The organism is Heyndrickxia camelliae (assembly GCF_002844575.1).
In the GTDB taxonomy this organism is placed as follows: Bacteria; Bacillota; Bacilli; order Bacillales; family Bacillaceae_C; genus Margalitia; species Margalitia camelliae.
This window is the reverse complement of sequence record NZ_PIQO01000002.1, coordinates 57672-115342: the sequence shown is the minus strand read 5'-3', so window position 1 is coordinate 115342 and position 57671 is coordinate 57672. Positions and strand designations below refer to the sequence as shown.

At 36.5% G+C, this 57671-nt stretch carries 52 protein-coding genes, 1 pseudogene and 1 riboswitch (2 of these 54 cut by a window edge); of the genes and pseudogenes, 34 read left to right on the top strand and 19 right to left on the bottom strand.

Annotation, left to right across the window (positions count from 1 at the left end; translation table 11 throughout):
* A protein-coding gene (locus CWO92_RS03905; protein WP_101352892.1) for a murein hydrolase activator EnvC family protein crosses the window boundary here: on the top strand, positions 1-215 show its 3' end. Its footprint begins 1138 nt before the window's first position; only the last 215 of its 1353 coding nucleotides appear in the window; its start codon lies beyond the left edge, outside the window; the stop codon is at positions 213-215.
* Positions 216-671: 456 nt separating this feature from the next.
* Here CWO92_RS03905 and CWO92_RS03900 read toward each other — a convergent pair whose 3' ends face one another.
* From CWO92_RS03900 to CWO92_RS03885, 4 genes are all read right to left on the bottom strand, one after another.
* On the bottom strand, positions 672-1688 hold the full coding sequence (locus CWO92_RS03900) for a FecCD family ABC transporter permease (protein ID WP_101352891.1): 1017 nt from the start codon (positions 1686-1688) through the stop codon (positions 672-674).
* On the bottom strand, positions 1685-2692 hold the full coding sequence (locus CWO92_RS03895; RefSeq protein ID WP_101352890.1) for a FecCD family ABC transporter permease: 1008 nt from the start codon (positions 2690-2692) through the stop codon (positions 1685-1687). Before CWO92_RS03895 ends, CWO92_RS03900 begins: the two co-directional genes overlap by 4 nt.
* A 105-nt stretch (positions 2693-2797) precedes the next feature.
* Positions 2798-3721, bottom strand: coding sequence for an iron-hydroxamate ABC transporter substrate-binding protein (locus tag CWO92_RS03890; protein ID WP_101352889.1), 924 nt, complete (start codon positions 3719-3721; stop codon positions 2798-2800).
* Positions 3669-4517 (bottom strand): ABC transporter ATP-binding protein, encoded by an 849-nt coding sequence (locus tag CWO92_RS03885; RefSeq protein WP_101352888.1) that lies wholly within the window; start codon positions 4515-4517, stop codon positions 3669-3671. Before CWO92_RS03885 ends, CWO92_RS03890 begins: the two co-directional genes overlap by 53 nt.
* Positions 4518-4667: 150 nt before the next feature.
* Between CWO92_RS03885 and CWO92_RS03880 the strand changes: the two genes are divergently transcribed.
* The 12 genes from CWO92_RS03880 (at position 4668) to CWO92_RS03820 (ending at position 19781) form a co-directional block, all read left to right on the top strand.
* Positions 4668-5714: an NAD(P)/FAD-dependent oxidoreductase gene (locus CWO92_RS03880; RefSeq protein WP_101352887.1), complete on the top strand. Its 1047-nt coding sequence runs from the start codon at positions 4668-4670 to the stop codon at positions 5712-5714.
* Between the two features lie 874 nt (positions 5715-6588).
* Complete coding sequence (gene cls / locus CWO92_RS03875) at positions 6589-8034, top strand: cardiolipin synthase (protein ID WP_101352886.1); 1446 nt, start codon at positions 6589-6591, stop codon at positions 8032-8034.
* Positions 8035-8303: 269 nt separating this feature from the next.
* A complete protein-coding gene (locus CWO92_RS03870; RefSeq protein WP_101352885.1) occupies positions 8304-9446 on the top strand; it encodes a trans-sulfuration enzyme family protein in 1143 nt (380 codons plus the stop codon).
* A gap of 111 nt (positions 9447-9557) precedes the next feature.
* A riboswitch (SAM riboswitch) is annotated at positions 9558-9670 on the top strand.
* A gap of 122 nt (positions 9671-9792) precedes the next feature.
* Positions 9793-11094, top strand: coding sequence for an O-acetylhomoserine aminocarboxypropyltransferase/cysteine synthase family protein (locus CWO92_RS03865; protein ID WP_101352884.1), 1302 nt, complete (start codon positions 9793-9795; stop codon positions 11092-11094).
* Positions 11091-12146 carry a homoserine O-acetyltransferase MetX gene (metX, locus tag CWO92_RS03860; RefSeq protein ID WP_101352883.1) on the top strand — a complete coding sequence of 352 codons (1056 nt, stop codon included), beginning with the start codon at positions 11091-11093 and terminating at the stop codon, positions 12144-12146. The genes CWO92_RS03865 and metX overlap by 4 nt, the downstream gene beginning before the upstream one ends.
* A gap of 56 nt (positions 12147-12202) precedes the next feature.
* The gene (locus tag CWO92_RS03855) at positions 12203-13189 is read left to right on the top strand and encodes a homoserine dehydrogenase (protein WP_101353112.1); all 987 of its coding nucleotides are present in this window, start codon (positions 12203-12205) and stop codon (positions 13187-13189) included.
* Positions 13190-13213: 24 nt separating this feature from the next.
* Positions 13214-13399 carry a hypothetical protein gene (locus CWO92_RS03850; protein ID WP_101352882.1) on the top strand — a complete coding sequence of 62 codons (186 nt, stop codon included), beginning with the start codon at positions 13214-13216 and terminating at the stop codon, positions 13397-13399.
* Between the two features lie 19 nt (positions 13400-13418).
* The gene (locus tag CWO92_RS03845) at positions 13419-13796 is read left to right on the top strand and encodes a hypothetical protein (protein ID WP_101352881.1); all 378 of its coding nucleotides are present in this window, start codon (positions 13419-13421) and stop codon (positions 13794-13796) included.
* Between the two features lie 816 nt (positions 13797-14612).
* Positions 14613-16064 carry a S41 family peptidase gene (locus CWO92_RS03835; protein WP_101352879.1) on the top strand — a complete coding sequence of 484 codons (1452 nt, stop codon included), beginning with the start codon at positions 14613-14615 and terminating at the stop codon, positions 16062-16064.
* A gap of 108 nt (positions 16065-16172) precedes the next feature.
* Positions 16173-17369: a PDZ domain-containing protein gene (locus CWO92_RS03830; RefSeq protein ID WP_101352878.1), complete on the top strand. Its 1197-nt coding sequence runs from the start codon at positions 16173-16175 to the stop codon at positions 17367-17369.
* A 219-nt stretch (positions 17370-17588) separates the two neighbouring features.
* Positions 17589-18029 (top strand): acyl-CoA thioesterase, encoded by a 441-nt coding sequence (locus tag CWO92_RS03825; RefSeq protein WP_101352877.1) that lies wholly within the window; start codon positions 17589-17591, stop codon positions 18027-18029.
* A gap of 93 nt (positions 18030-18122) precedes the next feature.
* Positions 18123-19781: a class I adenylate-forming enzyme family protein gene (locus CWO92_RS03820; RefSeq protein WP_199256901.1), complete on the top strand. Its 1659-nt coding sequence runs from the start codon at positions 18123-18125 to the stop codon at positions 19779-19781.
* 201 nt (positions 19782-19982) lie between these two features.
* On the opposite strand, the gene CWO92_RS03815 is transcribed toward CWO92_RS03820, so the two are convergent.
* From CWO92_RS03815 to speG, 3 genes are all read right to left on the bottom strand, one after another.
* Entirely contained in the window at positions 19983-21335 is a 1353-nt protein-coding gene (locus CWO92_RS03815) for an amino acid permease (RefSeq protein ID WP_101352875.1), read from the bottom strand.
* 63 nt (positions 21336-21398) lie between these two features.
* Positions 21399-22034 (bottom strand): LysE family transporter, encoded by a 636-nt coding sequence (locus CWO92_RS03810; RefSeq protein ID WP_101352874.1) that lies wholly within the window; start codon positions 22032-22034, stop codon positions 21399-21401.
* A 112-nt stretch (positions 22035-22146) separates the two neighbouring features.
* Positions 22147-22662, bottom strand: a complete 516-nt coding sequence (gene speG / locus CWO92_RS03805) for a spermidine N1-acetyltransferase (protein ID WP_101352873.1) — start codon at positions 22660-22662, stop codon at positions 22147-22149.
* A gap of 156 nt (positions 22663-22818) precedes the next feature.
* On the opposite strand from speG, the gene CWO92_RS03800 reads away from it, so the two are divergent.
* Positions 22819-24510, top strand: coding sequence for a methyl-accepting chemotaxis protein (locus CWO92_RS03800; RefSeq protein ID WP_165786597.1), 1692 nt, complete (start codon positions 22819-22821; stop codon positions 24508-24510).
* 49 nt (positions 24511-24559) lie between these two features.
* Here CWO92_RS03800 and CWO92_RS03795 read toward each other — a convergent pair whose 3' ends face one another.
* Both CWO92_RS03795 and CWO92_RS03790 read right to left on the bottom strand, forming a co-directional pair.
* On the bottom strand, positions 24560-25879 hold the full coding sequence (locus CWO92_RS03795) for a TrkH family potassium uptake protein (RefSeq protein WP_101353111.1): 1320 nt from the start codon (positions 25877-25879) through the stop codon (positions 24560-24562).
* Between the two features lies 1 nt (position 25880).
* Complete coding sequence (locus tag CWO92_RS03790; RefSeq protein WP_101352871.1) at positions 25881-26540, bottom strand: potassium channel family protein; 660 nt, start codon at positions 26538-26540, stop codon at positions 25881-25883.
* Positions 26541-26849: 309 nt separating this feature from the next.
* On the opposite strand from CWO92_RS03790, the gene CWO92_RS03785 reads away from it, so the two are divergent.
* Positions 26850-28127 carry an ArsB/NhaD family transporter gene (locus CWO92_RS03785; RefSeq protein ID WP_101352870.1) on the top strand — a complete coding sequence of 426 codons (1278 nt, stop codon included), beginning with the start codon at positions 26850-26852 and terminating at the stop codon, positions 28125-28127.
* Between the two features lie 74 nt (positions 28128-28201).
* On the opposite strand, the gene CWO92_RS03780 is transcribed toward CWO92_RS03785, so the two are convergent.
* From CWO92_RS03780 to CWO92_RS03765, 4 genes are all read right to left on the bottom strand, one after another.
* The gene (locus tag CWO92_RS03780) at positions 28202-29353 is read right to left on the bottom strand and encodes a cation:proton antiporter (protein WP_101353110.1); all 1152 of its coding nucleotides are present in this window, start codon (positions 29351-29353) and stop codon (positions 28202-28204) included.
* A 200-nt stretch (positions 29354-29553) separates the two neighbouring features.
* The gene (locus CWO92_RS03775) at positions 29554-31287 is read right to left on the bottom strand and encodes a methyl-accepting chemotaxis protein (protein WP_101352869.1); all 1734 of its coding nucleotides are present in this window, start codon (positions 31285-31287) and stop codon (positions 29554-29556) included.
* A 192-nt stretch (positions 31288-31479) separates the two neighbouring features.
* Positions 31480-31821, bottom strand: coding sequence for a DUF2680 domain-containing protein (locus CWO92_RS03770; RefSeq protein ID WP_158176421.1), 342 nt, complete (start codon positions 31819-31821; stop codon positions 31480-31482).
* A 134-nt stretch (positions 31822-31955) separates the two neighbouring features.
* Positions 31956-32858 carry a TetR/AcrR family transcriptional regulator gene (locus CWO92_RS03765; RefSeq protein ID WP_101352867.1) on the bottom strand — a complete coding sequence of 301 codons (903 nt, stop codon included), beginning with the start codon at positions 32856-32858 and terminating at the stop codon, positions 31956-31958.
* A gap of 180 nt (positions 32859-33038) precedes the next feature.
* On the opposite strand from CWO92_RS03765, the gene CWO92_RS03760 reads away from it, so the two are divergent.
* From CWO92_RS03760 to CWO92_RS03720, 9 genes are all read left to right on the top strand, one after another.
* Positions 33039-34568 (top strand): DHA2 family efflux MFS transporter permease subunit, encoded by a 1530-nt coding sequence (locus CWO92_RS03760; RefSeq protein ID WP_101352866.1) that lies wholly within the window; start codon positions 33039-33041, stop codon positions 34566-34568.
* 149 nt (positions 34569-34717) lie between these two features.
* Positions 34718-35098, top strand: coding sequence for an alkaline phosphatase family protein (locus CWO92_RS03755; protein WP_101352865.1), 381 nt, complete (start codon positions 34718-34720; stop codon positions 35096-35098).
* A 101-nt stretch (positions 35099-35199) separates the two neighbouring features.
* The gene (locus CWO92_RS03750) at positions 35200-35601 is read left to right on the top strand and encodes an alkaline phosphatase family protein (RefSeq protein ID WP_101352864.1); all 402 of its coding nucleotides are present in this window, start codon (positions 35200-35202) and stop codon (positions 35599-35601) included.
* 156 nt (positions 35602-35757) lie between these two features.
* Entirely contained in the window at positions 35758-36972 is a 1215-nt protein-coding gene (locus CWO92_RS03745) for an MGDG synthase family glycosyltransferase (protein WP_101352863.1), read from the top strand.
* Between the two features lie 277 nt (positions 36973-37249).
* The gene (gene galU, locus CWO92_RS03740) at positions 37250-38137 is read left to right on the top strand and encodes a UTP--glucose-1-phosphate uridylyltransferase GalU (RefSeq protein WP_101352862.1); all 888 of its coding nucleotides are present in this window, start codon (positions 37250-37252) and stop codon (positions 38135-38137) included.
* A 116-nt stretch (positions 38138-38253) separates the two neighbouring features.
* Positions 38254-39945, top strand: a complete 1692-nt coding sequence (locus CWO92_RS03735; protein WP_101352861.1) for a DUF6044 family protein — start codon at positions 38254-38256, stop codon at positions 39943-39945.
* 130 nt (positions 39946-40075) lie between these two features.
* Complete coding sequence (locus tag CWO92_RS03730; RefSeq protein ID WP_101352860.1) at positions 40076-41161, top strand: bifunctional glycosyltransferase family 2/GtrA family protein; 1086 nt, start codon at positions 40076-40078, stop codon at positions 41159-41161.
* The gene (locus CWO92_RS03725; RefSeq protein ID WP_235851554.1) at positions 41158-41874 is read left to right on the top strand and encodes a lysophospholipid acyltransferase family protein; all 717 of its coding nucleotides are present in this window, start codon (positions 41158-41160) and stop codon (positions 41872-41874) included. Before CWO92_RS03730 ends, CWO92_RS03725 begins: the two co-directional genes overlap by 4 nt.
* Positions 41861-42181 carry an MGMT family protein gene (locus tag CWO92_RS03720; protein ID WP_101352859.1) on the top strand — a complete coding sequence of 107 codons (321 nt, stop codon included), beginning with the start codon at positions 41861-41863 and terminating at the stop codon, positions 42179-42181. Before CWO92_RS03725 ends, CWO92_RS03720 begins: the two co-directional genes overlap by 14 nt.
* Before the next feature lie 171 nt (positions 42182-42352).
* Here CWO92_RS03720 and CWO92_RS03715 read toward each other — a convergent pair whose 3' ends face one another.
* Positions 42353-42673 (bottom strand): ArsR/SmtB family transcription factor, encoded by a 321-nt coding sequence (locus tag CWO92_RS03715; protein WP_101352858.1) that lies wholly within the window; start codon positions 42671-42673, stop codon positions 42353-42355.
* A 255-nt stretch (positions 42674-42928) separates the two neighbouring features.
* Here CWO92_RS03715 and CWO92_RS03710 point away from each other — a divergent pair, with 255 nt between their 5' ends.
* On the top strand, positions 42929-45067 hold the full coding sequence (locus CWO92_RS03710; RefSeq protein WP_101352857.1) for a heavy metal translocating P-type ATPase: 2139 nt from the start codon (positions 42929-42931) through the stop codon (positions 45065-45067).
* A gap of 177 nt (positions 45068-45244) precedes the next feature.
* On the opposite strand, the gene CWO92_RS03705 is transcribed toward CWO92_RS03710, so the two are convergent.
* Positions 45245-45658, bottom strand: a complete 414-nt coding sequence (locus tag CWO92_RS03705) for a GtrA family protein (RefSeq protein WP_101352856.1) — start codon at positions 45656-45658, stop codon at positions 45245-45247.
* Positions 45655-46665: a glycosyltransferase family 2 protein gene (locus tag CWO92_RS03700; protein WP_101352855.1), complete on the bottom strand. Its 1011-nt coding sequence runs from the start codon at positions 46663-46665 to the stop codon at positions 45655-45657. Before CWO92_RS03700 ends, CWO92_RS03705 begins: the two co-directional genes overlap by 4 nt.
* Positions 46666-46987: 322 nt before the next feature.
* On the opposite strand from CWO92_RS03700, the gene CWO92_RS03695 reads away from it, so the two are divergent.
* The 5 genes from CWO92_RS03695 (at position 46988) to CWO92_RS03675 (ending at position 51260) form a co-directional block, all read left to right on the top strand.
* On the top strand, positions 46988-47533 hold the full coding sequence (locus CWO92_RS03695; protein WP_101352854.1) for an RNA polymerase sigma factor: 546 nt from the start codon (positions 46988-46990) through the stop codon (positions 47531-47533).
* Positions 47526-48032 (top strand): anti-sigma factor family protein, encoded by a 507-nt coding sequence (locus tag CWO92_RS03690; protein WP_165786596.1) that lies wholly within the window; start codon positions 47526-47528, stop codon positions 48030-48032. The genes CWO92_RS03695 and CWO92_RS03690 overlap by 8 nt, the downstream gene beginning before the upstream one ends.
* Before the next feature lie 12 nt (positions 48033-48044).
* Complete coding sequence (locus CWO92_RS03685) at positions 48045-48884, top strand: bactofilin family protein (RefSeq protein WP_101352852.1); 840 nt, start codon at positions 48045-48047, stop codon at positions 48882-48884.
* Between the two features lie 222 nt (positions 48885-49106).
* Complete coding sequence (locus CWO92_RS03680) at positions 49107-50336, top strand: MGDG synthase family glycosyltransferase (RefSeq protein ID WP_101352851.1); 1230 nt, start codon at positions 49107-49109, stop codon at positions 50334-50336.
* A 213-nt stretch (positions 50337-50549) separates the two neighbouring features.
* Entirely contained in the window at positions 50550-51260 is a 711-nt protein-coding gene (locus CWO92_RS03675; protein WP_233269951.1) for a polysaccharide deacetylase family protein, read from the top strand.
* Between the two features lie 69 nt (positions 51261-51329).
* On the opposite strand, the gene CWO92_RS03670 is transcribed toward CWO92_RS03675, so the two are convergent.
* Positions 51330-52622 (bottom strand): VTT domain-containing protein, encoded by a 1293-nt coding sequence (locus tag CWO92_RS03670; RefSeq protein ID WP_101352849.1) that lies wholly within the window; start codon positions 52620-52622, stop codon positions 51330-51332.
* A 318-nt stretch (positions 52623-52940) separates the two neighbouring features.
* Between CWO92_RS03670 and CWO92_RS03665 the strand changes: the two genes are divergently transcribed.
* Together CWO92_RS03665 and CWO92_RS03660 are read left to right on the top strand one after the other, a co-directional pair.
* The gene (locus CWO92_RS03665) at positions 52941-53525 is read left to right on the top strand and encodes an undecaprenyl-diphosphatase (RefSeq protein WP_101352848.1); all 585 of its coding nucleotides are present in this window, start codon (positions 52941-52943) and stop codon (positions 53523-53525) included.
* A gap of 171 nt (positions 53526-53696) precedes the next feature.
* Complete coding sequence (locus CWO92_RS03660) at positions 53697-54527, top strand: undecaprenyl-diphosphate phosphatase (protein ID WP_101352847.1); 831 nt, start codon at positions 53697-53699, stop codon at positions 54525-54527.
* A 165-nt stretch (positions 54528-54692) separates the two neighbouring features.
* On the opposite strand, the pseudogene CWO92_RS03655 reads toward CWO92_RS03660, so the two are convergent.
* Positions 54693-55194, bottom strand: a pseudogene (locus CWO92_RS03655) (DinB family protein).
* A gap of 91 nt (positions 55195-55285) precedes the next feature.
* Entirely contained in the window at positions 55286-55522 is a 237-nt protein-coding gene (locus tag CWO92_RS03650; protein WP_101352846.1) for a ferredoxin family protein, read from the bottom strand.
* Between the two features lie 412 nt (positions 55523-55934).
* Between CWO92_RS03650 and CWO92_RS03645 the strand changes: the two genes are divergently transcribed.
* On the top strand, positions 55935-56630 hold the full coding sequence (locus CWO92_RS03645; RefSeq protein WP_101352845.1) for a response regulator transcription factor: 696 nt from the start codon (positions 55935-55937) through the stop codon (positions 56628-56630).
* A gap of 2 nt (positions 56631-56632) precedes the next feature.
* A protein-coding gene (pnpS, locus tag CWO92_RS03640; RefSeq protein WP_101352844.1) for a two-component system histidine kinase PnpS crosses the window boundary here: on the top strand, positions 56633-57671 show its 5' portion. It continues 734 nt past the right edge of the window; 1039 of the gene's 1773 nt are visible here — the first part of the coding sequence; it begins with the start codon at positions 56633-56635; the stop codon falls past the right edge of the window.

Below are 57671 nucleotides of genomic sequence, written 5' to 3'. Positions count from 1 at the left end.
ATGTCGTAAATGGTAATGTATATACAACCGTATATGCACATATGAGAAATCGACTCGTTTCAAATGGGCAATCCGTGCATAAAGGCCAAGTTATTGGCTACATGGGAGAAACCGGCGAAGCTTATGGACAGCATTTACACTTTGAATTCTACGTTGGAGAATGGACAGCATCCCATTCCAACGCAGTCAATCCAAGAAACTATATAAACTTCTAATAAATAGAGAAAACTCCTTGTCAATGGCAAGGGGTTTTTTGTTATGAGTGTTTTACTATTCAGATTATATAGGTTTTTGGGGATGAAGTTCTGTTTCGATTAACATTGTGAAGCATATTAGGAAGAGACTGTAATCCATCTTGACCTGTTCGATAGCCTAGTGGGGTGCAGGATTAGGTCACGCTTATAGTATTTTTCATCATATTACTCTGATATGTAAGTGGTTTAAAATATCGTTATATAAATGACCTTATGTTACTGGATGATACAATGCATGGAAAACATAAACAGGAGGATTCCCTTTTGTTTTCAATCTCTTTATACTTTTCTTAAGTGGTGTAAAATAAGGGGATTTTTTAATAGAAATGACTATAAAAATATGGAGTCCCTCAAATGTACTGACAAAAAACAGAAAAGACACCTTGCTAATCAGACAAATGCAAGGTGTCTTTTCTATTATGATCGGCTTTCTTTTAATAATAAATATAAAAAGTATGGTGCACCGATGATGGCGGTTATGATTCCAGCGGGAATTCCATCAGGATCTACAAGATTTCGGCCAATCGTATCAGAAAGTATTAATAGCCATCCCCCAATCAGAATGACAATGGGCATGTAAAGTTGACTTCTCGGCCCTATCAGCGACTTTGCTAGATGGGGAGCAATCAATCCGATAAAAGCAATTCCCCCCGTAACAGAAACGGCAGAGGCAGCTAATGCGACAGATGCAAGAAGCAAAATAAAACGCTCTCGTTTAATGTTTAAGCCAACACCAATCGCTGATGGTTCTGTCAGATTCAATATATTTAATCGGTTCGATTTATATAATGTAAATGGAATTAAAATAAGAATCCAAGGCAGAATTGCCCAGATAAAGGGCCAGTCGGTACCCCAAATATTCCCGGCTAACCATTTATTAATAAAATCAACCTTATCTCTATCTGCTCCAGAAATTAATACAATCATCACTCCCGAGAGAGCCATGGAAAATCCTACACCGACCAGAACTAACTTAACCGGTTGAAAGCCGACGCTCTTACTATAAGCGAAAATATAAATGAGTAGTGCGGTAATCAGAGCCCCAATAAATGCTGCTACTGGCAGCATAAAAGCAAAAGAGGTAGAAGTAATCGGCAAAAATAAAAAGAATACAGCGACCCCTACACCGGCCCCAGAATTGATTCCAATAATGCCAGGATCCGCTAAATCATTGCGGGTGAGACTTTGTAGAATTGCCCCCGATACAGATAAAGCCATACCTGCTAATAAAGTAATAATGATTCTGGGTAGACGAATAGAAAATAGGATAAAGTTTTCATTAAATGTACCTTGTCCGGAGAGGATAGGGACTAATCGATTAAAGGGAATCGATGCATATCCAAGATTCATTCCAGTAATAATGGTAAGGATAATAAGAACTAGTAATATCGTGATAATAATGCGCTGTTTTTTTAGTATGGACGGGTGTATCATGAGATCGCTTTTCCTCCTTTTTGGACAATAAATAAAAAGAAAGGAAGACCAAAGATTGCTACGATAGCAGCTATTGGAGTTTCATAAGGTGCATTAATGGTACGTGCTAACGTGTCGGCAATAGACATAAAAGCTGCACCGAAAATCGCAGACATCGGTAGAATAAATCGATAATCTGTTCCCACGATTTGTCTAACAATATGGGGAATCATTAACCCTAAGAATGCTAGGTTTCCAACAATCGCAACAGATGCACCTGCAAGTAAAATAATAATAATATAAAGGATGATTTTTATTCTAGTAATCTTTTGTCCCAATCCGATTGCAACTTCTTCATTTAGGCTAAGCACTGTAAGCTGTCTGGAAAATAAAAGCGAAATAATAATTCCTATCATAACAAGTGGAATTATTAGCTTTAGCTGGCTCCAATTAGCACCTAATAAGCCACCAGCAGTCCACATGGAAACATCCTTTGAAATTTTAAAATATAAACCTACACCGTCTGCTATCCCATACAGCAAAGCAGAGATAGCCGCCCCAGCTAAAACTATTCGAAGCGGGGAAAAGCCACCTTTTCTTAATGCCCCAATCCCAAATACCATTAGAACGCCAATCGCAGCTCCTAGAAAACATGCAAACATGATTAAATAGTAATTGGCCGAAGGAATTAGGGCAATCATGATGGCAAGAGCGGCATTAGCTCCAGCTGTTAACCCCAGCAAGCCTGGGTCTGCCAGCGGATTCCTCGTTAAACCTTGCATAATGGCTCCGGAAACGGAAAGAGCTGCTCCAACGAAAATAGCGGCTACTTCCCTTGGAAAGCGGATTTCACGAATCATGGTGATGGTATCTGAAGAAGCATTCGTTGTAATAGCCAGCCACACTTCCTTCACACTAGTATTAGCAGCTCCATAAATCATTGCAACAAGAAAACTCCCCATTAATAAAAGGAAAACAATAATAAATTTTATTATTATAGATTTTGAACTTTTAGCTTTATACATAAGCACCCCAACTTTTTTTATTTAAAAGATGCGAAAAGCAACAATGTACTAAAAATAAGAAAAGAGGGTGACCCAATTACAATCGTGCCACCCTCAACAATCAGATTATTTACCAAGAAATGCGTTTTGGAAGTATTTAAGCTGATAATCAAGTGTTATTGGATCATTGAAATAAAATGCTTTTGCATTCACTTCAAAGACATGTTTATTTTTTACAGCTGGAATATTTTTGTACGTATTTGTTTCTTGGAATGATGTATCACCATCCGAATTCTTACTAAAGATGATATAATCACCTGCGAATTCAGGCAGTACTTCTGGTGAAATAGCATAATAGCCAGGTTTTAAAGCAGTTTCTTCCACTTTTTTCGGCATTTTTAATCCCATTTGTTGATATAAAATTTCGGTTCCGCGTCCCCAATTGTTTCCAAATACATATAGTTGTTTATCGAAGTTTTCAATTACAGAAACGGTTGCGTTTTCTCCGATTTTTTCCTTAATTTGTTTACCAGTCTCATCGGCACGCTTCTTGAAATCATTTACCCAGTCAGTAGCTTCTTTTTCTTTGTTTAAGAGCTTTCCAATTTCAATATGCTGTGTTAAATAGTCTACTTTTCCGTATGTAAATGTTACGGTAGGGGCAATCTTTTTCAATTTATCAAGGTTTTTTGTAGTGGATAATCCAATAATTAAATCTGGTTTTAATGCAATGATCTTTTCTAAATTATCCTCTGAAACCTCTTCTACCCCTTTTAATTTATCCTTAAAGTTTGGATTCATCTTGGACCAGGAATCGACTCCAACAAGATTAACTCCTAGAGACATTACATTACCCGCATAGCTTGCTAGAACCACAACTCTTTTAGGATGGGCAGGCACCTGAACTGGACCATTCTCAGATTGATAGGTAATGGTGTCATTCTTTTGGTCCTTTTTGGAACCGCCTGATGTATTTTCATTGCCGCTGGTACAAGCACTAAGCATTAGCACTACCACTATAACTAAAAACGGGATGATTCTCTTTTTCATTCTCATATTCTCCTTTTATTAAGTTATAAGTAATACAAATAGGTTTATTTGTTCTTGGATCTCTGCCAATATCTGCATCAATATGAAAAACTTCTTTTAGCACTTGATGAGTGATTACCTCTTCACAATCGCCAGATTTAACAATTTGGCCGTCTTTTAGAGCGATGATGTTATCAGAGAAACGGGAGGCTTGATTGATATCATGTAATACCATCACAATAGTTCTTTCTTGCTCTTCATTAAGCTTCTGCAATAATTCCAGCACTTCCAATTGATGAGCCATATCTAAATAAGTAGTCGGTTCATCAAGAAAGATCATTTCTGTTTCTTGTGCTAATGCCATTGCTATCCAAACCCGTTGACGTTGTCCACCAGACAAGGAATCAACAGGCAGATATTTATAATCAATCGTTCCTGTTACTTCGAGAGCCCAGTTAATGACTTCCAAATCCTTTTTGGAAAGCCGCCCAAACCCTTTTTGATATGGAAAGCGCCCAAATGAGACCAATTCTCCAACCGTCAGCCCCGCTGCACTTTCTGGTGTTTGCGGAAGAATTGCCAACTTTTTGGCTAAATCTTTCGTATCTTCTTTTGTAATACTTCTGCCATCAAGAATAATGGAACCTGATTGGTGAGGGATAATCCGTGTCATTGCCTTTAATAATGTTGATTTCCCACATCCATTAGAACCTATAATAGTGGTAATTCGTTTTTCAGGGATTTCAATAGACAAATCCTTAACAATTAACCGTTCACCATAGCCGATATGTAAATGATCCGTGTAGAGCAGAACCATAAGGTAGCCTCCGATAAAAATAAATTGTTGATATTGATAATCGTTATCAGTTACAATGTAACTATAAAGTGATTCATATTATTTGTCAACCAACATTTTTCTATAATAGAAAGACATAAATTTGCTTTTTACAGATAAGGAGAGAGCAACTTGAGTATATTAGAATGCTTTGATGTAACGATTTTAGGCGGTGGGCCAGCTGGACTGTATTCTGCTTTTTACAGTGGATTACGAGGAATGAAAACAAAGATTGTCGAATATCAATCACAACTCGGAGGGAAAATACATATTTATCCGGAGAAAATGATTTGGGATGTAGGCGGTCTCGCACCTCTACCTGGAGCGAAATTAATTAATCAGCTTGTGGAGCAAGGTCTAACTTTTAATCCTGAGGTAGTTTTAAATGAAAAAATTGTTTCCATATCAAAAAATGAAGAAGGATTATTTATTTTAAAGGCTGAATCGGGACGTGAGCATTTATCGAAAACGGTGATTGTGGCTATTGGTAGCGGGATTATCAAGCATCAAAAACTTAATATTGAAGGGGCAGAACGCTTCGAGGTTTCGAATTTGCATTACACCGTAAAATCTTTGAAGTATTTTAAAGATAAAATTGTATTAATTTCTGGAGGCGGAAATTCTGCCATAGATTGGGCGAATGAACTAGAGCCAATTGCAAAAAAGGTATATGTAACCCATCGAAAAGCATGTTTAACAGGACATGAAGCCCAAATAAATCAATTGCAATGCAGTTCGGCAGAGTGCTTAGCGAAAACCCGAATTGCTAAATTAATTGCCGGAAGCGAAGATCGAATTGAACGCGTTCAACTGGAACATTGCTTCACTGGGAAAGTAACAGAAATTGAAGTCGATGAGGTTGTAGTGAATCATGGATTTGACATTGATTCTGCTCTACTAAATGAAAGTGAGCTTAATATAAAACTAGCGGAGCAATTTTACATCGACGGAACGCCCATGAGTGAATCATCCGTACCGGGTCTATTTGCAGCCGGAGATATTTTAAAACATGAAGGAAAATTGAACTTAATTGCCGGAGCCTTTCAAGATGCAGCCAATGCTGTTAATAAGGCAAAACAATACATCGATCCGGAGGCAGATTCTTTTGCAATGGTCTCTTCTCACAATGAAGTATTCTATAAGAAGAATCGAAAGCTTGTTCAAGAAATGGTTAAATAAAATGGGGTAGCTACCAATTCCCATTTTCTTTTTAAATCAAACGATGAATAGAAGAATTCAAAAATCAAGCTGTATGAACAGTAAGGTTTCTTGAATTCTTTTTCATTTCCCCATTTTTCTTTTAAGATACTTAGGACACCGTTTTGATTGTGGAAAATGATCCCAATAATTTAATTCTGGTAAGTGTTCATATTCGTCTATGTGAGGCACCATCACATCCACAACGGTCAATTCCCATTTTCCACGGTTAAACCTTTCGATGGAAATGGGAACCTTATGAAAAGAACTCCTTTAATGCCGCATAACAAATAAAAGAATTAGTCCGATAGTATCAATGGACGATAAGTGACAAAAATTATGATTATCTATTTCTTGCGTAACACGGAAATAGACGGAGTCTCTTTTAAATAATGTTTGGGTTAATTTATTAACGAATGCTAAAAAATATAATAAGTCAAAAGAAGTATGGATATTTCGATTGAAACCATAAATGATTTTTGTGCCCGTTAAGTTACGGGAATTAGATTGGCAAAAGAGGTTTTTTGATTTGCTTTTTATAAAGCGGAAATTTTTTGAATATCGGTCAGTAGAAGGGGCAGGTCTTGGACTTGCAATTGTGTAGCAATTATTTATTTACATCACACCCACATGGGATACTACTCTTCGTATTTATTTTCCTATTTAGAACAATTTATGTTTAAAGGCTATAAAATAAGATAGTTGGACATATACTATTATGCTTAAACATGTTAAGGACCTAAAGAATTATTGCTGTTTATGGCATGGCCTTTTCAGATGGAAGTTTTAGAGGCATTTATGTTATGATACTGTTTGAGCCAGATAGTTAAGCGGGACTGGATTAAAGGAGAACAGAATGACAATTACAACGGTCTTATTTGCCTTTTTTTTCTTATTAAATTTTGTGTTAGCAGGGGTTGTTATCTTTCTAGAAAGGCGTCATGTAGGAGCAACCTGGGCATGGATGCTTGTCCTGTTATTTTTACCGATTGTAGGCTTTATAATATACTTAATATTGGGACAAAACCTAAGCAGAAGAAGAATCTTTTATTGGAAAGATCAAGAGAAAATTGGGATAAAAGAGATTACTAAGAATCAAATTGATTTATTGCGCCACAATTCATTTCCGTTTCATGATGAAAGGACGGTCCAATATAAGGACTTAGTTTACATGCTTCTAGTGAATGATGGAGCAATTATGTCCCATGATAATGATGTGGAAATCTTCATCGACGGTAAGGATAAATTCCATTCTTTATTTAAGGATATTGAGAAAGCAAAGGACCATATCCACCTTCTTTATTATATTATTCGCAATGATAATTTAGGAAAACAGCTTATTGAATTATTAACTTTAAAGGCAAAAGAAGGAGTAAAGGTCCGCGTTGTTTATGATGACATGGGGTCCCGCAAATTGCCAAGGAAATTTTTTAGGGAATTTATAGAAGCTGGGGGAGAGGTAGCATCCTTTTTTGCAGCCAAAATTCCCCATGTCAATTTACGCGTCAATTTTCGAAATCACCGAAAACTTGCTATCATTGATGGAGAGATAGGTTATATCGGTGGTTTTAATATTGGAGATGAGTATTTAGGGTTAAATGAGAAATTTGGCTATTGGAGAGATACTCATTTAAAAATTGTCGGTAAAGCAGTGTATGCCATGCAAACTAGATTTATTCTTGATTGGAATCAGGCAGCCTCAAAAGAAATCCGCTATGAAACACGATATTTTCCCGATATTGTATCAACAGGGGATACAGATGTACAAATCGTATCGAGCGGTCCAGATTCGGAATGGGAGCAGATTAAAAACGGTTATATTAAAATGATCAATTCTGCCAAAAAATATATTTATATGCAGACGCCCTATTTTATACCGGATGATAGTTTGCTTAATGCCTTGAAAATTGCGGCCTTGTCTGGAGTCGATGTACGCTTGATGATTCCAAATAAGCCGGATCATATGTTCGTTTACTGGGCAACCTATTCGAATGTTGGCGAACTTTTAAAAACAAACGCGAAGGTCTATATTTACGAAAATGGCTTTATTCATGCGAAAATGCTTGTGGTGGACGGTAAAATTGCAACGGTCGGAACCGCAAATATTGATAACCGCAGTTTCCGCTTGAATTTCGAGGTAAATGCCTTTTTATATAGCCAGTATCTCGCAAAAAAACTCGAAAACATTTATAAAGATGATATGCAAAAATCACGAGAATTAACCATCGAGGATTACCGAAATCGCCCGATGTATATACGTTTTAAAGAATCCGTCTCTCGCTTACTATCTCCTATTTTATAGTGGCTTGGGGGACAGGTCCCTCGTCCCACTTTTTGGGATAATGGACCTGTCCCTTTTTTCATTCTCCCCTTTGGTCATGGGAACCGGAAGTAACCTTTGTAATCCGCCATGAATTCCACATCGGGACGAGGAACCTGTCCCTAAATCCCACATCCGACAGAGTAGGTGGGACGAGGAACCTGTCCCTAAATCCCACAAAATTGTTTTGACATCAAGGTAAACCAAGCGTACAATCTGTTTAATTAAATATAATATGCGGGGTGTGGAATTTGGGTGTTTCATTCGATACGAAAGTGGTACATAACTCATTAAAGAACACGAACGTTATTCACAGTAAAACGACGCCAATCTATCAAACAACAGCTTTTACCTTTTCTTCTTTGGAAGAGTTGGAAGGGTTCTATCAAGGGGAATCCCCGTATTTATATAGTAGAACGGGCAATCCGAACACAGATGAACTGGGACAGGCAGTTGCAGCATTGGAAGGTGCACCCACTGGCGTAGCTACCTCTTCAGGGTTGTCTGCTATTTTAGCTGGGATTCTTTCTGTTGCAAAAGCGGGAGACCATGTCGTTGCAGCGGAGGACCTTTATGGCGGAACCTATCATCTATTAAAAGAAGAGCTAAAACAATTTGGAATTGAAACGACCTTTATATCATTTGAGAACAGTGATCAAATCAAAAACTCCATTCAAAAAAATACGACTCTTCTTTATACTGAAACCGTAACTAACCCATTTTTGCGTGTGGAGGATATCGGAAAACTCGTCGAGATTGCAAGAGAAGAGTCCATTATCACAATGGTGGATAATACCTTTGCAAGCCCCTATTTGAAACAGCCGTTTCTGGAAGGGGTAGATCTTGTTGTTCACAGTGCGACAAAATATTTAGGTGGCCATAGTGATGTTACTGCAGGGGTTTTAGTGGGACATGCTAACCTTGTGGAGAGAGCACGTGAAAAAGTAGTGAACCTTGGCGCAAATTTAAGTCCATTTGAGGCGTGGCTCACATGCCGAGGCATCAAAACATTGGCATTGCGAATGGAACGCCAGGCATCCAATGCCAAGGAATTGGCACAGGCATTAATGGCAAATGTATCGGTAAAAAGAGTTTACTATCCGAAATATGTTTCGGAAAAAGGAAACGGTGCAATTGTAACAATAGAATTGAGTGATAAATGCAATATCAGCCAGTTCTTTGCCTCTCTTGGCTGGGTAAAAATTGTTCCAACATTAGCGGGTGTTGAAACTACTGTTTCGTATCCACTTGGCACATCGCACAGGGCTTTACCACAGGAACTCCAAGAGAAAATAGGCATTAATAAACAGGTGGTTCGCATCTCATTAGGAATTGAGAGTGCAAACGATATTATTAAACAATTCGAGGATGCCATACAATCATCCCTAAAATGATTGTATTCAAAACATACAAAAATTTTCAAAAAAACTATTGACTTATGATTTACCACTCTACTATAATGCACATTAAAAGTAATTTTAAATTTTATGAAAATTAAATGAATACTCTTATCGAGAGTGGCGGAGGGAATAGGCCCTATGATGCCCGGCAACCATCAAACTCTTATGTTTGATAAGGTGCTAATTCCTACAGATCCTTGAGGTCTGAAAGATAAGGGGAGGAACCTGCATAACAAGCCCTCTTCTTATAAGAGGGTTTTTTAATTCCTCTTTGGAACCCTCACCCCTGTCTTAAAAATTTCTCGAAGACAAATTAATCCCAAAATGGAGGAATGGAAAAATGACAGAACAAAAACAATTACGCCCAGAAACATTATTGCTACATGGGGGACAACAAGCAGATCCAGTAACCGGTTCACGTGCAGTACCACTTTATAAAACTACCTCATATGTTTTCAAAGATACGGATTATGCACAAGGATTGTTTGCTTTAGAACAAGAAGGCTATATTTATACACGAATTGGGAATCCAACTGTTGATGTATTTGAAAAGCGAGTTGCACTTTTAGAAGGTGGAACTGCTGCAGTAGCTCTATCATCTGGAGCCGCGGCAATCGCCTTCTCCATTTTAAACCTTGCTGGGGCAGGAGATGAAATTGTTGCAGCAGGAAACCTATATGGAGGAACTTATAATCTATTTGCAGTAACCCTTCCAAAGTATGGCATAAATGTGAAATTTGTCGATGCAGATGACCCAGAGAACTTCCAAAAAGCAATCACTTCAAAAACCAAGGCATTATACGCGGAGATAATCGGAAATCCGAGCTTACATGTATTAGATGTGGAAGCTGTAGCAAAAGTTGCACATGATAATGGCATTCCATTAATTGTGGATAATACTTTTGGCACCCCATACTTAACCAATCCAATAGAGTGGGGAGCAGATGTTGTTGTACACTCTGCAACAAAATGGATTGGCGGACATGGAACAGCTATTGGCGGAGTAGTAGTCGATGGCGGAAATTTTGATTGGAACAGCGACAAATTCCCTGGCTTTAAAGAACCAGACCCAAGCTACCATGGTTTGCGCTATGGGGTAGACGTTCCTCAAGCGGCTTTTGCTACCAAGCTTCGTGTTCAACTGCTTCGGGATTTTGGGCCGGCATTGAGTCCGGATAGTGCTTTCTTATTTTTACAAGGGCTTGAGACCTTACATTTGCGGGTTCCAAAACATAATGAAAATGCATTGAAGGTTGCCCAATTTTTACAAAGCCACCCGGCTGTAGAATGGGTGAGTTATACAGGATTGGAAAGTCATCCTTCCCATGAATTAGCCAAAAAGTATTTTAGGGATGGATTTGGCTCCATCGTGAATTTTGGAATAAAAGGCGGAAGAGAAGCGGGACGAAAAGTAATCGACAATATTCAACTTTGGTCCCATGTTGCCAATGTTGGAGATGCGAAATCATTAATTATTCATCCAGCTTCAACTACTCACCAACAATTAAGTGCGGAAGATCTAAAACAAACCGGAGTTACAGAAGAACTTATTCGTTTATCTGTTGGATTAGAGGCAGCAGAAGATATTATTGCAGACTTAGAACAAGCTATTTTAAAAGCAACAGCTGTTTCGGTATCATGACAAACATTCAAACCGTTAGAATCGGCAGCATGAAACTGGAAAATGGTGAGTTCTTAAATATTGAACTTGCCTATGAAAGATGTGGTCCTGAGGATGCACCGGTCATCCTCGTGTGCCATGCCTTGACAGGAAACCAGTTTACAATCGGAACGGAAAGAGAGCCTGGCTGGTGGAGTGGGCTTATTGGTTACCGTAAGTACATTGATATTAATCAATGGCAAGTCATTACCTTTAATGTGCTGGGAGGTTGTGATGGATCGACAGGACCTTTATCCATTCAACCTGATTCACAAGAACCGTATCGTTCAGAATTTCCTTCTATTACAATCCGGGATATGGTTCATGCTGAACGGCTTGCACTCAATCAGCTAGGCATCCAAAAATTAAAAGCGGTGATTGGCGGATCTTTAGGAGGTATGCAAGTACTGGAGTGGGGAGTAATGTATCCAGATGACGTGGAGCAGCTTTTCGTACTTGCATCCACACCTTTCTTAAGTGATTACGGAATTGCTTTTAACCGAATTGGTATTGCTGCTATTGAAGGCGACCCAAATTTTAAAAACGGTTATTACCAATTTTCCCATGAGGTAAAAGGCTTTGAGGTTGCCAGAATGGTCGGAATGGTAACGTACCGTAGTCCAAAGTTATTTTCTCAACGTTTTAACAGGAAGAGTCAATCGGACAATTTCTATAGTGTGGAATCTTATTTACACTATCAAGGTGAAAAACTAGCTAAACGGTTTGATGTGAATAGCTATCTTGTTTTATTAAAAGCCATGAATTCTCATGATATTGGGCGAGGAAGAGGCGGTATAACAAAAGCTGCATCAACCATTAAGGCTCATGTAACGGGGATCGGTTTTGAACATGATCTAATCTATCCATGTGAAGATATCGAGGCATTTATCGAAGCAGTGGAAAAAGGCGATTTTTATAAGGTCCCAACTGATTTTGGCCATGATGGCTTTTTAGTAGAATTCGAGAAATGGGGATACTTGATCCAGCATGCTTTAGAAAAAAACTTAATCGGTGTAAGTAGTACAAAAAAATGATAGAGTGGGAGCACCTATCCAATGTGCTAGTTATTCCAAAAAGGAAAGGTGATGTAATGGCAAAAATTAAGGCAGCCCTCTTAGGATATGGTACTGTTGGTCAAGGTGTGTATACAGCGTTAAAAACCCATCGTCAGCGGCTAAAAGGTCTTTTAGGAGAAGAAGTGGAAATTGTAGGAGTCTTGATTAAGGATCCACATAAAAGACGGGATATCGATTCTAATATATTCATTACAACAGAATTTAAGGATATTTTAAAGATTCCCGGATTGCAAGTTATCTTTGAAGCTATTGTTGGGGAAGAACCGGGGTATACGTATTTAAGACGGGCAATCGAAAAAGGAATCCAAGTGATTACGGCTAATAAAGTAATGTTTGCCCGCTACGGGAAAGAACTTCTTCAGAAAGGAAAGGAATACGATGTAAGTGTCAGGTATGAAGCAACGACTGCCGGCGGAGTGCCAATTATTAGAACACTAAAGCAAATACTTCAGGTGAATAAAATTGAAAGAATTCAAGGTATTTTGAATGGTACTTCAAATTTTATTTTAACTGAAATGCGTAATAATGAAATATCTTTTGACGAGGCGTTAAAATTAGCACAACGAAATGGCTATGCAGAGGAGAATCCGACAAGTGATATAAGCGGCAAGGATGCATTCTGCAAAACGATGATTTTAAGTGAGCTAGCTTTTGGGAAACAGCCAATTTGGTCGGAAGTTGAATTACAGGGGATTACCGCAATTACATCGGAGCAAGTAAAACAGGCCTCCCAACGGAACTTGAAGTATAAGCATATAGCAGATATTTATCAGGAAAACGGCGACCTCAAAGCCTCCGTTAAGCCGATATTAATAGAAGAAAGCCATCCACTTTATTCTGTTGATGGAGTCGACAATGCGATTACGGTGGAAGCTAGTTTATTAGGAAGATTTACCTTGATTGGACCAGGCGCCGGTAAACTGCCAACCGCGAGCGCAATGGTGGAGGATCTAGCGGATATCTATACTGTAAAAAATCGTCAGTTGCAGCTAAGTATCTAGAGATATGCTTCTATTGGAGGGCGTGTGGAATTACACACGTTCTTTTTCTATTTTTATGGCGAAATCGAATTTGTAGAGTTTAGGTTAAAAGAACAAGTTAGAGCGAAAAGAGAAGGCGGGCGGGTGTCCTTTAGAAAGGTTTCAAAAGGACAAGTTAAAGCGAAGAGAGAAGGCGGGTGTCCTTTAGAAAGGTTCAAAAGGACAAGTTAAAGCGAAAAGAGAAGGGTGGGTGTCCTTTAGAAAGGAACAAAAGGACAAGTTAGAGCAAAAAGAGAAGGCAGGTGTTCCTTTAGAAAGGAACAAAAGGACAAGGTGGAGCAAAAAGAGAAGGGAAATGTCCATTAGAAAGGTTCAAAAGGACAAGTTAAAGCGAAAGAGAAGGCAAATGTCCTTTAGAAGGGTTCAAAAGGACAAGTCAGAGCAAAAAGAGAAGGGAAATGTCCATTATAAGGTTTCAAAAGGACAAGTCAGAGCAAAAAGAGAAGGCAAATGGTCTTTAGAAGGGAACAAAAGGACAAGTCAGAGCGAAAAGAGAAGGCGGGTGTCCTTTAGAAAGGTTTCAAAAAGACAAGTTAAAGCGAAAAAAGAAGGGAAATGTCCATTATAAGGTTTCAAAAGGACAAGTCAGAGCAAAAAGAGAAGGGAAATGTCCATTACAAGGTTTCAAAAGGACAAGTCAGAGCGAAAAGAGAAGGCAGGTGTCCATTAGAAAGGTTCAAAAGGACAAGTTAAAGCGAAAAGAGAAGGGAAATGTCCTTTATAAGGTTTCAAAAGGACAAGGTAGAGCAAAAAGAGAAGGCAAATGGTCTTTAGAAGGGAACAAAAGGGCAAGTCAGAGCAAATAGAGAAGGGCAATGTCCTTTATAAGGATTCAAAAGGACAAGTCAGAGCAAAAAGAGAAGGCGTGTGTCCATTAGAAAGGAACAAAAGGACAAGGTGGAGCAAAAAGAGAAGGGAAATGTCCTTTATAAGGTTTCAAAAGGACAAGGCAAGTGTCCATTAGAAAGGTTCCAAAGGACAAGGTGGAGCAAAAAGAGAAGGGCAATGTCCTTTATAAGGTTTCAAAAGGACAAGGCAAGTGTCCATTAGAAAGGTTCCAAAGGACAAAACAAGGCAAAAAGAGAAAGCCAGTGTCCATTTAAATGAGGGAAAACGAAAAAAGTAGAAAAAGAAAATTCAAAATACACTTTGTATAGATAATAAGCCTATTCTTCCCTAGACTATAAAAAAACGAAAATAATAATGACAATCCGAATCACCTCAAAATAGCCCGCTCCCATTTACCAAAACTCAAAACTTCGTTATCATAACCTGTCCCACCCAATCATATATTGAAGAATAGGTTTGTGAAATTTAGTCAAGCACTTCTCCCGCTAAATCTCACTCGAAAAAGCTATATTTATCCGTGATGAGGGGGACTTCGATGAAACGTAGATGGTTAGCAGTTGTTATTTCAGGGTCATTACTTACTGGTGCAGGCGGCACATATACAGGGATGAAATGGTATTATCATGACCTCCAGCAAAAAATCGAAGAGAATACAGCACAAATTCCTTTAAAAGGGCAGCAGGTTCTCCCTGATTTATCTAAGATTGCTCAAGCGTATGATCTTATTATGAAATCCTATGTGAAAAAAGTGGATGAGAAGCAACTAGTTGAAGGGGCAATTCAAGGCATGGTAGGTACCTTAAATGATCCTTTTTCTGTTTATATGGATGCAAAAACAGCAACACAGTTTAACAATTCTTTGGACTCCTCCTTTGAGGGAATTGGGGCAGAAGTAGCACAAAAGGATGGAAAGATTGTTATTGTGGCCCCTTATAAAGATTCACCAGCTGAAAAGGCGGGACTTCGTCCTAAAGATGTCATTGTAAAAATTGATGGTGTGAGCACTCATGGCTTGGATCTTACAGAAGCAACGACGAAAATCCGCGGTAAAAAAGGAACGTCGGTCACATTGGAGATTCAAAGAGAAGGCGCAAGCAATCCCTTAACATTTGTAGTGAAACGGGAAAGCATCCCACTTGAAACCGTATTTTCGGCAATCAAAAAACAAGGTGAGAAATCAATCGGATATTTGGAAATTACTCAATTTTCCAAGGATACCGCTGTCGATTTTAATCAAAAACTTCAAAAACTAGAATCACAGAATATAAGTGGACTTATCATTGATGTAAGAGGAAATCCGGGCGGCTATTTATCTAGCGTGGAAGATATGTTGAAAGGTCTCGTTCCAAATGATAAACCTTATTTTCAAATTGAACAACGCAATGGCGATAAGCTTCCTTATTATTCAAAGCTGAAGCAGAAGAAGTCATATCCAATTGCTGTACTGGTTGATGAAGGAAGTGCGTCCGCAGCGGAGATACTAGCAAGCTCCTTACAGGAAGCGGACGGATATACATTAATAGGTGAAAAAACATTTGGGAAGGGAACGGTCCAAACAGCCATGCCATTAGGGGATGGAAGTTCCATTAAATTGACTATGTATAAATGGCTTACACCAGATGGAAATTGGATTCATCAAAAAGGTATCAAACCTAACATTGAGGTCAAACAACCAGAGTATTTTTATGTAAATCCATTAAAGGTAGATGATTCTTTAAAGATAGATGCTAATAATGAGCAAGTTAAACTTGCCCAGCAAATCCTTTCTGGTTTAGGCTATGGGCCAGGACGTGAAGATGGCTATTTTGATAATCAAACAGAACAGGCGGTAAAAGCATTTCAAAATCAAGAAAAGCTTCCTATAACGGGTGAAATTGATACCAAAACAGCCGAACAACTCGATACGGCATTAGAACAGGCAAGAAAAGAGGAGAAAAACGATCTTCAATTGCAAGTAGCGTTAAAATATATTAGTAATCAAAACTAGGAAACAAGCTTAGCTTGTTTCTTTTATTTTATAAAAGGTAATAGGTTTTAATCCTTCCATCTGCTAAAATAAAAATATTAGACTAATGAAAAAGGATGGTGATTAACATTGGCACAGGAATGGGGGATTGAGTTACTTAAAAGCATCGGAAAGTTTTTTATTCATCCGAGTTTATATTTTGCAATCGTTGCTGCCGTTTTTATGGGGTTTTTGCGTGTGAAAAGAGAGCGTTCAGATTTCCATATTAGTGTATACCCTCCATTACAAGAGCTGCGATATTTACTTTCTGCTGGATGGGTAGCAGGGCTTATTTTGTCTATCATTTCTGTGGCAAATGGCTTCACAATTAGTTTTGGTATATTAGTAACCCTATTTTTCTCGACAACTATCTTTATCTTGATTGGCGGTTTCCGCCTACTATCTTCAGCTTTTACAATGGGGCTAGTATTTGTAGTGATATATTTGTCCAAGCAATTTCATTTTCAAATTCCATGGATTGGGCAATATATTGAAAAAACGACGGATGCTAGTTTAGTAGGATTGGCTATTTTGGTCGGCCTCCTTTTAATCGCAGAAGGAATTCTCATGGTTCGGAATGGAGGAAAGGAGAGTTCTCCAAAATATCGAAGAAGTCGCCGTGGTTTAACGATAGGTGCTTTTCACGCCAAGAGAATGTGGCTAATCCCAATGTTTTGCTTTTTGCCCACTGGGCCATTAACTGCACCATTTAGCTGGTGGCCCACCTTCGACTGGGGTACACACTCGTATTCTCTTATTCTGGTACCGTTCATAATTGGTTTCCAGCAGCAAATTCAGAGCGGTTTGCCAGAAGTGGCAGTGAAACAGCTTGGCAAACAAATTATTGTAGCTGGAATAATAACAGCTGCCATTGCGGCAGGAGGCTTATGGATATCCGTTCTATCTATCGTTTCAATTATAGTTGCAATCGTAGCAAGAGCATGGATTTCTTACCAACATCGTGTCCGCGAAGGAGCAAATCCATACTATTTTACCCCAAGAGATTATGGCCTCATTATTTTGGCAGTGATTCCAGGTTCACCGGCTGAAAAACTGTCCTTAAAAACAGGGGAAGTCATTCATAAATGCAATGGGCATGTAGTTAAAAATACAGATGAATTTTATCAAGCACTTCAAAAAAATCGTGCTTATTGCAAGCTTGAAGTATTGGATACAAACGACCAAGTACGTTTTGCACAAGGTGCTATATTTGAAGGGGATCATTATGAGCTTGGAATCATTACAGTAGAGGAAAAGAAAAAATGGGATTCAGGCGAAGCATCTTAAAAGGCTAATTTCAAATAATATTTACTTTAAAGCAGGACTCTCTTAGCTCCTGCTTTTTTTCATTTAGTAAGGAGATTTAATTATATTAAAATAATAAAAATTCGCTATAAGACAAAAAAATGTAACATTTATAAGTTTGGTGCTAAAATAATCTTGACACGGATATTATATTTATATTAGCTATCTTTCTAATACTATGAATGAAAGGAGGAGCTGAACATGACAACTACTTATCCAAGCAAAGAAATGGAAATGAATATCACATGGGGAGATTGTGATGCAGCAGGAATTTCTTATTATGCTAGAACGTTTGACTGGTTTACAAATGGTCGTATGTATTTTTGGGAGAAAAGCGATGTTCCGTATATGAAAACTTTTCATCAACTGGGCATTGCCATTGTCTGTTTGAAGGCAGACTGCGAATATAAGAAAATGCTACGCCCAGAGGACAAGGTTATTGTTCGGACCAGTTTGACAGAGTTCACTAGATCAAGAATGGCATTTAGTTATCAAATTATCAAAGAGGATGGACAAGTTGCTTGTGAAGGGTTCACTACTCATACTTATGTGGACAATGATGGGAATCCTTTTAATCTAAAAAAGCGATTTCCTGAGCTTTGGGAAAAATTAACGAATATATGGCCAGAATTTAATCAGTAAATTTCTTCATACATTGGATTTTATAAGTTGAAATTTGGCGATAATTGACATGAATGATTGTCAATTTTTTTAATGATAGAAAGGATGAATGATGTGAATCAATTTACATATGATGTTCGTATGTTTCAGGACACATTTGAGCATGAATTTACCTATATTAATGGTTTCATGCGCAATGTCCATCGGTTTGCCAACCGTCCTGCATTAACTTGCACACTGCGCAATCGGACATGGACATATGAGGAATTAAATCGTGAAGTAAATAAATTAGCTAACGCACTTCGGAAAGATGGGGTTGGCAAGAATGAAGTAGTCATGTATCAGCTATTGAATTCAGCGGAGTTTGTCTTTACTTATTTAGCACCACAGAAAATAGGTGCGATTAATAGCCCAATTAATTTCCGACTTTCACCTGGAGAAACAGCTTATATTCTTGATGACAGTAAACCTGCTGTCTTTATTTATGATGAAGAAATTAAAGATACCGCAATCAAAGCTTTAGAAATGGCAAAGCATAAACCTGTACGGGTAGTGATGGTAGATGTGACAGGAGAAAAGACAGCACCAGACGGTCATATTACTTATTCTGAATATGTAATGGATCATTCTGAGGATGAACCGGAAAGGGTTACTCGTCATATTTATGATGAAAATACGCGTCTATATACATCCGGAACAACAGGTATGCCAAAAGGTGTTCCTTTGAATAACATCAATGATATTCTCTCTGCGCATGATGTGGCAATGCACTTTCCTCTTAATCCTACAGATAAAACGATGAATATGAGTCCTTGGTTTCATCGCGGAGGCATACATTCCGGCGGTCCAAACCCAACTCTATATGTTGGAGGCGAGGTTGTTATTCTTCGTTATTTCCATCCGAAGACATGCTTAAAATATGCAGAAGAGTATAATTTAACCTTCCTTATTGGTGCTCCTCCAATGTTAAAAATGCTTTATAATCAGCAAAAGAAGCATCCTGTTGATTTATCGAAATTAAAGGGAATTGTAACGATGGGGGCTCCGCTCGGCAAAGAAGATTGTATAAAATATCAGGAAACATTAACGCCAAATATATTTAATGGATATGGTACGACGGAAACCTTCTGGAATACCTTCCTTCGCCCATATGATCTTCCTGAAATGTCAGGTTCTGCTGGACGAGCTTGTACAGATGATGATGTAGCGGTTGTCAAAACGTATCCAGATCGCAAGGGTGAGGCTGACGATCATGTTGCTAAGGACAATGCAGAAGTTGGCGAAGTGATTATAAGAGCGCCAGGAAAAACAGCTTATGCATACGTCAATAATGAAAAAGAAAGCGAAAAAGTTTTCTACAAAGGCTGGCTCTATACTGGAGATATGGCAACTTGGGATGAAAATGAATTTGTCACGATTGTTGGTCGTAAAAATGATATGATCGTTGCATCAGGTGAAAATATTCACCCGGTACAGGTGGAAGAAATTTTAAGTGAAAATCCAAAGGTTCAAGAGGCTGTAGTCGTTGGAGTTCCTGATGAGTTGCGTGGGGAATCCGTTGTGGCGTATGTTATAAAGGCGGATCCATCTTTAACAGCAGATGAATTGAATAAGTACTGTGCAGAACATCCAATGCTCGCAGACTATAAGAGACCGCGTTTTTATCGATTTATTGATGAATTGCCATATACAGCAACAGGGAAGAAAAAACATTACGAAGTACGGGCAATGGCAATAGAAGATCAAAAACAAGGTAATTTAGAAAGAGCGTAGATTATAAAGGACCAAACCGTAAGTAATTACGATTTGGTCCTTTGTGTTATTCTGGCGGATTCTAGTTCCGTTATCTGTGATAAAATAGGGTATTTTTATATATAGGAGAACTGTGGATTCCGTTATTTGATCAAAATCAAAATTCTTGCGTTTTTTTGTGAATAGCCATCCTGAGTATGACTAAGCCATAAAATCCGTGTACTAAGAAATTACTTGAGTTTTTGCTTTTCTATTTATAATGATGGAAATAACAACAATTACCGCTACTACTCCTATACTAACGTACAAACCCGGCCGAATTTCTTTGTCCAAAGTGGTCCCGCATATAGCAGCTAAAATAAGAATATTGCCAAAGATGGACATCACTTTTTCCCACATCTTTAATTGCAAAAGACGAAGGGCAGAAATGATGATGAAAAACCAATTAAATAGAAGTAAAATGCCGGCTGCTGTTGTTATATACTCATATATTTTTCCCGGCAATAATAAAGCAGTAATGATGGAAACAAGCAAGCCAGCTGTTGCAAGCCCTAAGGAAGGGAGAGGCAAATCCTTCCACTTCTTTAGCTTCTTAGCAAAAAATTTTGGAGCATCCCCGTCTTCTGCCAACGTAACAAGCAATTGCGTAACCCCAAATAAAGATGCTGTCATCGTTGAAAAACCAGCAATGATGATAGCTCCATTGAAGACATGTGGAAAAAAGGGAAGGTGATAATCATCCATCGCTTTTACAAATGGACTTTCTTTTTCGCTAAAGACATGGTAGGATTCCATGCAGACAACTAGTCCTAGAGAAAGAACATAGATAATACCTAGAGCAATTAACATATTTGTACCTGCTTTTGGGGCGTCCTCTTTCTTCTTCAGCTGCATCGCCATCATACCGATTACTTCTATTCCGCCAAAAGCGTAAAAGGCATAGATAATTGCAGCGCCAAAACCTTTCCAGCCCTTAGGAAATAGGGCATCCCATGTATGGGGGAAACTAGGATTATCAGAATGTCCGTTTATCCAGCCTAAAAGGGCTGTAGCAGCTAATATGATAAACATGAGTATGGCAGCTGTTTTCAGTATAGCTAGGATATTTTCAATTTTATCGAACCCCTTCGTGCCTAATAAAACAACGATAATGGCGAGAATCGCGTAACCTGCAGAGAAAACCCAAAGCGGCACCTGATGGAACCAAAAGCGTGATAAGATGGACAAGCCGGTTAACTGGCTCCCCATGATAAGAATATTAGAACACCAATAATTCCATCCGCATGAAAACCCGGCCCATTTCCCATATCCCTTTTTTGCATAATAGCAAAAGGAGCCTTCCTGAGGGTCCTCGGCTGTCATTCTAGCCAGCATATTAAAAACTATGTATGTGCCGATTGCTGCTAGGATAAAAGCAAATACAATCGAGGGTCCAGTTGTTTTAATGCCAATGCTAGATCCAAGAAAATACCCAGTACCAATCGTACATCCAACACCGATAAGGGAAAGCTGCCACCATTTTAAATGACCTTGTTTTGATTCTTTACTTTTATCTTTAGTATTTTTTTCTCCCAATCCAAACCCTCCTCATGATTATTACTGTTTACAAAAGGAGGTATGAATATGTAAGTCATTTATTTAGAAAAACAATGCTTTAATCCCTTGACTTCCAAAATATATCCCGAATCCAATCATGGAGATTCCAGATAAATAGGAGATAATCTTAAGAAAGTTTGTATTTAAAAATTTACGTGATCCGCTAGAAAGAGATGCCATAAAAACATCCCAAAGAGTTAACCCTAGAAATATCATGCTTGTACAAATAAACGTTTCATATGGTCCGTAATTTATAGCTATTTTTGCAAGGACCGATCCGTATATGCCAATCCAAAACATAATGGATAAAGGATTAGTAATGGACATAAGAAAACCCGTTAGAAAGCAGGAAATTAAGGAATCTTTATTTCGTGTCTGTGAAATGGCCAGTTTTTTTCCACTTGTGATGCTTTCGATTCCTGTATAAATTAATACAAAAGCACCAAATAGCCATAGGAAAACCTGAATAATTGGGATATTAATAAATTGGGTAAAGCCTAAATATACAATTGCCATAAAAATTCCATCCGCTGTTACAGCTCCTGCTCCCACAATCCAGGCATGAAAAAATCCATTTTTGATTCCTTTATCAATCTGCGCAGAATTTACTGGCCCAATCGGTGCAGCTAATGATAAGCCTAAAAAGATGTAACTAAGCAGTAACCCTCCACTTAACAAAAACGATCCCCTCCAAGTATGAACTTGTACATTTTATGTAAAGGGGAACGATAATAAAACAATTTTATTTTAAGATATTTAAATGTAAACTAACAAAGCTGAATAGAGTGGGTTACATTAATTCTAAATATTGCTTTTGGAAAATGCACATTCTAATCGCATTATGATAAGTCCCATCCACGAAAAACTCATCCTGAAAAATGCCCTCCTCCTGAAAACCCGCTTTTTTATAGATATGGATGGCCTTTTCATTGGTCGAATCCACAATCAGATAAAGCTTATGCATGTTTAATACCGAAAACGCATAATCCATTGCCATTCGAGTTGCCGTGCTCGCATAGCCATGATTTTGAAACCTTGGATCTATAATAATTTGAAATTCAGCTCTTCTGTGTATATAGTCTATCTCCACCAATTCCACTAATCCAACCATTTCCTCATCTTTTTCCAAAATAAATCTTCGTTCTCCTTGATCATGGATATGTTTATCGTATAGATCTTGAAGCTCTACAAAAGCTTCATAGGGTTCTTCAAACCAATAGGACATGATTTTAGCATTGTTATTGAGTTTATGAATGAACTCTAAATCCTCTCTTTCAAGTGGTCGTAGTTTAATTTCATCCGTCATTTCATCTTCCTCCATATACTTATGCTTTAACTTTAATATGACATAAACGAGAATATCCCATTCATGACAATGTATAAGAGGATTTCTAAACTTTTTGCGCAATCTGTCGAAATAAAAGATAGGAAACTTTAACCTAAACAAGGAGATATGTACAACATGAAATGGTCCATAAAGAAAAAGATTATTACAGGTTTTAGCAGTGTTATTTTTTTATTAGTGCTATTAGCGGGGATATCCTATTTTGAGCTATCTAGTGTGAATAAAACATATAACAACTTAATTGAAGTGACGTCTAAGAAAGTTGATTTAGCAAATCAATTAGAAACGCAATTTTATCAGCAGAGTGCGAATATTCGCGGTTATTTACTAACGGGAAGTACCTCTTATTATAATCAATATCAAGTGGCAAAAGACAATTACAAAAACACGATGATAAAACTTAAAAAACTTGTGAAAAGCTCCTTAGGCAAAAGTCTATATGCAAGTCTTGACGATATGGATGATAAGTACTTTGCAGCAGCAGAGCACCAGATAGAACTAAAAAATGAAAATAAACAGGATGAATTAACCTTGTATACATCAAATACTGTAAATGACATCACTATCAGTTTCCAAAAAAGTATCGAGGATTTAAAGAAACATCAGGAAGATGAGCTGTTAAAGGTTAATAGCGAAACGACTGTTCATGTAAAAAATGTGCAAGCATTATTAATCATAATCACCGTAGCGACTTTCATTATTGCCATCATTATTGAAATGATTATTGGCAGAATGATATCCAATCCAATTAAGAAAGTATCAGATGCAATGAAAGTAGTTGCAATGGGTGACTTAAGTATTAAACAAGTAAAGGTAAAAAGTAAGGATGAGCTCGGGGAATTGTCCGATTCATTTAACAAGATGGTACAGGACTTATCAGCTGTTGTTCACCAAGTATCGGATTCAAGTGTTCAGGTTGCGGCAAGCTCCGAGCAACTAACTGCTAGTGCCCAGCAAAGTACGAGCGCTGCAGAACAGGTAACACGAGTGATAACGGAAAATGCAGAAGGTACGGAACAGCAGCTTCGGACATTTAATGAAATGACTGATTCCATTAAAGAAATGGCTGTAGGGATGGATCAAATTGCTGATGCAAGTGAGGAAATGCTGCATTCCTCCGAAGAAACTCGTAACCTTTCAAGAAAGGGCACGGAATCTATTGCAAATGTAGTTTCCCAAATGAAGGAGATTCATCTGTCTGTTAATGAAGCTGTAAAGACAATTCATACATTAGCAAAACGCTCCGATGAAATAAGAAAAATCACGGACCTTATTACAGGTATTGCAGAACAAACTAATTTACTGGCATTAAATGCTGCAATAGAAGCCGCTCGTGCTGGAGAACAAGGGAAAGGTTTTGCTGTCGTAGCAGATGAAGTACGCAAATTGGCGGAAGAATCAAGCAAATCCTCTGAACAGATTTCTATAATGATTTCTACCATTCAAGAGGAAACAAAGAAGGCAGTATTATCGATGGAATCAGGAAATGAAAAAGTAAATACAGGACTTACATACACAACAGAAGCAAATGAGTCCTTTACTAGAATTGCAGAATCTATTGGGAAAGTAACCGGAAAGGCAGAGGATGTGTCTGCTTCGGTGGAAGAGATTCAAGCAATGGCATCTCAAATTGTTGATGCAGTGGAGAAGGCAAGGAAGGTTTCCGAGCAGGTAGCAGCTGGTAGTCAAGAAAATGCTGCAGCCTCTGAAGAGCAATTAGCGACAATGGAAGAAATTACTAGCTCCGCTGAATCACTTTCAAATTTGGCAGATGAATTGCAGGTTGTTATATCAAAATTTAAATTGTGATAAAGAAAAAGGTGTATGAAATCAGCATTTCATGCACCTTTTCATTCATTCATCCAGTTAAAATATCCTCATTTGGATAACGGATACTTGCTTGTTCCGATTTGGCAAAAGAAACAGCGAGTGTTAAAGGACCAAGCTTGCCAATAAACATCATCATGATAATGATTATTTTACCGATAATCGTCAATTTTGTCGTTAATCCCATGGTTAAACCAACTGTTCCAAAAGCAGAAATTACCTCAAATAATACCTTAAGAAACGGAGCTTTTTCCGTTATACATAAAACAAACACGGACAGGAATATGGCCAGTAGGGCAATGCTGAATATCGCTAATGATTTTAATAAAATGGAATTGGTGATGGTTCGTTTTGCCAATACAATTTCCTGTTTACCTTTAATAAAAGTAATAACAGAAATAACGATAACAATAAATGTCGTTAACTTTATTCCTCCACCTGTTGATGCACTTCCTGCACCAATAAACATTAATATTAAAAATAATAAGGCAGTAGGTTCCTTTAAGTTGCTAAGGTCCATTGTCTGGAATCCTGCTGTTCTGGTTGTCACCGCCTGAAAATAGGAAGCCCATAATTTATCCGGTGTGGATAAATGCCCTAATGTATGTGGATTGTGATATTCCAATATATAAATGAATACCATTGCAAGCAAATTAGTTACAATCGTTCCAATAATCATGATTTTAGAGTGAAGGCTTAACTTCCGAAAGCTTTTTTTAGACCAAATGTCAGACATAACTGTAAAGCCGATTCCTCCAAGTATGATAAGACCGGTAATTCCGATATTGACAATTGGATCGCCCACATACCTTATCAAATTATCGGACCACACTGAGAATCCTGCATTATTAAAAGCAGAGATAGAGTGGAAGAAACTATAAAAGATACCACGCCAAAACCCGTATTCAGGGATCCATTTAATCGATAAAAACAGCATGGCAATAAATTCAATCATGAATGAAAAAAGAAAAAGATTTCGAACAAGCTTAATGACACCTCCTAAGGATGTCTGATTTAAGCTTTGTTGAATAAGAATTCGTTCCTTAAGTCCAATTTTTTTTCCTAACATAATAAAAATTAAAAGGGCAAAGGAAACAATGCCTAATCCGCCAATTTGAATCAAGGCGATAATGACAAATTGACCAAACAGGGTAAATTCCTTTGCAGAATTAATGGTAGAAAGACCTGTTACTGTCATTGCCGATGTTGCAGTAAATAAGGCATCAATCCAGCGAACGTAATGAAAGGACGCAATAGGTAATTTCAATAAACAGGTACCGAGCATAATAGCTGTAAAAAACACTAATATAAGCAGCTGAGAAGGGCTAAGATGGATCACTTTGTGCTTTATCTTAGACACCTTCTTCCTCAAATCTATTTATATCCTCGTTCTTCCCAATTACAATTAATATATCACCCTTGAAAATCTTATCTTCTGCCATCGGAGAAACAATGATATCGGTACCTCGTTTGATTGCCACGATATTACACCCATACTTTGCACGAACATCTAGTTCAATTAATGTATGAAGATGGATCTTATCCGTAGCCATAATCTCAACAATTCCGAATTCCTCTGACAACTCGATATAATCTAAAATTTTTTCGGAAACCATGTGATGGGCAATTCGCTTCGCCATATCTCTTTCTGGATTTATGATACGATCCACACCAATCTTTTTTAGTACTTTTTCATGATAGGTATTCTGTGCTTTTGCCCAAACTTCTTTGATTCCCATATCTTTAAGTACTAACGAAGTAAGAATGCTTGCTTCTATGTCATCACCAAAAGAGACAAAGACCAGATCAAAATTACGTATACCTAAATTTTTTAAGGTAATTTCATCCATTGTATTTGCTTGCACTGCAGCAGTTGAATACTGGGCCATCTCGTTTACTTTATCGATATCTTTATCTACCGCTAACACTTCTGTACCTAATTCGTGAAACTCTTTGACAAGACTGCCGCCAAAGCGTCCAAGTCCTAAAACGGCAAATTGCTTTTTCTTCATAAAAAATCCTCTCCTGCAACATAACATGTATTACTTTTCTTTTAAGTTTCCCCAACAGATTATTTATATCATTTGTGGGTATTTGAATATGATATCTACCCTAAAACAATATCATAAATCAATGAAAAGTTGTTGCAGAAAATCAAACTTTTTGATACCATGAATTTAAATTAAATAGGAACGTTTTATTGGAGGAGCCTGTCATATAGGGCTCCTTTTTTGCGTTTTTTAGGGAATTTATTTCCTTTTTAGCGAATGTTTTTATTTAAATATTAGAAAGATAAGTCTAGTGAGAAAAGGGGCTGTGTTATGACTAATGAAGCACTTTATGCCATTATCATCTTTTTCCTAACCTATGGAATCATTATTTCAGAAAAAATTCATCGCACGATTATTGCGATGATTGGTGGAGGACTAATGGTTCTTTTAGGGATAGTGAATCAAGAAACTGCTATCCATCATATTGATTTTAATACAATCGGTCTATTAATTGGTATGATGATTATAGTGTCTATTACCGCGGAAACTGGTGTATTTAAATATGTGGCGATATGGTCTGCAAAAAAGGTAAAAGGGCGACCGCTTTGGATATTAATCGTTCTTTCGATTATTACTGCAGTAGGATCTGCTTTTTTAGATAATGTAACCACGGTTCTGCTGATGGTTCCTATCACATTCAGTATCACAAGACAGCTAGGTATTAATCCTATGCCGTTTCTTATTACGGAAATACTGATGTCCAATATTGGCGGAACCGCTACAATGATTGGGGACCCGCCAAATATCATGATTGGAAGTGCGGTGTCATCCATCACTTTTATGGATTTCATTACAAATTTAGCACCTATTGTTCTTGTGATTATCATTGTTACGATGATAATACTTGCTTTTTTCTATCGAAAAGGATTACGTGTTTCAGATCAGGTCAGGGAGCGAATCATGCATCTTAATGAAAAGGATGAAATTACCGACAAAACATTAATGATAAAATCCTTAACCGTGATGGGATTAACGATCATCGGTTTCTTTGTCCATCAAATCATCGAGGTAGAATCCGCGACTATTGCGTTAATGGGAGCTTTTCTTTTATTGATATTAGTAGGAGAAAGTTATTTGGACAATGCTCTTACAAAAGTAGAATGGACGACTATCTTCTTCTTTGTCGGTCTCTTTGTTCTCGTATCAGGATTAGTAGAAACAGGAGTGATTGCAAAAGTTGCAACTTATGCGATCCATTTAACAGGTGGAAATGAGACATCTACCTCGTTCCTTATCCTCTGGTTAAGTGCCATAGCGTCCGCTTTTGTAGATAATATTCCGTTTGTTGCCACAATGATTCCGCTAATTGAACAGATGGGATCACTTGGAATCCACGATTTAAATCCTTTATGGTGGAGCTTATCCTTGGGAGCATGTTTGGGAGGAAATGGAACATTAATTGGTGCCAGTGCTAACTTGATTGTTGCTGGAATGGCAGGGAAAGAAGGATATAAAATTTCTTTTATCAAATATACGTTAATCGGTCTGCCAATTATGTTTATAAGTGTGGCGATTTCGATGGTATATATTTATATTAGATATCTCTAATAGAATAATGAATTTCTAAAAAAAGCAATGCAATTCGATGCGAATAGCATTGCTTTTAACCTTGGTTTTACCAACTATGCAGCGTTCGTTTCTGTTTCCGTATTTCGTTTAAAAAATAGCTTCATCATGGGAGGAGTTACTATCGTAGTAACAAGAACTACCACTACGATGACCGCGAACATTTCTTGACTAAGCAATTTGGTCTCTAAACCTATTGCAGCAATAATTAAGGCAACTTCACCACGAGAGACCATTGCAGAACCGATTCCCAATGAGCTATTCCAGCCGAATCCGGCCAATTTTGCCCCAATGGCTGCCCCAACTAATTTCGTAAGGATAGCTAAAATACTTAGACATACGATAAGCATAATATTTTTCGTAATACCTGAAAATTCGGCTGTAATACCAATAGAAGTGAAAAATATCGGAACAAAAATAGAATAGCTGATGGTTTCTACCTTCTCAAAAATATCATGCTTGAATTTCGTAACACTTATTGCGACACCTGCTATATAAGCGCCAATGATAGCAGCGACTCCCGTATATTCAGCTAAATAAGCATAAATAAAGCAAATAATCAGAGCGGATGATATCACCGTCTCAGAGATCTTTAATGAGGAGAATTTTTGCAAAAACCAAGGAACGAGTTTCCAGCCAACAAGAATTGCTCCTGCAAAGAATAGTACTTTCTTTAGTATTACCGTTGTTAAATGAACATCTCCACCAGAAAAGCTCATTAAGAAGGCCAATGCAAGGACGACCACTATATCATCAATTACAGCTGCACCTAAGATAGTCGTTCCTTCCTGCGTTTTCAATTGGTTCATTTCTTTGAGTGCTTGAACAGAAATACTTACACTTGTTGCGGAAAGTAATAAACCTAGAAATATTGATTCCATCATATTAAGATGTAAAATCATCCCTGCAAAATACCCTAAAACCAATGGAACAATAATCCCTCCAAAACCGACAAAAGTAGACGCTTTGCCTGTACGTTTAAATTCATCGATATCAGTTTCTAATCCAGCTATAAACATTAACAATATAACGCCTATTTGACTGAATTCCGCCAAGATTTCTGTGTCCTTTACTAATCCAAGAACGGACGGGCCAAGCACAATACCGATTAAGAGTTTCCCTAATACAGAAGGCTGTCCTAATCTTACACTTAGGCTACCAGCTATTTTCGAGGCAATTAATATAATGGCTATTTGTAAAATTAACACATCGATTTCCACCTTTCGTTTTATAAGTTTTCTTTGTTTTAATAAAAAAATACAAAAAAAGCCCATCACCAAGGGACATACTAATCCCTAGTGACAGGCTCCTCCGAGTCATTTCTATTGAATTACTTACACTATAACATATTTAACGTAAAAAGTGGAGATTTTCATAAAATTGACAAATCATGAATTTACTTCTTTTCTTAAAATTTAAATTGCTGAACTAAATTATTTAAATTAGTCGCTTGTTCTTCCAGACGCTTGGCGCTTTTTGCCACTTCCTCCATTGAACTGCTCGATTGCTCAGTCGTAGCGGTAACTTCCTCGACGCCAGCCGCTGTTTCTTCCGACACAGATGCAATGGTATCTATAGCCTCATTGATTTCTTTTGTATTATCCAATACTTGGAACATTGCTGCAGCCATATTTTCAACCTGTTTGCCTGATTCTTTAATGGTATCTTTAAGATCATTAAAGGTTTCGCCGGTAATATTTATTTGTTTTGTGCCATCGTTTACCAATCGATAGCTATCTTCCAATGTGTCTACCACTTGTTTGGATTCATTTTGTATATCTGTCACAATGGTTGTAATATTGGAAATAGATTGAGTAACTTGATCTGCTAATTTTCTTACCTCATCGGCAACGACGGCAAAGCCTTTTCCATGTTCACCTGCACGTGCTGCTTCAATAGCTGCATTTAATGACAACAAATTCGTTTGCTCCGAAATATCTTTAATGACTTTCACTAAATCAGTGATTTGGCCTGTTTTATTATCCAATCCTTTTACCATATCCAATGATTGTTTAATTCTCTCATCTATTACATGCATTTGTTGAACGGATTGCTGCATGTTTTGACTACCTTCATCGGTTACATTCAACATTTGAGTGGAGCTTTCTTTTACCGTTTCCCCCTGTATTGCTACTTGCATAATGGTTTGTGAAAAATCACTCATTTTTTCTAATAGTGTAGTTGCAGAGTGTGCTTGTTCTTCCGCACCATTAGATAGCTCCTGCATGGTAGTGGCAATTTGGGTTGTTCCGATTCCCACTTCATCTGCATACTGTGTTAATTCTTCACTTTGGCTAGTTACATGATCAGATACTTTCGTAATATCAAGAATCATGTCTCGAAGCTTTTCTTTCATGTAGTTCATAGAGGTTTGTAATTGACCTATTTCATCTTTTCTTTTAGTTTGTGTTACTTCCGCGGTAAGATTTCCGCTGGCCATTTCTCCCATTTGCAAGGTAATCTTTTTAATTGGATCCGCCAAATGCTTAGAAAATAGGAGAGTAATAATAATCCCTACTATTAAGGCAATTGCCAATGTAATGAGCAATACATAGAGAATAGTGTCAGCAGACTTGTAAAAGTCCATTGAATAAGTTCCTGCCGAAATTACCCATCCCCAGTTTGGATCGCTTTCGCTGTAGGTTATTTTTTCTGCCTGATGATTTTTATCATTTGGAAGCTGCCAATCATATGTAACAAATCCTCCGCCGGACTTTGCTTTTTTCACTAAATCTTGAATATAATAGTATCCTTTTTTGTCTTTTAAACTCCAAGCATTTTGTCCCTCTATGGAAGGATGTGCAAGCTCATTTCCTTTACTATCTAACACAAAAAAATAGCCGTTTTTTCCAAGGTCCGTTTTGTTAGTAATCGTTCTGGTTCCATCTGTATTTTTAGGACCGATGAGAGCAGTTTTTACTTTTTCCTGTGCTTCTTCTAAAGTTAAATGGCCTTTAACTACCTCATCATTCAACCCATTTATCATTTGAATGGCCATTTTTACTCCGTTTTTTAAATTGGTTTGACCCAAATCATTGAGATGCTGCCTTGCCTGAGTATAGCCGATTAGTCCGATAATTAATGCAGGTATAGCTAGCATGAGCAATGTCGTACAAATAATTTTTGATTTAATAGATTTCATCTTTGTTCCCTTCCCTATAACAGTATAAATATCCTTTATCTAGTTCATTCTACTTTTTATATCGGTATAAAAAAAAAAAATTAAATGTTGCCTGACAAAATTTCGACAAAAAGGACCTATACTAACTACAAAAAAACCAATGAAACCATTTGTATAAAAGGGGTTTCATTGGTTTTTTATGTAATCAATCTTTTAGTCATTATGGTGATGATGACAGTGGTGATGATGCATTTTGTTCCAATGCATATCGGGACCGTTTTCTTTTATATCCTGATAATGCTCATTTATTCCTTTAAGCATCTTATCGCCTTTTTCCTTTGGAATTACTCCATATTCTACATACTTCATAATCAGCTGTTTTCGCTTTGTTAGTAAATCCAGATGTATCTTTGTTAACTCTTCTTTTTGTTGTTTGGTTAGTTTTACCACTTGTTTTTGCGATTCCGTATTCGTCATTGGCTCAGCATGAACAGGAAGTGCCACAAGCATTACAAGCAAGGGTAATATCAAGATTGCCTTCATTTTGTTCAACATAGTATTCATCTCCTTTCCGAAAAGATTATTTATATACTCTGCAATTTTTATAAAATAATACATTTTTTGTCATAAGTGATGAGGTGGCTGCATTTTTAATTACCAATAAAAAAAGCAGCAAAGGGGCTGCTTGCTTAATCGCTATCATTTTGATGGATATATTGGTGAATGAGATTAATTATTGTATGAAGTTCCTTTTTCATTACTTTGCATGGATCCTCCACTAAGGAATCCAATGCGCTTTCCACCAGGTACACACGAGGCTGTTTGGAATGAAGGACTTCCTCCTGAAGAAAATCAAGCAACTCCATCCATTTTAACTGTTGTTTTTCATTTGGACACTCTTTCCTAACAATTCTCTTTAAATTGGTTAAAGCTTGCTCGAGCTTTTTTTGATTTTTCATCCTTTTATTGGTTGGAAACCATTCTTCTATTAAACGCGGATCATGCAATTGTTCACCAGCGGATGAGACCTCCTCCACCACACTGGATATACGATTTATGCAATAGCGTATAATCCGTTGAATAGTCAAACCAGGTTGCTTTTGATGAAAGAATACATGAAATTGATGGTGAAGCATTCCCGTAAAAAGGATTGTGCAATCCAATAAATATGGTTTCTTATCATCACCATAAATATCGACCATGCGATAAAATGTCCAATTCAATTGATTTAACTGCATTTGTTTTAAGAAATCTTTGAAGTCCATATCATTTGAAAACAAAACTTCCTCAAATAAGGCAAAAAGCTTATTTTGTTTATTCAATTTCATTTGTAGCTCTATTTGTTTAATGAATATCTCCTGATCAGATGGATCTTGCCCAATTAGAAGTTTATTTCGTTCTATCTCCAGAATTTCATGAAGGGAATTGAAAATGGCTATCAGCAATTCTTTTTTGGAAGAAAAATAATTATAAAAAGTTCCTTTTGAAATACCGCTAAAGTCTAAAATGTCTTGAATGGATGTAGCCTGGAATCCTTTTTCCATAAATAATTGATGAGCCATTTTGATTACATGCTGTTTTCGGTCATTCATTTATATCACCTAAAAATAATAATAAACTACCAGTCTAATGCAATACTATCGCAATTTATTTTTTTATACAATACGAGCATTTTTTTGTTGCAAAAAGGGAGCAATCCGTTTAATATAATCTTTGCGTTATAATCAAAGTATAAAAAAATGGACTATTAGTCCAAAGAGAGGGGTAACTAGATGGACGCATCTTTATTAGAAACAAAAAAACCTCCGTATGGGATTATTGTCATCCTGCTAATTGGAGCGTTTATTTCCATATTAAATGAAACGTTATTGAATATTGCCTTACCTTCCATTAAGGATGATTTTCATGTTTCGATGTCAACGGTGCAGTGGCTTGCAACCGGTTATATGCTTGTAAATGGGGTTATGATACCAGCCACAGCATTTCTCATTCAAAGGTATACCGTTCGCCGTTTATTTCTAGTGGCAATGAGTTTGTTCTCTATCGGTACGATTTTAGCAGGGTTTTCTCCAGAATTTTGGGTTTTACTAGCTGGACGAATCGTTCAAGCTTCTGGTTCTGCTATTATGATGCCTCTATTAATGAATGTAATGCTCACTTCCTTTCCTATTGAGAAAAGAGGAGCAGCAATGGGCTTATTCGGATTAGTTATGGTGTTCGCGCCTGCAATTGGACCTACTTTATCCGGTTGGATTGTGGAACACTATTCATGGAGAATGCTTTTCCATATTGTCATGCCGATTGCAATTGCTATTGTAGTTATTGCCTTTTTCCTATTGAAAGATAAAAAAGAAAAAGTAGAAATAAAGCTGGATACACTCTCATTTATTTTATCCACAATTGGGTTTGGCGGAATTCTCTATGGATTCAGTTCTGCAGGAGATAAAGGCTGGGATGCGCCAGAAGTTTATATTACCTTAATCGTTGGCGGTCTTTCTTTAATTCTCTTTATTTGGCGCCAGCTTGTAATTCCAGTGCCGATGTTGGAATTTCGTGTTTATAAATATCCAATGTTTACATTAGCTTCTGCTATTTCTGTTGTATTAATGATGGCAATGTTTTCTGCCATGTTATTGTTACCGATGTATATCCAAACAATTAGAGGGATTTCTCCATTGAAATCAGGTTTAATGTTACTCCCAGGTGCGCTTTTAATGGGCCTTATGTCTCCGATTACAGGAAAACTGTTTGATAAATTTGGCGGAAGAGTTTTAGCAATAATCGGCCTGACAATTACGATTGTTACTACTTATTTCTTTAGTACTTTGACACTATCCACTACGTATACGGAATTGATTCTATTATATACTGCACGTATGTTCGGTATGTCCATGGTAATGATGCCTGTCATGACAAATGGTTTAAATCAATTACCACAGCGGCTTAATCCGCACGGTACAGCAATGAACAATACATTGCAGCAAGTATCTGGTGCTATTGGTTCTGCCCTGCTAATCACGGTAATGTCAAACCGCACGGAAACACATGCAACAAATTTAATTACATCTGCTACGAAAAAGCTTACTGGTCAGGAAAGCCCGGCACAAATTGCTGCATTAAAAGAGCATTTGGGTATGAAAGCAATGGTGGAAGGAATTAATGATTCCTTTAAAGTTTCTGTTTGTATTGCACTTGTTGCATTGATACTTGCTTTCTTCATGAAACGTGTGAAGCCGAATCGAGAAGAAATATCGCAGGAAACAACCAAACAAACTTTCGTGAAACAAGCAACCGAAAATTAACTGGAAAAACAGATCAATTTTATTGGTCTGTTTTTTTTTATCGGATTATTTATCTCATACAACAAAAAATGGATAGTAGGTTGACTCAAATTAGGTAAATGAGAATATATAATAAAAAAACGATATAATTTATCCAAGAAGGTGGAGCAATGAAGAAAGTAAAATGGGTCATCGGGTTGATAGGACTGGTTCTAATAGGGTGTATTATAGTTTTTTTGGTGAAAAATCAGCATCATTATGAAAATGTTTCACAATCGAAAAAGCCAGTTAAAAGTGAATGGAATCTTCCAAAGCCTAAACATATTATTATTGTGGTTGTGGAAAATCACTCATACAATCAAATTATTGGAAATAAAGATGCACCTTACATTAATCAACTTGCCGATCATGGTGTCCTATTTACCAATTCCCATGGGATTGCACATCCTAGCCAGCCCAACTATCTTGCATTATTCTCTGGAGATACACAAGGAGTCACAGGTGATAGCTGCCTTATACCTTTTCTTCTAATAATTTGGCAAATGCGTTAAAAAAGGTCGGAAAAAGCTTTGCCGGATATTCAGAAGATTTACCTTCTGTTGGTTTTAAAGGCTGCAAGTCACAGTCTTACCATCGGAAGCATAGCCCATAGGTGAATTTTTCTAATGTACCCAAAAGTTATAACTTACCGTTCACTAGTTTTCCGCAAAACTATAATCTTTTACCGACCGTTTCTTTTGTCATCCCTAATTTAATACATGATATGCATGATGGTACGGTGAAGCAAGCAGATACTTGGTTAAAGAAAAATTTACAAGGGTTTATCCAATGGGCGAGTAAAAATGATAGTTTATTTATTTTGACATGGGATGAGGATAATTTCAAAAAGCCGAACCAAATTCCAACGATTTTTGTAGGGCCAATGGTGAAAACAGGGGAATATTCAAATTATATTGATCATTATTCAGTTTTGCGCACGATTGAAGATATGTATGGAATAAAACCTCTGGGAAAGTCAAAAAATGTTTCATCCATACAAGGAATCTGGAAATAACGATGTCTTTTATTGAATCAAGTTGATTTTTTTAGAGAGGGCTAATTTTAGTCCTCTTTTTTGGTATGTGAAAAATATCAAATGAACTTTCTGCCTTTTAAGTAAGTCTGTTAATTTGTAGGTTTATTTATTGCCTTTAAAAAAGGAGCTAACAAAATGAAAAAAGTATTAATATTTCCCTTTATGCGGATGCCATCTGGACATCATCAGGTTGCAGAAGCGGTTATTCATTTATTAAACGAAAACATGGACAATTTGATTATTAATAAAATGGATTTTTTAACTTATACAAGCAATCAATTAGAAAGAATGATTACAAAATCCTATTTAAAATGGATTCGCTATGCACCAGGAACATATGAATGGGTGTATAAGCATCTATTTTATACAGGATCCTCTGTAAAAGTCAGATGGTATCATCATTTATTTCTAGTTAAAATGCAGCAATTAATAGAAGAGGAACAACCGGATCTAATTATATGTACACATGGTTTTCCTTCCTTATTACTTAGCCATTTAAAACAAAAAGGGAAGCTTACTACTCCAGTAGTTAATGTCTATACTGACTTTTTTATCAATAGTGTGTGGGGGAAAAAGGGCATCGATGCTCACTTTGTTCCGAATCAACAAATTAAAAGACGATTATTGGAAGAGTATCAAATTTCAGCAACAAAGGTTTTTGTTACGGGAATACCAGTGCATGGAGATTTTAAAAAATTAGGGAATCATTTGGACTGGAATCATAACCGCAAAAAAATTCTCGTATCAGGTGGAAGCAGTGGCTTGGGAGCTATTCTAACTATGTTGCAGGAGGTAAGAGAGTCTAATCGTTTTGAATATATCGTGTTATGCGGTAATAATCAGCGGCTTTACCAAGAAATATCTTCCTGGAATGTATCTCATATTCATCCTGTATCTTATATATCCTCAAGATTAGATATGAATGCACTATATGAGCAGGCAGATGCAATCATCACGAAACCAGGGGGAGTAACAGTAAGTGAAGCATTGCAAAAGAGACTGCCTATTTTCATACATTCCGCACTGCCTGGTCAAGAAGAAATAAATTTGAAATTTTTAAAACAAAATAGACTAGTGTTTGAATTGCATCATGCAGATACTTTTGAAAATCAGTTGTCTTCTGTTTTAGATAATAGCAAGTCACTATCCCAATTGTTTGAAAGAAAGGATAGTTATTTTCAAGGACTTGAATTGCATGATGCCCAAAGCATTCTTAAGGTAATGCAATCTTTACTTGAGAGAAAAACCTACACGAAAGGCCGCAGTACTTTTATGGAAAAGCTTTATCCTGCTTTTTGGGGCAGAAATGCTACTTCGACAAGAATTACAAGTGGAAATTCACATTCATGAATCATGGAATTGATACCAAGGATGCAACATTTTTCGAAAAAGATTAGAAAAAGAGAAATAAAAATGGAAAGATGGTCATAATGGCAAATAAGGGAAATGAAAATCGGACTAAATAACAAGTTGTTGTCATTATATATAATAAGGCTTTTTTCTAACCAATGTAATTGAAGAGGAAGAATATTGTTTGCCGAATTTCTTATCTTAATATTTAGTTATTAACGATGCGTGATTTATGAAAAAGCCTTTAATAAAGTTAGCTTTCTTGGGGGAGAAATAAATGAAAAAACATATTAAAAAGGCGATTATACCTGCTGCAGGTCTTGGAACAAGGTTTTTACCAGCTACAAAGGCAATGCCGAAAGAAATGCTACCGATTGTCGATAAGCCCACTATTCAATATATTGTGGAGGAAGCTTTTCAATCCGGTATAGAGGATATCATTATTGTAACTGGTAAAGGTAAACGGGCAATTGAAGATCATTTTGATCATGCAGCTGAACTAGAATTAACCCTTTTAAAAAGAGGAAAATTGGATTTATTAGAGAGTGTACAAAGGCCTTCAAAATTGGCTAATATTCACTATATAAGGCAAATGGAACCAAAGGGGCTTGGCCATGCTGTCTGGTGTGCCAGAAAATTTATTGGAGATGAGCCATTTGCAGTATTATTAGGGGATGATGTGATCCAATCCGATATTCCCTGTACAAAGCAGTTGATTGATATATATGAGGAAACTGGTTCAACTGTTGTTGGGGTGAAGCAGGTTCCTAAAGATGAAACAAACCGATATGGAATCATTGCTCCGTTAAGTCAGCAGGGCAAGGTATATGATGTGAATTATTTTGTAGAAAAACCATCTGTTCAAGAGGCTCCTTCAAATTTAGCGATTATGGGACGCTATATATTAACTCCTGAAATTTTCCCCATTTTAGAGCAGCAAAAAAGCGGTGTCCAAGGGGAGATTCAGTTAACAGATGCGATAATGGAATTAAATAATCAGCATAAAGTACTGGCATATGCCTTTGATGGTATGCGATATGACGTGGGAGAAAAGCTTGGATTTATTTTAACCAATATTGAATTTGCTTTAAAAGAGCCAGAAATCAAAGAACCCTTATTGAAAAAAATGCGTGAATTGTTAGAAACAGTGACAGAACCTCTGTAACCGTATAATAACTAATGGTTGAAGCGCATGTTTTGATTTATTAAAAATTTGAAGAGATAAGTATCTATCCATTTTTACTTAGTTATTCAATTATGATTGGTGTGTGGAGATAAGAAATGAATGTAGAAACTTCCTCGAATTGGATCAAGGAAAAAAAACTTTTACTCATTGCAGCAATTATACTTATTGCATTTCTCGCTCCTGTTTTTATTTTAGGTGAGAACAGCCATATACGAGTCCATGATAATATGGACTCTAATATCGCCTGGTATAAAGTGATGAAGGAAAGTGGACAGCTATTTGGACCAATTAATGCAACAATTCCCCAAATTATTAACGGTTTGCCGAGAAATTCATTTGGTACCGAATTCAGTGGAATAGAGTGGCTTCATGAAATATTCCCGTCAATAGTAGCATATGGGATAAGTCAAGCACTGATTCGAATCTTTGCATTTATAGGAATGTATTTGCTGTTAAGAAGGCATTTTGTTAAGAAGGATGATGCATATCCGATTCGGGTATGGGTCTCGTTGGCATTTGCCTTGACACCTGTTTGGCCATCCGGAATGCTCAGCACGCTTGGGCAGCCATTGGCTTTATGGGCATTTTTAACGATCAGAGAAAGAAAAGGAGCATGGAAAGAATGGCTTACTCTAACACTATTACCGTTCTACTCTAGTTTTGTATTGGGGTTTTTCTTTTTCCTTGTGGCAATGGGCTTACTTTGGATACGGGATGTAATTGTAAAGCGGGACTGGAATGTTAAATTTTTAGGAAGTATCGGATTTATGACCTTATTGTATTTGGGAATTGAATATCGCCTCGTTTATTCGCTGGTATTCCCAACAGAACCTACAAGCAGAAACGAATTTGTCAGTTCAACCCTTGGATTTTGGCACTCCATCCGATTAACGTTTAAAAATTACTTTCTGGGCCATACCCATGTAATGACTTTGCATACGTTAGTCATTGTTCCGCTATCTTTCATTGTATTATGGAAACTGTGGAAAGAAAAAGCTTTGCGATTCGAAAAACGCTATGTCCAAATTTTTATTCTAAATTTTGTTCTTTCTTTATGGTATGCTTTTTGGTTTTATAAGGGCTGGGAGCCATTAAAGGAAAGAATTAATTTGTTGAATACCTTTAATTTTGCTAGGTTTCACTTTTTGCGGCCACTAATTATCTATATGATGTTTGCAGTAGGTGCCTGCATCCTATGGAAGTATGGGCGGAATTGGCGGGAATTTGTAAAGGTATGTTTAATCATGCAGATTGTCGTTTTATGTGCCTGTAATCCGGAAATTTATTATCGTGTTGCTGGAGCACCTTCTTTTAAACAATTTTATGCAGAACATGAGTTCAAGGAAATCAGTGATTATATTGGAAAGCCAAAATCATCTTATCGAGTTGCGAGCATTGGCCTTCATCCCGCAATTGCTCAGTACAATGGCTTTTACACGATTGATACATATAATAATTTTTATCCGTTAGCGTATAAGCATCAATTTCGTAAAATTATTGCCGGAGAGCTGGATAAAAGCCCTAGTTTAAAGAAATATTTTGATACATGGGGTGGCCGCTGCTATCTTTTTGTAGCGGAACTAGGAAAAAAATATGATTTTCGTAAGGATTCTAAAAAGAAAATCCATCATTTAGATTTTAATATTAACGCATTCAAGAACTTAGGAGGAAAATATATTTTCTCTTCCGTCCCAATCTTAAACGCTGAACAGGATGGATTACATTTTCTAAGATCATTTGAAGATAAGGATGCTGCATGGAAAATATATTTATATGAAGCAAAATAACGCATAATTTATAGGAAGTACATATTTTGTACTACATTTAAAGTCCCAAGTAAATCATTAGAAATAGAAAAAAAGAAAGTATAAAATTGAATTGGATTCGGACGTATTTGGGTATGAAAGGGGGTGCGAAATGAAAGAATGTGTCGTTATAATTCCTGCCCTTAATCCTGAAGAAACTTTAATTGACTATGTTGCGGAATTGTTAAATAAAGGTGCTCTGCAAATAATTGTCGTAAACGACGGTAGCGATAAGGAGCTGCTTCCTATTTTTGAAAAACTAGCTTCCAATGAACGGTGCACAGTTCTAACACATGATGTAAATTGTGGAAAAGGAAGAGCATTAAAAACAGCCTTTGCCTATGTTCTGGAAAACTATAAAGAGTTAGCCGGTGTTATCACAGCCGATGCGGATGGACAGCACACGATACAGGACGTTTTTAAAATTGCAAAAGAATTAGAGCGAGATCCGAATGGGATTATTTTAGGGGTTAGGGATTTCGATCAAACAAATATTCCCAAACGGAGTTTGATCGGAAATAAGTTAACAAGTTTTATTTTCCGTTTGTTATATGGATATAACATTAAAGATACGCAAACAGGGTTAAGAGGAATACCTATCAATTTGCTGCCTGCTTTTGTAAAATTAAAAGGCGAGCGCTATGAATATGAAATGAATATGCTTATTCAAGTAAAAAAACTGAATGCAACTATGAGTGAAGTACCGATTGAAACGGTATATTTTAATAATAATGAAGGATCACATTATAATTCCATAGTCGATTCTACTAGAATATTTATTCGGCTTATATCGGGCTTTTTGCAATATTTTTTTTCGACGGTAACGTCCGGCATCATTGATGTTTTCGTTTTTGTTCTGCTTAATAATTTTCTTTTAAAAGATTTACCGCTTGAATGGCGAGTGTTTTATTCTACATTCATAGCAAGGGCTATTTCCTCCTCCTATAATTTTTATATTAATAGAAGAATCGTCTTTAAAGCGGGCAACACATTTTTTAAGTCAATTTTAAAATACTATATTTTGTGTCTAGCAATTATAATTTCTTCTTATTTACTAATTACATGTACCAATAAATTTTTGGGGATCAATGTTGTTTTTGCAAAAATATGTTTCGATATCATTTTAGGAATATGTAGCTATCAAATCCAGCTTCACTGGGTATTTAAAAAAAGAAAAAGGATGTATGAAGGACAGTGAAACCGATAAAGAAAAATTTCTATGGAATATTATTTTTAATATGCCGAAGAATTGTCCGTATTTTCTATCCAAAGTATACAGTACAAACACCAAAAAATTCCGGACCTGTCGTCTATATCACACATCATCAAAATTTATTTGGACCATATATTCTTTTGCTATGGTTCACGGAATGTATACATGCATGGATTCTCCATGTTTTTCTTAATCGAAAAGCGTGCTATGACCATTATGTAAATTACACTTTTACAAAAAGATTTGGCTGGAATCGCACATTGGCTGCAATATGTGCGTTTTTCATTTCATCATTTGTTCCTAATCTTCTTCATTCCAGTAAAGGCATCCCAGTATATAGAGGATCAAGGAAAATTGTCCATACATTTAAGCATAGTGCAGAGGTAATGTCCAATGGTGAGAGCATTGCCATTTTTCCTGATACGGACTATAGTGATACATCTTCTGAAATGAAGGATATGTATGATGGTTTCCTTTCTATTGAAAAATATTATTTCAACATAACCCGCAAACATGTTTGCTTTATTCCGTTGTATGTGAGTAAGAAAAAGCGGAAAATTATTGCTGATAAGCAAATTTATTTTAGAGATGGGAAACCATTTAAGGAAGAAAAACAAATCGTATATGACCAAATCCTAGCAGAGCTTCATCGGTTAGCGGCATTATGTGGGGATATTAAACAAGATGGAAAGGGATGAACTTGTGTCACCATTTACAGCTCAGGTTATCGCAATTATTCGCACTATTCCATCGGGAAAAGTAATGACTTATGGACAAATTGCGGCACTTGCTGGAAGTCCAAGAGGAGCAAGACAGGTTGCTAGAATTCTTCATTCTATGAGTAAGAAGCACCAATTACCTTGGCATCGTGTCATAAGTTCAAAAGGGGAAATCTCCTTAAAGGACGATGAACAAAAAATGGCTCTTCAATTAGAAGGAGTAGAGGTAAATAACTGGTCGATAAATCTGTCCATATATCAATATTATCCGGATAATAATGCCTAACTATTCACTCAATAGTTAGGCATTATGTATAAACATATAAATTATTTCCAGTATTATCTTTTGTCTAGCGCAATCAGCCATCAGTGAGTATGATTTAATTCAAACATTTTGTAAAATTACATTACAAATTTTCCCCTTCCATACGCTGATGAGTATGGCGCTTCCGTTTTTCTAAGTGTGATAGGTATGGTCAATAGCTTTCCTTAATAATTCCATAACATGCTCATCATCATGAGAGTAGTAGATGGTTGTTCCCTCTCTGCGAAATTTAACGAGTCTGACATTTTTTAAAAAGCGCAGTTGGTGGGAGACGGTTGATTGAAGTAATGAAAGGGATTCAGCAATATCGTTAACAGAATGCTCACCAGAAAATAATAAATTTAATATTCTCAAACGTGTCGGATCTGATAGTGCTTTAAATGTTTGGGAGACCATAAATAATGTTTCTTCATCAAGATCGTAGCTCTCAATTGGTTCCTTTTCCTCGCTCATCTTATCACCTCAGTTATTTCCTTTTCTCTAAGTATAAAAAAATCAATGGCATATAACAACGAATACACAATAATTAAAATAAAATTCTCACTTTTATTGACATCTTTCACGTCGACTACATATAATGAAAACAAGTACATTATATGATTAATTGTTCATATATGCATTTTGATGGTCATATTTCACCATAGAATAATTCATACTATCTATAAAAAGTGATTTAACGATGTAAAAGTGCGGAGAGGAGAAAAAGACATGGAAGCACTTCAGAAGAAAATGATAAAGAAAGAATTTACACTCGAAGGATTGGATTGTGCAAATTGTGCCTTGAAAATTGAAAAGGGTGTAAAAGACATTTCCGGTGTTCGTTCAAGCACGGTAAACTTTGCAACGAGGACCCTTTCAGTAGAAGTGGATGAGCAACAATTAGAGCGGGTAATCACGGATACAAAAGCAACCGTGAAGAAATTAGAGCCGCATGTTCAGGCTAAAGAAAAAGGAGAACAAGTTCATCATGGCCATGAACATAATCATGATCACAGCGGTCTTAATCAAAAGATAGTAATTCGCTTATGCATTGGCGCCATTTTAACAGCGATTGGAATGTTTGCCCCGCTATCAGGAATTTATCAATTAGGAATATTCCTTATTGCCTATTTAATAGTTGGTGGAGATATTGTATTACGTGCTGTTAAAAATATTATCCGAGGACAGGTTTTTGATGAGCACTTTTTAATGGCAATCGCAACAATTGGTGCCTTCGCAGTTAAGCAATATCCTGAGGGTGTTGCAGTTATGCTTTTTTATCAAGTCGGAGAGCTCTTTCAAGGCTTGGCAGTAAATCGTTCCAGAAAATCCATTAGTGCTTTGATGAATATCCGTCCAGATTATGCCAATGTAAAAACCGGTAGCATTTTAACAAAAAAATCACCTGAAGATGTTCAAATTGGCGAAATAATTGTTATCAAGCCAGGTGAAAAAGTACCTCTAGATGGAGTTGTGGTCGAAGGAAGTTCCATGGTTGACACATCTGCACTTACTGGAGAATCCATTCCTCGCGGAGTAAGAGCAGGCAGTGAAATTCTCAGTGGCTTTATGAATCAAAATGGCCTACTAACTGTTAAGGTAACAAAATTATTCGGTGAATCAACGGTTTCGAAAATATTGGACTTAGTGGAAAATGCGAGTAGCCGTAAAGCACCAACGGAGAATTTTATCACCAAATTTGCCCGTTACTATACACCAGTAGTCGTCATTGTCGCATTAGCATTAGCTTTGATTCCTCCGCTTTTGATTAGTGGTGCAACTTTTTCGGATTGGATTTACCGTGCGCTTGTCTTTTTAGTTATTTCTTGTCCATGCGCATTAGTAGTATCGATTCCCCTCGGCTTTTTTGGAGGAATTGGAGCAGCATCGAAATCAGGAATTTTAGTTAAAGGCAGCAATTATTTAGAAGCTTTAAATGATGTGAAATATGTTGTATTTGATAAGACTGGAACCTTAACAAAAGGCGTGTTTCAAGTTACGAAAATTCAAGCCGTATCTAATATTTCTGATAAAGATGTTTTGAAATATGCTGCTTATGCAGAGTTGCATTCGAACCATCCAATTGCGGAATCTATTAGGGAGGCGTTTAAAGAAGCAATTGATGAGCAATTGATAACAAAATACGAAGAAATATCGGGGTATGGTATAAAGGCAAATATCGCTGGAAAAGAAGTACTCGCTGGTAATTCGAAGTTAATGAAGCAACATGATATTTCCTTTGTGGAACCAGGAGAGATTGGAACCATTGTTCATCTTGCCATTGATAATTTGTATGCCGGTTACATTATTATTTCTGACGAAGTAAAAGACGATGCAGAATCAGCTATTCAATCCTTAAAGAAATTAGGCATTAAACGGACTGTCATGCTTACAGGCGATGCCCGAAATGTAGGAAAATTAATTGGACAGAGATTAACAATTGATGAGGTTCATACCGAATTATTGCCACATAATAAAGTAGAAGAGATAGAAAAATTGGATCAACAGAAGCATCCTAAAGAAAAAATTATTTTTGTCGGAGATGGAATTAATGACACTCCGGTCTTAGCAAGAGCAGATGTGGGAATAGCTATGGGAGGACTTGGTTCAGATGCTGCAATTGAAGCAGCAGATATTGTCATCATGACAGATGAACCATCGAAAATCGTTACTGCTATCAAATTAGCAAAACGAACAAGAAAAATAGTGTGGCAAAATATTATTTTTGCCCTTGGAATCAAGGCTATTTTTCTTCTATTAGGTGCTTTTGGTATTGCAACAATGTGGGAAGCAGTTTTCTCCGATGTCGGTGTCACCCTGCTAGCAGTACTAAACGCCATGCGCGTATTACGAGTGGAAATGGGATAAAGGGTCAGGCCCCTTGTCCCATTTTTATTTGCGGGAAGAGGAGTCTGCCCCCCAACCCACGTGGGATAGAGGGTCAGGCGCTCCATCCCATTTTCTATGAGGCTAAAGGAATCAGATACGATGTCTTATTTTTATTTCTGGGAAATTGAACCTGACCCTTCATCCCACCCCAACCCTTCATCCCGCCAAGGATTCTCTTCGAAAGACAAGGTATTTTTGACCGAAATAATTACATATTGTGTAAAGCCCGGTGCCAAGCAACATGGCAGCATCCTTTCCGTAAGCAGAAGGCAGAATAGGAAGCTGTGAAAACAGTAACAAGGCAATTTTTTCTCCTATATAATAAGAAAGAAAATAACAAATAAGAATTACGCCAATAAACCGAGTGATACTGCTAGCGAACGGCTTGTCACTCTTAAATGTAAAAGATTTATTCAAAAAATAACTGACACAGCAGCCAATTGTATTACCTAAAAAAGTAGAAAGCCAGTACGAAAAGTGCAAAGGATGTAGAAATAGATACATGGAAGACAGCCCGACAATCGTGTTGATGATGCCTACCAATAAAAAGCGAAAAAAGGAATGCTTCATCCCTTTTTTCCTCGAATCATATTAAATCTTGCGCCAGTCTCACTTTGCACCATTTCGTTTGAATATAGATCCGTTTCAATTGCAAACCGTGGTCTTCCCTTTGTTTCTTCATAGATTTTCCCAATATATTCCCCTATTAATCCTACACTCATTAATAAAAGACCTCCGAGAAACCAAATGGAGACCATTAAGGAAGTCCAACCGGTGTTAGCATGTCCCATGAATTTAATAACCAATGCATAAATTCCTACGCAAATACTGAATAAAAAGGACAGAAAACCAATTAAAGTAATAAGACGAATGGGTGCTATACTAAAGGAAGTAATGCCTTCAAATGCAAAGGAAAGCATTTTCTTCAATGGGTATTTTGATTCCCCTGCAAATCTTTCTTTGCGATCGTAATATACTTCCGTTGTTTTCAACCCAATTAATGAAACAATTCCGCGCAGGAACAAGTTTTGCTCCTTGTATCTACTTAGTTCCTCGAGAGCACGTTTACTCATTAAACGGTAGTCCGCATGATTATACACCACATTTACACCCATCATCTGCATAAATCGGTAAAACCCTTGAGCGGTTGCTCTTTTAAAGAAAGTATCTGTCTCCCTGCTTTTGCGGACACCGTAGACAATTTCGTAACCTTCATGATATTTCAAGATAAACTCTCTTATAACAGAAATATCGTCCTGTAAATCAGCATCAATGGATATCACACAATTCGAATTTTTCCCCGCTATTTCAAGGCCGGCTAATAGGGCCTTCTGATGTCCGACATTATGGGCTAATTTTAATCCTGTTACATACGGATGAACACCATTAAGTTCTTCGATAATGGACCATGTTCGGTCACGGCTTCCATCATCCACAAATAAAATTTTACTTTTATCTGTTATGAGATTTTCTTTTATCAATTGCAAAATGACTTCTGATAATTGTTTGGTTGTTTCATGAAGTACTTCTTCTTCATTGTAACAGGGTACAACAATCGTAAGTACTGGAATATTCATTTTTATTTCTCCTTTAAAAATGATAATATGAATTATTTCGTTTTAATCATCTCTCATGTAAAATGACTGTTTCTCGGATAAAAAAGTTCGAAGCATTAAAAAAAAAATTTTATACATAAAACAATGTTTGCCACCGATACTATTTTCTGTAAGGTTGCATAAAATTATTCTTTTTCAAATGAATAATAACTTTTTTTGAAATGAACTTTTTCATGTATTTGAAAGTCTTTTAATATAACAATCCATTAATTGGACAGTAGGAAACGAATGGATGTATCAGTTTAGCTGATTGGCTTTCGCTTTCTTTCAAGGAGTTGAAGCTGTGGACCATGAATTAACATTGTTAATAAAAGAAGCAAGAGGTGGAAGTGAAGAGGCTTTTTCAGCACTCGTCTCTAAATATAAAGGTCAGGTATTTCGTCATGCATATGCCATGATGAATGATCGCGGGGAGGCAGAGGATGTTGCGCAGGATGCATTTGTGAAGGCGTTTTACTCACTTCATAAACTAGACAATGATTTTGCCTTTGTTTCGTGGTTAACGAGAATTGTATCCAATTTATGCTATGATAGGCTAAAGAAAAAACAAAAAAGTAAGCATGTGCAAATGGAAAATTTAGAGCATAATTCACTCCGCCATTCATCCTCTCCAATAGATCGTACAAACACGAAGCTTATCATTCAGGAGGCAATGAAAAAATTATCTGTGGAACATCGGTCAGCGCTCGTTCTTCGTGATGTTCAAGGCTATTCTTATGAGGAGATTAGCGAGATATTGAACATTCCATTAGGAACCGTAAAATCTCGAATTAATACAGCTAGAGGAATATTAAAGAAGGAACTTTCCAGAGGTGATGAATATGAATGAACATGTGGATGAACTCCTCTCCGCTTATGTAGACGATGAATTGAGTGAGAAGGAATATATAAAGGTCAAGAATCATCTGGAAATATGCAGTAGATGTACTGGCATATTTCATGAATTACAGGAAATACAAGAAGGAATTTCTTTTTTATATGGTTCCATTGAGATTCCAGATATACATTTTGAAAATGCCATAATGGCTAAAATAAAGGAAATAAATCCGAAAGCTTCTATTTATTATCGTTGGATTGTAGGATTGCCTGCTTTGTTTATGGTAATCATCATCGCTATAAGTTTATTTGCGTTTAGTGATCTATTCTATGTTGGCGTGACGGTTGCTTCTGAGTTGATTAAAATCGCAGTCAGTTTGTCTCATACTGTTGTTTTAGTTCTATCGTCTATTCCATTTCTATTAGAGGTCTTTGCTATCACAACAATCATTATCGTCGGGTTATCGGTTTGGTCTGTTCGCTATTTATTGCGGTCAAAAACAGCAGAATAAGGGGATGTACGGATGAAAAGATTTAGGGTTTTATTAAGTTTTTTGCTGATGATGATTATTTCCTCTCTTTTGCTGACACCAGTTTTAGCAGATGAAAAAAATATTATCAATCAAAAGGAAACCATTATTCCCAAAAATGAAAAAGTGGAAAATGTCATTGTCTTAGGAAATGATGCAACGATAAATGGGGAAGTAAAAGTAGCGGTAGTAGTTATTAATGGAAATTTGCAAATCAATAAGACAGCTAATATTAAAGGTCCCGTGCTTGTGATTGGCGGCCAAATAAATCAAGAAATTGGAGCAAAAGTAACAGAGCCAATTATATCCTTAAACTTAAATAATGAAACAAAGAATAGTTTTATCCTTGGCGGTTTGTTATTTTTGGCATCTTGGATTACACGATTGGCAATCAGCATCCTTCTGCTTCTCATTACGGTTATCGCAGGAATTGCAACCAAACATAAATGGACATCTCTTCCAGAAGGGTTTCAGATGAAGCCAGGAAAAATAATAATAACTGGTTTTATTTCAAGCCTTGCGCTTTTTGCGTTAAGTGTCTTATTAACGATATTAATTATTGGAATCCCAATTGTCATTTTGATCATAATTGGGGTGCTTATTTCTCTGATTGCGGGTCTCATATTTATAAGCGGTAATCTCGGAAATCAATTCCGAATAATGGAAGGAAGGCCAAAATGGTTAGTGCTTTTAGCAGGCACATCGTTGATTGTGGCTGCAATAAACTTTCCATTATTTGGTGGGATTTTTCTTTTAATGATTTCTTGGTTTTCATTAGGTTTATCCGTTTCATGGTTGCATTTGAAATTTACAACTAGAAGAAAAAAGCCTTAGTTTGTTACCTGATATATGGTTAATATTAAAAAATATCTAATCAAACCCTTAGCATTTGTTAAGGGTTTTTTCATTTATTAACGATAAATTTCTACATGAATGAACTTTTCTATCAACAGACAAGTCTCTTAATAAGAATCTTTAAATTTAAAAGGATAATACCAATGAAAATATCCTCCTTTTATCTTATGAAAAGGTAAAAGGCAATTGAGGAGAATTGATATGGTTATGAAAAAAAAGGAAAAAATCTTGATTTTATCCGGTTCATTTGGTCAAGGGCATCAACAAGTAGCAACAGCCATTCGAGAGGCTGTAGAACTGCGGCTTCCAGACTTTGAATCGATAGTAGTAGATTTTATGGCATGGGCACATCCAAATGTTTATCCGATTAGCCACTATGTATATATGAAAAGTATCCAAATGCTGCCTCAGCTTTATGGATATTTATATAAAAAAACGCATGATCGAAATGCTTTTTCATTGGGATTAAATAATATTATGTCAGCTGGTATGGGAAAAATGCTGAAGCTTCTACAGCAAATAAGACCTACTGTTGTAGTCAGTACTTTTCCCTTTGCAGCCGGAATACTTTCCAAATTAAAGGAATATGGACTGACAAATGTTCCACTTGTGACAGTTATAACGGATCATTCGACGCATAGCTATTGGATTCATCCTTTCACCAATCATTATATTGTAGGATCAAATGGTGTGAAACAGGAGTTAATTCATTTAGGTATAACTGGGGAACAAATCACATGCACAGGGATTCCAATTCGTACGAAGTTTCTGCAACCGATGAGTAAAGAAGCTCTAATTCAGAAACATGGTTTAAATCCGTGTCTGCCAACTATTTTAATGATGGGAGGCGGAGAAGGATTAATTGGAGAAGAACTTTTAAATCCGGGTACATTAGATACACTGCCATTTAAAGCGCAATTTATGATTCTATGCGGGCATAATGAAAAATTACGGAGGCAGTTAGAGTCGAAACTTCATTCCACTAAACATCCTATTTATTTATTCGGATATATTGAACATGTTCAGGAACTCATGGCAATATCCGATTTAATCGTGACAAAACCGGGAGGAGTTACAACCTCAGAAGCAATTGCAATGGAATTGCCAATGATATTATATAAGCCTCTACCGGGACAGGAACAGGAAAATGCACAATTTTTAACAAGATCAGGGGTTGCGGTTAACGTGAAAGATACGGCTGAATTAATATCTTCTATTTCAACCTTTTTAAATAATTCGGCAGACGTGATAAGGATGAAGAAAAATGCAAAAATCCTGAATAAAAAAGCAGCTGCATTTGAGGCAGTTGACATTATTACAGAGTCGATGATGCAACAAAGACCTTTCTATGAAACCGAATTATCCCCAATGACAAAATGGAGAACCAATCGCTTATTAAAACGTGAAGGCGCCTTTTATAGTCATATTTAAATAGAAAAGTGGAACCGACTCGCCCATCGATGTACAGACTATTGAAATTCAAGTGCAAATTTCACCTGTAGGGAATCGACTAAGATAAACACGGCGAAGTAGTTTAGGAGCGGATGTTGACTTATCGCAGGAGAAGCCCGAAAGTTTGCTAGTCGATAGTCGGTGAAACTAGCTAATATTAGAAGAGAGATGTGAATTTATATGGGGGTATTAATGATTATCCTTGCTATTATTCTTTTATATACTATTGTTCCATATATCATATCCAGATGTCTTGGGTTAGGGGTTCTTCGTAAGGATAAAGCAAAAACAGGTGTCGCTTTTACCTTTGATGATGGACCAGATCCAAAATATACTGGGCAGCTCCTGGATTTGTTAAAAAAACATCGAATCAGAGCTACTTTTTTTGTTGTGGGTTCGAAAGCGGAAAAAAATCCTGAACTTATATTAAGAATGCATAACGAGGGTCATTTAATTGGTATTCATAATTATGTTCATCGTTCTAACTGGCTAATGTTGCCATGGACGATTAGGCGTGATTTAGAAAAATCAGCCTCAATTATAGAAGGAATCACGGGAGAAAGGCCCATTTACTACCGTCCTCCATGGGGATTGATGAATTTTTTTGATTACTTCTTAATAGGGAAATTTCAATTTATTCTATGGTCTAAAATGTTTGGAGATTGGCGCAGCAAAGGTGGAAGTGAAAAAATTGTCCGCGGCATTTTGGATAATGTAAAAGCAGGAGATATTGTATTATTGCATGACAGTGGTGAAACATGGGGTGCAAATGAAGATGCCCCAACATATACCATTGAAGGATTAAAGCATGTGTTTAGAACACTGCAGAAACAAGGAGTTCATTGTACCAGAATTGATGAAATCGCAGGAAAAAAGCTTCACATAAGACAATCACATATTTAAGTTTTGAATGGGCCGGACATTTTCAGTTCGGTCCTTTTTCATACCAAAAAAAAGAACCAGTCATGGTTCTTATTTCGAAGGAGTTGAATGTTTAAGTAAATTCAATAATCTTGACAGTTCAATTAATAGAATAACTAAACATACCCATACACCGCCAAACGTGTATCCTGCGACAAGATCGCTTGGGTGCTGGTAGCCTAAATAGATATGGCTTGCGGTAATAACAAGCAAAATCAAAATTTCTAAGCTTACAATAATAGTGTTCAATAAACTATTTTTACTATGACGGACAACTACATACATAAAGAATGCAAATATCACGATGGACAACAATGTTTCCTCACTCGGGAAATTTTTACTGACTACTCTCCCTGTCATTATCATATTAAAAAGTAACGGCAGTCCTTTGCTTAATAAAAAACCGCCAATAATCGCAATTACGTAATATTGATATTCTAATAATTTGTTCTTTCCCTTAATTGCGATCCAAATAATAGTCAAAATGCCTACAGTCAAAAGCGCTTGCCAGGATGTTAACCTGCTGAATCTTTCCATTAAATGGGTCCAGTTTTGATTAAATACATACAGGACAACTGTATTGGCTATTGTGTTAAATTGCTGGAACTCATTTCCAATGAAATCATCTATTAATGCGATCATTAAACTAAATAAAGCCACAAAAACAACGGTGATAAAGAAAATAAATATTTTTATTTTAAGAAAACTTCTAAAGCGTTTAAAGCTATGAACGAATAAAATAATTAGATTTTCTTTAATTTGTGCCTTATATGTTTTGATTAGGAAATACAATAAATAAATAATTCCAATTATCACACAACCAATAATGACATAGATTTTTGCTTGCTGATGAAATTGCTCCCATTTTGGACCAAAGATATTACCAAGGGAGATGAAGGTTCCTACCCATAGAAACACTCCTATATAAGCAAAAGTTGCATAGGATTTAAAAGAAATCCTAGTAATGCCGGAGAAGAGACTTGTAATATGGCGAACTCCTGGGATAAAGTAGGAAAACAGCAGAAGCCTTTTTCCATATTTTCGATGCCATTTCGACATTTTTTCCATTTTATCCGGTCCCATATGAATTTTACTTCCATATTTATTAAAGAATGGTACACCGAGCTTATAACCTATCCAATAGGATATTGTTACGCCAATAACACCGCCAATTCCACCAAACAAAATAGTTAGAAATAAATTCAGTTTCCCTTGGTATACGAGATATCCAACATAGCTCATCAGTATTTCATTTGGTATCGGTATAATAATTAGTTCGAGCATTAGTGAAAAAAACAATACGATATAACCGTACTGGTCAATTAAATGAATAAGTAAATTCAATTTTTACTCCTCCATACCTAAAAGCAATTTACATATAAAATGACGGGTGAATGATTGAGAAAGTTCAAGGAAAATGTAGTATTATTTAATTTATTTTTGTAAAATGATAAGAGTCCCATTATATAGTGTGGGTGTAATCGGTAAATCATAAACACAAATCTCTGTGGGTAATTTTTACACTATTATTTTACGTGAACTTTTTGTTTAATAGTAGAGTCTGTTAAATAGAAAAACGTCTTTTTAAAGAATTATGAAACATATATAGGTAAATTAATGTCTATATCGAGATTAATAAATAAGAAAGTAGGAGTTAAAGGAATGAATTATCAATTATTTCAATCCATTCACAATTTATCTGGTCATTCTACTATTTTAGATGACGTAATGATTTTCTTCACGAATTATGCTTTAGTACTTTATGCACTTTGTCTTCTTGGAATATGGTTTTTAGGCAGCAATAAGAGCAAAAGAAATGCGTTATACGCTCTAGGAACGGGAATTGTAGCTTTAGTTGTAAATATCATTATTTCTAAAATTTATTATGAACCGCGTCCGTTTGTTACCCACCATGATGTTCATACACTTATTAAGCATGCAGCAGATGCATCCTTTCCAAGTGATCATGCAACAGGTTCCTTTGCAATAGCATTTGCTATATTGGTACGCAATCGTAAAATTGGTGTGCCCATGATTATTTTAGCGGTTATTACTGGGTTCTCTCGTGTTTGGGTAGGGGTTCATTATCCATTCGATGTAGTTGCAAGTATCATTGTAGCAGCAATTGTTACGTTTATTATATTAAAGCTAGAAAGATTCTTAAATCCTATTTTGGATGCGATTATTAAGTTTTACAATTCTTTATTTGGCAGAAAATCAAAAGGGAATTATAAGAAATCTATTTAATTTTTGATCCTAAACACTTTGTGTTTGGGATTTTTTTATGGTTTTCGTGGAATAGTCAAATGATCAGGATTTATAATAAAAATTAACCATATCTTAACGAAACCTAAATACTGATCTTGTTTTTCAGTGCTAAGATACTTGTTATGTGTGAAATGGAAAGAAATAGGGGGGATGAATGTGAGTTGGTGGGAATCATTTGTTGCATTTGTTTTAGGAATTGTAGAAGGATTGACAGAATTTGCTCCGGTCTCTTCCACGGGTCATATGATTATCGTGGACGATCTCTGGTTAAAGTCCAAAGATTTATTTTCTCAGGAAGCGGCCAATACTTTTAAAGTAGTAATCCAATTAGGATCAATATTAGCGGTTGTCGTTGTGTTTTTCGAGAGATTTCTGTATTTATTGGGGTTAAAGAAAAATACAGTGCAACAAAGTGGAAATAAACTGAAATTAACACAAATTATTGTAGGATTATTGCCAGCGGCAATTCTTGGATTTTTATTTGAAGATTACATAGATGAACATTTATTTTCTACTAAAACGGTATTGATTGGTTTAGTAGTGGGAGCTCTTTTAATGTTTGCTGCTGATTTGTTTCGCCCTAAAAAACCAAAAGCTGAGACGGTTGATCAGATTACTTATGTCCAAGCATTTTTAGTAGGATTATTTCAATGTATTGCCCTATGGCCAGGGTTTTCAAGATCCGGTTCGACCATTTCTGGTGGTGTGTTGCTAGGTATGAGTTATCGGGCCGCATCTGATTTTACTTTTATAATGGCTGTTCCTGTTATGCTAGGGGCCAGTTTTCTTTCATTACTAAAACATTGGCAATCCATTACCGTTGATGTTATACCATTTTTCGTTATTGGCTTTATAAGTGCATTTGTTTTTGCTTTTCTTTCTATTCGCTTTTTCTTAAAGCTAATTAATAAAGTGAAATTATTTCCTTTTGCAATCTATCGAATTGCAATAGCGGTTGTTCTTTATTTCATTTATTTTTAATAAAAGTGCAAACAAAAAACAATGTCCGTTAATAGGCATTGTTTTTTTATGATAAGAATGAGAAAAGTTATTCGTGTTACTTTATCTTAGCGGCAGACTAAGAAGGTCATGTAATGCTAATCTGACATATCCTTATGCCGCTGAAAAGGCAATTTTGCTTTTTTATTATGGTGTTTTTCTAGCCAAGCCTCTGCCAATCAAATTAGCTGAAATGGGGGCTCTGTTCAATTCTCTTGCCCAAACCGATAATTTGACCAACGTGATGGATCTCGTGGGCAATGACATGTCTGAGAATTTCCCCAACTGTGAAATCCTGAATAGAGCCATCGCCTCTTTCCGTTGGGACTATGATGTCTTCCATTTCAGTTGTTAATGTCTGTAAATAATTCTCTACTTCAAAGTGGAATTGTTGGGATAATCCTATTACCTTTTCTAAAGAATTGTAATGTTCATATGGTTCTTCAAATTCACTTTTCCCTTGTATATGGCATACCCAGCTGTACTCTACATCTACAATATGAAACAAAGTTTTGAGAATACTGCCAACTCCCCCTGTACGTGGTTTCATAAGTTCCTCTTCTGAAAGACATTTGCACCATTCAAACCATTCATCCCTTATTTGCCAATTATAACGAAATAATGTTTGCGTAAGAATCACTCCCTTCATGTCAGTATAATTCGCTTCAAAAAGGAAAGAACCCTGCAAAGAATATAAAAAAGCTCAACGATTATCGTTGAGCGCTTGTCAAGAAAGTTTATTAAGAGCTAAAATGCTGACGTGCTTTCTCTAAGAAAGGTAGATCCTCTTCTAGTAATTCTTCTTCATGGAAAATTGCATCAACTGGACAAACTGCTTGGCATGCTCCGCAGTCGATACAAATATCTGGATCAATATAGAATTGATCTTTGCCTTCTGCAATACAATCTACAGGGCAAACTTCAACGCATTCCGCTGCTTTTTCCCCTTGACATGGGAATGTAATGACATAAGCCATAATGTATTAACCACCTTTTCCTTGCACCTATTTAAGGTTCAATAGTATTGAACTTGTTTAAGGTATAAATATCTACTGAGATATATGTATATAATATATCCCTTAGATCATCCTTCTATATATTATCATATTTTAAAGTTCTTAATTTAATCTTAACTTATTTTTCTAGGCCATAAAATGGTTTTTTGAAAAATTTTTGTATAAATCCAGTCCATTTATGATATTTTAATCGAATTCTTTATTTTTTGGGATAATATTCATACTGGGCAATATTTGACAACGGGAAAATTTATGAAAAAAAAAGAGGTTGCTCTATTCAATAGAACAGTTGAAATTTATAAAGTGCTTCCCAATTTCTATAACAGCATTGTAGAATGAAAACGAGAAGGTTTTTCTGGAGGGGGATTTAGTAGTGGCCAAAATTCTGGTTGTAGATGATGAACCATCAATAGTAACTTTGCTGAAATTTAATTTAGAACAAGCAGGTTTTACAGTAATTACTTCTTTAAATGGGAAGGAAGGCTATGCTATTGCAAGTCAGGAATCGCTAGATCTTATTGTATTAGACTTAATGCTTCCTGAAATGGATGGGATGGAAATTTGCAAGTCGCTGCGTCAAGAAAAAATAAATACTCCTATCTTAATGTTAACAGCTAAAGATGATGAATTAGATAAAATCCTCGGGCTCGAGCTTGGTGCCGATGATTATTTAACAAAACCTTTCAGCCCTAGAGAAGTAGTTGCAAGGGTGAAAGCAATTCTACGCCGTACAAAGGTAAGTGAAGAGAGTGAAGCAACGGTTGAAAAAGTTTTGAGAATTGGGGATTTGGATATACTCCCTGAACAATATGAAGCAAGATTTAAGGGGGAAAAATTAGAGTTAACACCAAAAGAATTTGAATTATTATTGTATCTTGGCCAACACTCTGGAAAAGTCTTAAGCAGAGATCAATTATTAAATGCTGTTTGGGATTATGATTATGCAGGAGATACAAGAATAGTGGATGTACATATCAGTCATCTCCGTGAAAAAATCGAACTGGATACGAAACAGCCGCAATATATTAAAACAATTAGAGGATTTGGCTATAAAATGGAAGGATTGTAAACATGAAAAAGCTTTGGCTTCGTATATCGCTCACTTTTTTAATCCTTTTATTTTTTATTTTACTTGCAATGGGATTCTTTATAGCGGATATGATGAAAAAAACTTATATGGATATGACTCGCCAACAATTATTACAGGATGCTCATTTAGTGTCAAAGGTAATTGATATTTCGGATTTAACGAGTAATAATTCGACCTTGCAAAATTCAGTAGAACGTTTTTATGCCAAAAATCAACCAAGAATTACGATTATCGATACTTCTGGAAGGGTGTTAGCTGATTCGGAAGATGATCCAAGCAAAATGGATAATCACTCTAACCGTCCTGAGTTTAAAAATGTAGTAAATTTACATAAAAAAATGGGGGAGTCTGTCCGTTATAGCCATACTCTGGGGTATAACATGATGTATGTGGCTATCCCCATCCAGCAAAATAATAAGCTAATTGGTGTTGTCCGATCTGCATATACATTGGGAAAAATCGAGCAGGCAATCGTAAAGTTATGGGTTAGTTTAGGATTAACTATGGGAGTTACGCTCATCTTATCAAGTGTAATAGGGATAAAATTAGCTAAGGGTATCTCCCGCCCAATCGAGGAAATAATCCATGTTGCACGGAATTTATCGGAAAATAATTATAAAAGCAGGGTACGCCTAAAAACCACAGGGGAAATTAGAGAATTATCGCATGCCATAAATGTATTAGCTATTAGCTTACAAAAACAAATGAATGAAATACATGAAAATCAGCAGAAACTAACAGGAGTATTAACTAATATGGTAAGCGGGGTAATGCTGATTCATCCAAACCGCAGAATTGCGCTAGTTAATCCGGCTATGGAACAAATCATTGGTACTAAAGCTTCTGAATTAACAGGTAAGCTGCATATTGAAGCTGGAAAACACTTCGGATTAAGCCAGTTAATCGAACGTTGTTTAGAGCAAGGCGTTAAAATTCATGAAGAAGTGTCTATCTATTATCCAAAGGAAAGAATTTTGGATGCGCATTTTGCCCCACTATTGGGAGTGAATGGGGATATTA

Bases quoted from the DNA above. Each gene is read 5' to 3' on its own strand.
- CWO92_RS03710 (WP_101352857.1), top strand. From the start codon at position 42,929: ATGGAAGCACTTCAGAAGAAAATGATAAAGAAAGAATTTACACTCGAA.
- metX (WP_101352883.1), top strand. From the start codon at position 11,091: ATGACAAACATTCAAACCGTTAGAATCGGCAGCATGAAACTGGAAAAT.
- CWO92_RS03705 (WP_101352856.1), bottom strand. From the start codon at position 45,658: ATGAAGCATTCCTTTTTTCGCTTTTTATTGGTAGGCATCATCAACACG.
- CWO92_RS03665 (WP_101352848.1), top strand. From the start codon at position 52,941: ATGAATTATCAATTATTTCAATCCATTCACAATTTATCTGGTCATTCT.
- CWO92_RS03700 (WP_101352855.1), bottom strand. From the start codon at position 46,665: ATGAATATTCCAGTACTTACGATTGTTGTACCCTGTTACAATGAAGAA.
- CWO92_RS03690 (WP_165786596.1), top strand. From the start codon at position 47,526: ATGAATGAACATGTGGATGAACTCCTCTCCGCTTATGTAGACGATGAA.
- CWO92_RS03650 (WP_101352846.1), bottom strand. From the start codon at position 55,522: ATGGCTTATGTCATTACATTCCCATGTCAAGGGGAAAAAGCAGCGGAA.
- CWO92_RS03865 (WP_101352884.1), top strand. From the start codon at position 9,793: ATGACAGAACAAAAACAATTACGCCCAGAAACATTATTGCTACATGGG.
- CWO92_RS03715 (WP_101352858.1), bottom strand. From the start codon at position 42,673: ATGAGCGAGGAAAAGGAACCAATTGAGAGCTACGATCTTGATGAAGAA.
- galU (WP_101352862.1), top strand. From the start codon at position 37,250: ATGAAAAAACATATTAAAAAGGCGATTATACCTGCTGCAGGTCTTGGA.
- CWO92_RS03835 (WP_101352879.1), top strand. From the start codon at position 14,613: ATGAAACGTAGATGGTTAGCAGTTGTTATTTCAGGGTCATTACTTACT.
- CWO92_RS03680 (WP_101352851.1), top strand. From the start codon at position 49,107: ATGGTTATGAAAAAAAAGGAAAAAATCTTGATTTTATCCGGTTCATTT.
- CWO92_RS03660 (WP_101352847.1), top strand. From the start codon at position 53,697: ATGAATGTGAGTTGGTGGGAATCATTTGTTGCATTTGTTTTAGGAATT.
- CWO92_RS03900 (WP_101352891.1), bottom strand. From the start codon at position 1,688: ATGATACACCCGTCCATACTAAAAAAACAGCGCATTATTATCACGATA.
- CWO92_RS03895 (WP_101352890.1), bottom strand. From the start codon at position 2,692: ATGTATAAAGCTAAAAGTTCAAAATCTATAATAATAAAATTTATTATT.
- cls (WP_101352886.1), top strand. From the start codon at position 6,589: ATGACAATTACAACGGTCTTATTTGCCTTTTTTTTCTTATTAAATTTT.
- CWO92_RS03825 (WP_101352877.1), top strand. From the start codon at position 17,589: ATGACAACTACTTATCCAAGCAAAGAAATGGAAATGAATATCACATGG.
- CWO92_RS03790 (WP_101352871.1), bottom strand. From the start codon at position 26,540: ATGAAGAAAAAGCAATTTGCCGTTTTAGGACTTGGACGCTTTGGCGGC.
- CWO92_RS03885 (WP_101352888.1), bottom strand. From the start codon at position 4,517: ATGGTTCTGCTCTACACGGATCATTTACATATCGGCTATGGTGAACGG.
- CWO92_RS03760 (WP_101352866.1), top strand. From the start codon at position 33,039: ATGGACGCATCTTTATTAGAAACAAAAAAACCTCCGTATGGGATTATT.
- CWO92_RS03775 (WP_101352869.1), bottom strand. From the start codon at position 31,287: ATGAAATCTATTAAATCAAAAATTATTTGTACGACATTGCTCATGCTA.
- CWO92_RS03675 (WP_233269951.1), top strand. From the start codon at position 50,550: ATGATTATCCTTGCTATTATTCTTTTATATACTATTGTTCCATATATC.
- CWO92_RS03765 (WP_101352867.1), bottom strand. From the start codon at position 32,858: ATGAATGACCGAAAACAGCATGTAATCAAAATGGCTCATCAATTATTT.
- speG (WP_101352873.1), bottom strand. From the start codon at position 22,662: ATGACGGATGAAATTAAACTACGACCACTTGAAAGAGAGGATTTAGAG.
- CWO92_RS03800 (WP_165786597.1), top strand. From the start codon at position 22,819: ATGAAATGGTCCATAAAGAAAAAGATTATTACAGGTTTTAGCAGTGTT.
- CWO92_RS03745 (WP_101352863.1), top strand. From the start codon at position 35,758: ATGAAAAAAGTATTAATATTTCCCTTTATGCGGATGCCATCTGGACAT.
- CWO92_RS03685 (WP_101352852.1), top strand. From the start codon at position 48,045: ATGAAAAGATTTAGGGTTTTATTAAGTTTTTTGCTGATGATGATTATT.
- CWO92_RS03755 (WP_101352865.1), top strand. From the start codon at position 34,718: ATGAAGAAAGTAAAATGGGTCATCGGGTTGATAGGACTGGTTCTAATA.
- CWO92_RS03735 (WP_101352861.1), top strand. From the start codon at position 38,254: ATGAATGTAGAAACTTCCTCGAATTGGATCAAGGAAAAAAAACTTTTA.
- CWO92_RS03785 (WP_101352870.1), top strand. From the start codon at position 26,850: ATGACTAATGAAGCACTTTATGCCATTATCATCTTTTTCCTAACCTAT.
- CWO92_RS03720 (WP_101352859.1), top strand. From the start codon at position 41,861: ATGGAAAGGGATGAACTTGTGTCACCATTTACAGCTCAGGTTATCGCA.
- CWO92_RS03770 (WP_158176421.1), bottom strand. From the start codon at position 31,821: ATGTTGAACAAAATGAAGGCAATCTTGATATTACCCTTGCTTGTAATG.
- CWO92_RS03730 (WP_101352860.1), top strand. From the start codon at position 40,076: ATGAAAGAATGTGTCGTTATAATTCCTGCCCTTAATCCTGAAGAAACT.
- CWO92_RS03890 (WP_101352889.1), bottom strand. From the start codon at position 3,721: ATGAAAAAGAGAATCATCCCGTTTTTAGTTATAGTGGTAGTGCTAATG.
- CWO92_RS03855 (WP_101353112.1), top strand. From the start codon at position 12,203: ATGGCAAAAATTAAGGCAGCCCTCTTAGGATATGGTACTGTTGGTCAA.